Source organism: Bradyrhizobium sp. 139, assembly GCF_023074175.1.
In the GTDB taxonomy this organism is placed as follows: Bacteria; Pseudomonadota; Alphaproteobacteria; order Rhizobiales; family Xanthobacteraceae; genus Bradyrhizobium.
The window spans coordinates 57,672-98,214 of sequence record NZ_JADPKS010000103.1; the positions used below are offsets into that span (position 1 = coordinate 57,672).

Annotated in this window: 34 protein-coding genes; 17 read left to right on the forward strand and 17 right to left on the reverse strand. The window is 61.1% G+C overall.

Features of this window, described 5'->3' with window-relative positions; translation table 11 throughout:
• Positions 1 to 293: 293 nt before the first annotated feature.
• From IVA80_RS22755 to IVA80_RS22765, 3 genes are all read right to left on the reverse strand, one after another.
• A complete protein-coding gene (locus tag IVA80_RS22755) occupies positions 294 to 851 on the reverse strand; it encodes a hypothetical protein (RefSeq protein WP_247435515.1) in 558 nt (185 codons plus the stop codon).
• 52 nt (positions 852 to 903) lie between these two features.
• Positions 904 to 1,692 (reverse strand): hypothetical protein, encoded by a 789-nt coding sequence (locus IVA80_RS22760; protein ID WP_247435517.1) that lies wholly within the window; start codon positions 1,690 to 1,692, stop codon positions 904 to 906.
• An 843-nt stretch (positions 1,693 to 2,535) separates the two neighbouring features.
• Positions 2,536 to 2,793 carry a helix-turn-helix transcriptional regulator gene (locus IVA80_RS22765; RefSeq protein ID WP_346348014.1) on the reverse strand — a complete coding sequence of 86 codons (258 nt, stop codon included), beginning with the start codon at positions 2,791 to 2,793 and terminating at the stop codon, positions 2,536 to 2,538.
• Between the two features lie 68 nt (positions 2,794 to 2,861).
• Here IVA80_RS22765 and IVA80_RS22770 point away from each other — a divergent pair, with 68 nt between their 5' ends.
• Genes IVA80_RS22770 through IVA80_RS22780 form a run of 3 tightly spaced genes read left to right on the forward strand, consistent with a single transcriptional unit; the run spans position 2,862 to position 5,628 of the window.
• Positions 2,862 to 3,671 carry a YqaJ viral recombinase family protein gene (locus IVA80_RS22770; RefSeq protein ID WP_247435607.1) on the forward strand — a complete coding sequence of 270 codons (810 nt, stop codon included), beginning with the start codon at positions 2,862 to 2,864 and terminating at the stop codon, positions 3,669 to 3,671.
• 32 nt (positions 3,672 to 3,703) lie between these two features.
• The gene (locus IVA80_RS22775; protein ID WP_247435520.1) at positions 3,704 to 4,990 is read left to right on the forward strand and encodes an ERF family protein; all 1,287 of its coding nucleotides are present in this window, start codon (positions 3,704 to 3,706) and stop codon (positions 4,988 to 4,990) included.
• Positions 4,987 to 5,628, forward strand: a complete 642-nt coding sequence (locus tag IVA80_RS22780) for a hypothetical protein (RefSeq protein ID WP_247435521.1) — start codon at positions 4,987 to 4,989, stop codon at positions 5,626 to 5,628. The genes IVA80_RS22775 and IVA80_RS22780 overlap by 4 nt, the downstream gene beginning before the upstream one ends.
• Positions 5,629 to 6,503: 875 nt before the next feature.
• Here IVA80_RS22780 and IVA80_RS22785 read toward each other — a convergent pair.
• Both IVA80_RS22785 and IVA80_RS22790 read right to left on the reverse strand, forming a co-directional pair.
• Entirely contained in the window at positions 6,504 to 7,697 is a 1,194-nt protein-coding gene (locus IVA80_RS22785; protein WP_247435522.1) for a CoA transferase, read from the reverse strand.
• Positions 7,698 to 7,841: 144 nt separating this feature from the next.
• Positions 7,842 to 8,144, reverse strand: coding sequence for a hypothetical protein (locus IVA80_RS22790; RefSeq protein ID WP_247435524.1), 303 nt, complete (start codon positions 8,142 to 8,144; stop codon positions 7,842 to 7,844).
• Between the two features lie 197 nt (positions 8,145 to 8,341).
• Between IVA80_RS22790 and IVA80_RS22795 the strand changes: the two genes are divergently transcribed.
• The 9 genes from IVA80_RS22795 (at position 8,342) to IVA80_RS22835 (ending at position 22,607) form a co-directional block, all read left to right on the forward strand.
• Positions 8,342 to 11,065 (forward strand): M10 family metallopeptidase C-terminal domain-containing protein, encoded by a 2,724-nt coding sequence (locus IVA80_RS22795; RefSeq protein ID WP_247435526.1) that lies wholly within the window; start codon positions 8,342 to 8,344, stop codon positions 11,063 to 11,065.
• A 274-nt stretch (positions 11,066 to 11,339) separates the two neighbouring features.
• The gene (locus IVA80_RS22800) at positions 11,340 to 13,052 is read left to right on the forward strand and encodes a hypothetical protein (protein WP_247435529.1); all 1,713 of its coding nucleotides are present in this window, start codon (positions 11,340 to 11,342) and stop codon (positions 13,050 to 13,052) included.
• A gap of 160 nt (positions 13,053 to 13,212) precedes the next feature.
• On the forward strand, positions 13,213 to 14,853 hold the full coding sequence (locus IVA80_RS22805; RefSeq protein WP_247435532.1) for a hypothetical protein: 1,641 nt from the start codon (positions 13,213 to 13,215) through the stop codon (positions 14,851 to 14,853).
• A gap of 88 nt (positions 14,854 to 14,941) precedes the next feature.
• Positions 14,942 to 16,405: a DUF6056 family protein gene (locus tag IVA80_RS22810; protein WP_247435535.1), complete on the forward strand. Its 1,464-nt coding sequence runs from the start codon at positions 14,942 to 14,944 to the stop codon at positions 16,403 to 16,405.
• A 217-nt stretch (positions 16,406 to 16,622) separates the two neighbouring features.
• Positions 16,623 to 17,393, forward strand: coding sequence for a glucose-1-phosphate cytidylyltransferase (gene rfbF, locus IVA80_RS22815; protein ID WP_247435539.1), 771 nt, complete (start codon positions 16,623 to 16,625; stop codon positions 17,391 to 17,393).
• Entirely contained in the window at positions 17,390 to 18,526 is a 1,137-nt protein-coding gene (gene rfbG / locus IVA80_RS22820; protein WP_247435542.1) for a CDP-glucose 4,6-dehydratase, read from the forward strand. Before rfbF ends, rfbG begins: the two co-directional genes overlap by 4 nt.
• On the forward strand, positions 18,523 to 19,899 hold the full coding sequence (rfbH, locus tag IVA80_RS22825) for a lipopolysaccharide biosynthesis protein RfbH (protein ID WP_256467504.1): 1,377 nt from the start codon (positions 18,523 to 18,525) through the stop codon (positions 19,897 to 19,899). Before rfbG ends, rfbH begins: the two co-directional genes overlap by 4 nt.
• Positions 19,896 to 21,653 carry a thiamine pyrophosphate-binding protein gene (locus tag IVA80_RS22830; RefSeq protein ID WP_247435547.1) on the forward strand — a complete coding sequence of 586 codons (1,758 nt, stop codon included), beginning with the start codon at positions 19,896 to 19,898 and terminating at the stop codon, positions 21,651 to 21,653. The genes rfbH and IVA80_RS22830 overlap by 4 nt, the downstream gene beginning before the upstream one ends.
• Before the next feature lie 45 nt (positions 21,654 to 21,698).
• Positions 21,699 to 22,607, forward strand: a complete 909-nt coding sequence (locus IVA80_RS22835) for an NAD(P)-dependent oxidoreductase (protein WP_247435550.1) — start codon at positions 21,699 to 21,701, stop codon at positions 22,605 to 22,607.
• Positions 22,608 to 22,622: 15 nt separating this feature from the next.
• Here IVA80_RS22835 and IVA80_RS22840 read toward each other — a convergent pair whose 3' ends face one another.
• From IVA80_RS22840 to IVA80_RS22850, 3 genes are all read right to left on the reverse strand, one after another.
• On the reverse strand, positions 22,623 to 23,579 hold the full coding sequence (locus tag IVA80_RS22840; RefSeq protein WP_247435553.1) for a glycosyltransferase family 2 protein: 957 nt from the start codon (positions 23,577 to 23,579) through the stop codon (positions 22,623 to 22,625).
• A gap of 116 nt (positions 23,580 to 23,695) precedes the next feature.
• Positions 23,696 to 25,294, reverse strand: a complete 1,599-nt coding sequence (locus IVA80_RS22845; RefSeq protein WP_247435555.1) for a glycosyltransferase family 39 protein — start codon at positions 25,292 to 25,294, stop codon at positions 23,696 to 23,698.
• 47 nt (positions 25,295 to 25,341) lie between these two features.
• Positions 25,342 to 25,680: a hypothetical protein gene (locus tag IVA80_RS22850; protein WP_247435558.1), complete on the reverse strand. Its 339-nt coding sequence runs from the start codon at positions 25,678 to 25,680 to the stop codon at positions 25,342 to 25,344.
• Between the two features lie 354 nt (positions 25,681 to 26,034).
• Between IVA80_RS22850 and IVA80_RS22855 the strand changes: the two genes are divergently transcribed.
• The gene (locus IVA80_RS22855; protein ID WP_247435561.1) at positions 26,035 to 27,603 is read left to right on the forward strand and encodes a hypothetical protein; all 1,569 of its coding nucleotides are present in this window, start codon (positions 26,035 to 26,037) and stop codon (positions 27,601 to 27,603) included.
• A gap of 30 nt (positions 27,604 to 27,633) precedes the next feature.
• Here the strand turns inward: IVA80_RS22855 and IVA80_RS22860 are convergent, their stop codons facing one another.
• The 7 genes from IVA80_RS22860 to IVA80_RS22890 all read right to left on the reverse strand — a co-directional run bounded on the left by IVA80_RS22860 (position 27,634) and on the right by IVA80_RS22890 (position 35,071).
• Positions 27,634 to 28,842, reverse strand: a complete 1,209-nt coding sequence (locus tag IVA80_RS22860; RefSeq protein ID WP_247435564.1) for a glycosyltransferase — start codon at positions 28,840 to 28,842, stop codon at positions 27,634 to 27,636.
• Entirely contained in the window at positions 28,839 to 29,606 is a 768-nt protein-coding gene (locus IVA80_RS22865; RefSeq protein ID WP_247435566.1) for a class I SAM-dependent methyltransferase, read from the reverse strand. Before IVA80_RS22865 ends, IVA80_RS22860 begins: the two co-directional genes overlap by 4 nt.
• A complete protein-coding gene (locus IVA80_RS22870; protein ID WP_247435569.1) occupies positions 29,603 to 30,724 on the reverse strand; it encodes a DegT/DnrJ/EryC1/StrS family aminotransferase in 1,122 nt (373 codons plus the stop codon). Before IVA80_RS22870 ends, IVA80_RS22865 begins: the two co-directional genes overlap by 4 nt.
• Positions 30,721 to 31,167 carry a hypothetical protein gene (locus IVA80_RS22875; RefSeq protein WP_247435572.1) on the reverse strand — a complete coding sequence of 149 codons (447 nt, stop codon included), beginning with the start codon at positions 31,165 to 31,167 and terminating at the stop codon, positions 30,721 to 30,723. The genes IVA80_RS22870 and IVA80_RS22875 overlap by 4 nt, the downstream gene beginning before the upstream one ends.
• Positions 31,168 to 31,273: 106 nt before the next feature.
• Positions 31,274 to 32,461 (reverse strand): glycosyltransferase, encoded by a 1,188-nt coding sequence (locus IVA80_RS22880; protein WP_247435574.1) that lies wholly within the window; start codon positions 32,459 to 32,461, stop codon positions 31,274 to 31,276.
• Between the two features lie 19 nt (positions 32,462 to 32,480).
• Entirely contained in the window at positions 32,481 to 33,788 is a 1,308-nt protein-coding gene (locus IVA80_RS22885) for a hypothetical protein (RefSeq protein ID WP_247435577.1), read from the reverse strand.
• Positions 33,785 to 35,071, reverse strand: coding sequence for a hypothetical protein (locus tag IVA80_RS22890; protein WP_247435580.1), 1,287 nt, complete (start codon positions 35,069 to 35,071; stop codon positions 33,785 to 33,787). Before IVA80_RS22890 ends, IVA80_RS22885 begins: the two co-directional genes overlap by 4 nt.
• On the opposite strand from IVA80_RS22890, the gene IVA80_RS22895 reads away from it, so the two are divergent.
• From IVA80_RS22895 to IVA80_RS22905, 3 genes are read left to right on the forward strand one after another with little or no spacing between them, the layout of a single operon-like run.
• Positions 35,048 to 36,400, forward strand: a complete 1,353-nt coding sequence (locus tag IVA80_RS22895; protein WP_247435583.1) for a Gfo/Idh/MocA family oxidoreductase — start codon at positions 35,048 to 35,050, stop codon at positions 36,398 to 36,400. The two genes, IVA80_RS22890 and IVA80_RS22895, sit on opposite strands and share 24 nt — an antisense overlap.
• Positions 36,397 to 36,867, forward strand: a complete 471-nt coding sequence (locus IVA80_RS22900) for an acyltransferase (RefSeq protein WP_247435585.1) — start codon at positions 36,397 to 36,399, stop codon at positions 36,865 to 36,867. Before IVA80_RS22895 ends, IVA80_RS22900 begins: the two co-directional genes overlap by 4 nt.
• A gap of 11 nt (positions 36,868 to 36,878) precedes the next feature.
• Positions 36,879 to 37,976 carry a DegT/DnrJ/EryC1/StrS family aminotransferase gene (locus IVA80_RS22905; RefSeq protein ID WP_247435588.1) on the forward strand — a complete coding sequence of 366 codons (1,098 nt, stop codon included), beginning with the start codon at positions 36,879 to 36,881 and terminating at the stop codon, positions 37,974 to 37,976.
• Here the strand turns inward: IVA80_RS22905 and IVA80_RS22910 are convergent.
• Together IVA80_RS22910 and IVA80_RS22915 are read right to left on the reverse strand one after the other, a co-directional pair.
• Positions 37,973 to 39,190, reverse strand: a complete 1,218-nt coding sequence (locus tag IVA80_RS22910) for a glycosyltransferase family 4 protein (protein ID WP_247435592.1) — start codon at positions 39,188 to 39,190, stop codon at positions 37,973 to 37,975. The two genes, IVA80_RS22905 and IVA80_RS22910, sit on opposite strands and share 4 nt — an antisense overlap.
• Before the next feature lie 4 nt (positions 39,191 to 39,194).
• Positions 39,195 to 39,737: an HAD family hydrolase gene (locus tag IVA80_RS22915; protein ID WP_247435596.1), complete on the reverse strand. Its 543-nt coding sequence runs from the start codon at positions 39,735 to 39,737 to the stop codon at positions 39,195 to 39,197.
• Positions 39,738 to 40,024: 287 nt separating this feature from the next.
• Here IVA80_RS22915 and IVA80_RS22920 point away from each other — a divergent pair.
• Positions 40,025 to 40,543: GDP-mannose 4,6-dehydratase (locus tag IVA80_RS22920; protein WP_247435599.1), on the forward strand; the 519-nt coding region annotated here is incomplete at its 3' end.

The window sequence follows — 40,543 nt, forward strand, 5'->3', positions numbered from 1 at the left end:
GGGTTACACCACCTTGGCCTGTCGCAGGCTCGCGATCTCAGCCGCGCTGAAACCGAACTCGGCGGGCACCACCTCTTCAGTCTGTTCGCGAAACTCCGGCCTGCCGCGGCGTACGTGACCGCGTCACGGGCTTCGATTGTTATCGGCATAAGACATAAGACAAGGCTTGAGATCAGCTACCGAGCCGAACGCCTGCACTTTGCGGACCGTTGATCCCATTGATGAATTTGGCTTCGTTTGGCCAAGATAGGTGACCATTCGCAGCTTTAACCCGATAATTATCATCATGCAACTTAAGATTGACGAAGCTCCTCATCATAGGCTTGAATTGCAAATTTGCGTCGCGAGAGCGCGCGACGTTCGTATCGGTCCAAGGTCCGTAATTGCTGAGCTTTGTCCGATATGATGATCGCGAGCTTGGAGGGTCCTAGGGGGTATGAATATAGAAAATCCACCACTTCGTCAGGCATTGGCGTGAATGGACCATCAACCCGTGCGCAGCGGCGAACCAGTGCAAACTTTTCCCTGCTCCTTGTCTCAGATTCGTACGTAGCATCGCACAATGCAGTGTTCACGATTTGATGGCGGAGGGCGCGAATGCGGGACAGATCAATCTCAGCCTCAGCGACGTGGCGCGCAAGCTTGACAACTTGCGGGTTGACGTTGTCCCCGACGATTTTGCCCGCGAGCGCATCCACTTCCTCCGATAACAGCGGATCACAATCAATAGCCAGACTTAAGCCATGGCGGAACGCGTTGCGCGAGGCGCGAGCGCGCCCATGGGGAGTTTTCGGACCCGTGCTGAACCGGGCATTGGCCCGGTTTGCGTCGTTTTTGCGCGCACTAGTCACCTCGGATGTCCCCGCGACCTGATTACACACGTGCAAGTCAAGGTTCTCGCCGTCAGGTCGATTCTTTGTCGCTCGAAGGCGTCGTTTCGATGATCCTTAGCTCAACTTCTGGTAGGATTCGTTGTAGTGCTTCACCGAGCATCGCGCGTCGCCGTTCAATCTCGCGCAGGCTAATGTTTCTGCGAGCTTCGGCGGTGGCAATCTGACGATCTAGCCGTTCAATCTCATCGATCTTCTCGGAAAATGTATCGAGCATGATATCGTCCCTGGTGCGGCCCTCCGATCTGAGAAGTTGATCGATCAGCTGTACGGCGGCACTTTCGCGTCGAACACTCTTTTGAATAAGCTCCTTGGCCGTATAATACGCTGCGTCGCGTTCGATGCGCTTGAGGTCGGCGGCATTCAGAAGCCTTGTCACCTCCATCGCCTCCGCTTGCGAGTTCGCATATTGATACGCCAACTCGCGCGCTTGTTCTTCAGACAGGTTCTTGGATTCGTGAAGAATTTGAGTAAGAAATTCAGCGAAGATGTCCTTGTATGTGTCGTACCCGAGGTGTTGCGTCAAGCAACGGAGCAACGCATCATGCATGTGCGCCTGCATCAGCCTGAACTTCAGCCTTCTCCATCGGATCACCTCCCATTCCAAAAATGTCACATCGGCGACATAGATCTCGTCGATGAAATCGACCGGATGTACTGCTTGGCGGGTGCCGCGAATGAGCTCGTCATAAGCGGCGGCGTCCTCTCCCTCAAGTACGGGCCGGAAGTCAAACAGTGACCGCGGGACCCGCGTCGGCGCCGGCGATTTGGATTTGCGCTTCGAACTGCGTCGGCTTGTCATGACGGAACCCGTTGCGGCTGGAGGATCTCCACCGGAAAAAGTCCGGAGCCTATGTGTCAGGATTGCCGATCTTTGCGAGCGGTAATAGGCGGCACGATATATTTAGGACGAAAGGCGGGATCGGCTGCGCCTTCCGCATGGAGCTCCAGCCTCAGACCAGGCACTGGCACCGAGCTGAACGACCACGTGTTCGCGAACTGCGTTGGCTCGCCGTTTGGATAGCCCGTACTCTGCTGTAGCAATCAACGCGAGCGCATTCCGTGAGCTCGTGCGTTGGTTTAGCGAACTGGAAATCGTTCGCGTCAGAAACTCCTCAAAAGCCACTTCCTGGAGCGTACGCCCAAACGGCTTTGGCCCGCTCGTGAGTCCCACGGGAAGCAGGGTATGCGACTGCTGCAGCGGTGGGTGACCAAAGTCAGGCGGCGCGGCAGCAAGAGTTCCCGCAGTCAAGCCCCGTACCCGACTAGGGCTTGTTTTCGGATCTTGCGGCAAAACATTACCCCTCAAGCAGATGACCTTCTATGTGATTGCTCAGGCCATGCCTGCAAGGTCGTCCCTGGCTTGCTACGTGGCTAAATTGAAGATCTCTCGCCCGAGCAACCCTTCAAGGCTGTCGCTGCAGACTAGTTCCAGATGGAGGGGGCTTGGGGTCGGTATTGTCATTCCCCAGGTATTCCCTGATGGCGCTCCTCAGCTCGGCCAGATCCTTGAAGGAGCCGGGCCCCGGTTCGGAAGCCTCTTAAGAAGCGCTCGACCAGGGGTTCGCTGGCAGGCCGAGGCATTCGCCCCGATTAGCCGCAGAGTGGCGGTCTCAGTGCTCCGGCGCGCATCGGAGCGGGGCGGTCACTTATTTTGAGGCTTCTGCATGATGGGTTTGCGAAGCCGTACCCCCGGCCCGCCGCCATTCTCGTCGATGAACTCGACGCCGGCGGTTATGAATGTTCGCTCAATTACCTGGAGCGTCTTCGGATCACCTGCGTAGCGTCCCACCTCAATGTTGTTGATCGTGTTTCGATGAAGGCCAGTTGCCTCGGCAAGGTCTCGCACTGTCCAATCTAAAGCCGCACGAGCCATCCTTACTTGTGCACTTGTCACAGGCATATTATTGTGCTTTTGTCACATGTGGTAGAATCACAAGACAGGCTAGCACACTGACGAGGATGAGATTGATGAGCAGCTCAAATAGCGATCAATGGACCCTTTCCCGCCGCTCATTCATCGGGGGCTCCGACGCTCGGATCATCATGGGCGATGATCCCGCCGCCCTGCTGCGGCTCTGGCAGGAGAAGCGGGGCGAAATCGAGCCCGAGGACTTGTCAAGGGACCTTCTTGTCCAACTGGGAAATGCGACCGAGCCGTTGAACCGTTACTGGTACGAGAAGAACACGGGACACGCCGTCAGCCACGTGCAACGACGCGTGGTGCATCCGGTCCACCGCTGGATGGCGGCGACCCTGGACGGCAAGATTGAGGCGACGGGCGCGATTTTCGAGGCCAAGTTCATGCTGCCTTGGTCGTTCTCGGAAGAGGGGGCAACCGCAAAGCACACGCCGCAGTTGCAGCACAACATGTGGGCAACCGCCTCCCGGATGGCCGTGCTGTCGATCATCACCGGCGGCGGCAAATGGGTGGAACTGACCATTCCCGCCGATCCGCTGTATCAGCACCTGCTGCTGACGGCCGAAAAGAAATTCTGGCGCTGTATCGAGACCGGCGAGGCGCCGCAGCTGTTCGGCGTCGACCCGCCGCGGTCGCGCGTGGCGGCGGTCCGCATGGTCGACATGGGCACCTCGAACTCCTGGGCCGACTTCGCAGCTATTTATCGGCGGACCCGGGACGCCGCCGTCGAGCACGAACGCGCGAAAACCGAACTGAAGGCGCTCATGCCGGAAGACGCCAAGGAAGCCTCTGGACACGGCTTGCGGGCAAAGCGATCCAAGTCTGGCGCCGTTAGTTTTGAACTGCGGGTGGCCGAGTAGGCGACCCATTCCTGTCCGAAGGGAGATTGTCCATGCAGCGATCCAGCGAGACCCTCAGCCAGATCGCGGGTGCCCTTGCGAGGGCGCAGGCTGAGCTCGATAATCCCGAGAAGGCACTGACTGCGACTATCGTCTCCCCTTTCCCGCGCGAGGAGAACCGCACGTTCCGGTATGCCTCGCTCGCGAGCGGGCTCGAGATCGTCCGGAAATGCCTAACGAAGCATGAAATTGCCACCGTGCAAGCAACTGCAATTGAGCCCGAGACCGGGTTGATTAAGCTGACGACCACCCTCCTGCACAGCTCCGGCGAATGGATCGGCTCAGACTGGCCGGTGTGCCCGGTCACCGAAACGGCTGCCCCGCACCGGATGGGGGCAGCCCTGACCTACGCCCGGCGCTATGCCCTGTTCACGCTGGTCGGCATTGCCGGCGAGGACGATCTCGATGCGCCGGATCTTGCTGCCGCGGGTCCGCCTGCGGCCGCTAACGCTTTCAGCCCTTCGGTCGGACAATCTGCTTTGAGAGCGGGGAATCTTGCGCCCTCCCACGGAGGCGCCCGGGTCCGGCCCGCCACAGCGCCCGAGCCGGCCCTATCGCCTGATCGGTCAGCGGCGGTGCGGCAAGGCTTGACCGCCGAGCTTGAGCAACTGGCAGATGTGGACTCGCTGACCTCCTGGGCGCTACGGATATTGCCGCTCAAGGGTAGGCTTGCGACCTCGGACGCTGACATCATCGAAGCCGCATTTGCCGTTAAGCTCAGCGATATCATCCAACCTGCGGCAGCAGAAGAGGGTGCCCGCGTCAACTCTAAGGAGACGCTCTCGCCAGTCGCGTCGGATGATAGTCCTCAAGGCCGCCGGCGTGCTGCAGCGAAATCAATGACCAATTTGACAGCGCCGCCCTCGCTGGCCAAACGCTTGCGGCAGCGGGATAAAGAGCACTTGAAGTTTGTCACGGCGCAGCCCTGTTTGATCTGCGGCCGGACGCCTTGCGATGCCCACCACGTCAAGTTCGCCGAACCGCCGGCGATGGGCCGCAAGGTGAGCGACGAATTCACCGTGCCACTGTGCCGGCTGCATCACCGCGAGCTCCATTGGCGCGGCAATGAACGAATCTGGTGGGAGCAGCAAAGGCTTGATCCATTGCCGATCGCGGCAGGCCTATGGACAAAGACTCGCGCCACGCGGACCGATCTCGCCGCCTCTGACGAGGTAAGGGAAAGTCAAGTCGCGCTTAAGGCGCCCACTATCGAGCAATTACCGGAACGGCGAGATCAAAGCAACGAAACGAACCCATTGGCAGGTCGAACAGTCCTATGACCAGCATGAAGCAAATTGCAGCCAACCGTCGGAATGCCCGCTCCAGCACAGGTCCGGTGACGGAGGACGGCAAGAAACGCTCGCGCCGCAATGCCATTCGGCATGGCCTGACCGCAGAAACCGTCATCGGTGCACTGGAAGATGCCGAAGATTACGCGACTTTCGAGGTGGCGGTCATCGCCGACTATGACGCGCAGTCCGCGACCGAGCGCGAACTGGCGCTTAGGCTGGCCAGCGTGTTGTGGCGGCTGCGCCGTGCGACAGCGATCGAGAGCGGCCTGTTCGGATCCCAGGCGCGTCAACTGCTGCGGTTCGGCGGGCTGCGCCGGGCATCGGCACCCATCGATGAACTCGAAAATGCCTCGCCCGCCGGCACCACTGGTCCCTTGTCTTTCGATGAAGGGGTCGACGTTTGGGCGGAAACGAGCCGCGAAACCGAGCCTCGGCACAGTGACGACTACCTGACTGCGAGCTTTGTCGGCCTTGCCAGCCTGCCGACCTGCCCCTTGGACCGGCTCAGCCGCTACGAAGCCAGGCTTTGGCGGCAGGCCTGCCAGATCCTGTTCACACTTCAGTATCTCGGCCGGCGACGGCCCTGGGAAAGAGGAAGGCGCGCCAGCTTCCCGTCAAATCTATGATAGCTCATCCGATGAGGTGCAGGAAGTGCAATGGCCTCGTCACAGCCGTGCGCGCCTGGCGGCAAACCTACGAGCTTCCGACGATGTGACGAACTGCTGCGGTTCGTGTCACTTCGCGGCAAACCTGATCCCGCAAATGACCGTCCTGGGCTGACCATGAGCGCTGCCCGGCCACGGCGTCCCCCTGCGCGCGCTCATCTTACCGGCCAAGCTTCGGGTATTCAAATCGTGGACCGGATCGGGAATTGCCTGTCTTAAGGCAACGGCGCCGGGCTTCGCTTTGCAGGTCGGCTCTGAAGGGCTGGGCTTCGCACCATCTTGGCGCGTCTTGGCCTTGGGACGTGCATCCTTCCTCTGGGCGCAGTCGTTCGCGACGAAGAAAAAGGACCTCGATAGAACGTGTCTGCTCTCGCCCGGGGAGTCGAGGCGCATTAAGCGTCATTGATCCAGATCTGCGCTGCCGTCTTTTCGCAGGTTCGATTCGGCAAGCACTTAGGTTGATGATCCCCGGAGCGAGCTCGGGAGGCTTTGAAGGCTGCCCTCATCCCATCTGCCCGATGGCTTAATACTTGCCATCCGACTCGATGCGAACGAGCTCCCCCAAGACTACTTCCTTTTCCCAACCACCGAATGCGGGAGCTGCGGATAAGGTTTTCCGAACGAAACCGTGCGCGGTTGCACAAGTACCGCATAGGATCAGCTAAAGACATACCGAAGACAGGAAGAGCAGGCGGACTCAAACCAAAGCGACCACTCGCGGCGCTGATCAACCGAAGATGAAGGAAAGCGCCGATCAGGGTGCTGTAGTTCTGTTTGACCTCGTCGCTCAGGCTGGATAGCGCCCATAGCGTTGGACGGGAGCGGTGGCGGCAATATCACACCACCTTGGCGTCCCTGAGCTTGGCGATCTCGTCGGCGCCAAAGCCGAACTCCTTCAAGACCTCGTCGGTCTGTTCGCCGAACTCCGGCGGCCGCGCCACCATCCTGCTCGGCGTGCGCGACAGCGTGACCGGCTGGCCGAGCAGGCGGATGTCGCGGTTCTCCTCGTTCGGCACGTCCTGCGCAATGCCGAGATGCTTGACCTGCGCGTCCTCGAACATCTGGTCGATGGCGTAGATCGGCCCGCAGGGCACGCCGGCCTCGTTGAACTCGCGGACCCAGGTCTCGGTCGACTTCGTGACCGTGCGCTTCTCGATCTCGGCGTTGAGGGCGTCGCGATTCTTGGAGCGGGCCGGAGCCGTCGCATAGTCGGGATGGCTGTAAAGCTCGGGCGCGCCGATCGCCTGCGCGCAACGTTCCCAGATCCGCCCGCCGGTCGTGGCGATGTTGATGTAGCCGTTCGAGGTCTTGAACACGCCGGTTGGGATGCTGGTTGGGTGGTTGTTGCCGGCCTGCTTGGCGACCTCCTTCTCCATCAGCCAGCGTGCGGCCTGGAAGTCGAGCATGAAGATCTGGGCCTGGAGCAGCGAGGTCTGCACCCACTGGCCCTTGCCCGAGACCTCGCGCTCGAGCAGCGCGGTGAGGATGCCCATGGCACAGAACAGGCCGGCCGTGAGGTCGGCGACGGGAATGCCGACCCGCATCGGCCCTTCGCCCGGCGCGCCGGTGATCGACATCAGCCCGCCCATGCCCTGCGCGATCTGATCGAAGCCGGGGCGCTTGTGATAGGGTCCGTCCTGGCCGAAGCCGGAGATGCTGCCATAGACGATGCGCGGGTTGATCTCGCGCAGGCTCTCATAGTCGATGCCGAGCTTGTTCTTCACGTCGGGACGGAAATTCTCGACCACGACGTCGGCCTTGGCGGCGAGCCGCTTGAACACGGCGAGCCCGCGCTCGTCCTTCAAATTCAGCGTCATCGCCCGCTTGTTGCGGTGCAAATTCTGGAAGTCGGAACCCCGCCGCGGCCCGCCCGGCTGCTCGCCGCCGGCATCCTCGGTCAGCGCATCGATCTTGACGACGTTGGCGCCCCAGTCCGCGAGCTGCCGCACGCAGGTAGGCCCGGACCGGACACGGGTCAGATCGAGCACGGTGAAGCGCGACAGGGCTTCCGAGGCATGCGGAAAGGGCATCGTGAAAGGCTCCGGGACAGATTGCGGAGCCACCATAATGCCGAAACACCATGCGGCAAGTCTGGTCCGACGCGGATGCCGCCTGCCGAAATGGGATGCCTGACGCGGACTTGCCTGAAGCGGTTTGCTGCAATGCGCGAAGGCTCAGCGTGACAGGCGCTTCAGCTCGGCACGCGCCTGCTCGGCCAAGGGATCATCGCCATGGCGCGCGATGAAGAGCTCGAACGCCTCCCGCGTGCCCTGCCGACGGGCGACTTCGTATTCCTCTGCCACCGCCGCAGAAGGATCGCGGGCGGGCGGAACCGAGGGCGCGCGCACCGCCTTGCCGTTGTCGTCCGCGCTGGCTTTCCACACCATGACAGGCAGTCCTCCGAGGGCTAGATGATCCGGCTCGGCGAGCGCCACCAGGGCGCCAAGCAGACCGACCGAGAGCGGACTTAGTTTCATTGTTCTGCCAATCACGTGGGTAGCCGGAACCGGCATCCTTGTCCTTGCCCGTATGATTACGGGAATTGATGGCTAACACAGCATTATGGAAGAGGTCCGGGTGCGGACGCCAAAATTAAACCAAACGTCCATCTCAAGCTGGGATATTCCGCCTGCGCCCCAATCGAGCGCCATGCGCTGTTTTCGCGGAGAGTCCATTGGCCACCACTGTCACCGTCAGCAGGACCAACAACGCAGACATCGACGGCCTGCTGTCGGGCTACAAATGGTCTGGCGCGATCACCTACAGCTTTCCCGACTCACCGAGCGACTACGCCAATCCGTACAGCGGCGGCGACGGCGAGCCGACCACGTCCGGCTTCGCTTCGGCGCCCAGCCAGATGCAGGCCGCGATCAACTACGCGATCGGGCTGATCCTCGGCTACACCAACGCCAATATCCAGTACGCGGGCACGAACGGCGCGGATATCATGGTCGCGCAATCGCCGTCGGCTAATCCGACCTCCTACGCCTACTACCCAGGTAACTATGCGGCAGGCGGCGACGTGTGGTTCGGGACCCAATACAACTACTCGCTGGCCAAGCTCGGCAATTACTATTTCACGACCGCGCTGCACGAGCTCGGCCACGCTTTCGGCCTCAAGCACAGCCAGGAGACGGGCGGCCCGGCCAACGTCGCGGTGCCGAGTGCGCATGACGACAGCGAATACACCGTCATGAGCTATCGCAGCTATGTCGGTGCTTCGACGTCGACGGGCTACACCAACGAGGCGTACGGATATCCGCAGACCTACATGGCCAACGATATCCTCGCGCTGCAAACGATGTACGGCGCGAACTACACGACCCAGAGCGGCAGCACCCTCTATACCTGGAACCCGACCACGGGGCAGGAGTTCATCAACGGCGTCGGGCAGCTCGCGCCGGGCGGCGGCGTCGGCGGCTCGTCCAACCGTATCTACGAGACGGTCTGGGACGGCGGCGGCGTCGATACCTACGACCTGTCGAACTACACGACGAACCTGAATATCAATCTCAATCCCGGCGCCTCGTCACTGTTCTCGACCGTGCAACTGGCCAATCTCGGGAACGGCCATTACGCCTCAGGCAACGTCTACAACGCCTATCTCTCCAACAACGACGCGCGCTCCTACATCGACAACGCCACCGGCGGGTCCGGCAACGACACGATCATCGGGAACGTCATCGCCAACGTGCTGAACGGCGCCTCCGGCAACGATACGATCACCGGCGGCGGCGGCAACGACACCATCATCGGCGGCTCGGGCACGGATACGGCTGTGTATTCGGGGAGCCGGGCGAATTACGGGGTCACCTACAACTCGAGCACGCAGACGTTCACGCTCGTGGATCTGCGCTCTGGTTCGCCTGACGGCACCGATACGGTCACGGGAGTGGAAAACTTCCAGTTTGCTGATGGTACGATAACAGGCGCATCGCTTGTGGCCCTTCTCAATCCTACAGTGATCGAAGCGTCGGGCTCGACGAGCTTGGTCTTGGCTGGTTCGAATTACTACCTTGATAGCATCAGCACCGGGACTGGCCCGATGCTGAAATACATGGGCTCGGCCGTGACGGTCGGGATGTGGCCGTCCTGGTCGCCGATCGGCGCCGAGCAGGTGTCCGGCGGTGGCTACGACGTCGTCTGGAAGAACTCCTCGACCGGGATGTTCTCGTTCTGGAGTACGGACAGCAACGGCAACTTTGTTACACACTTGGCCGCAGACGCAGACGGCAGCAGCACGACGGTGACGTCGCTGGAGAGCACGCTCCACCAGGACCTCAACGGTGATGGCGTGATCGGCGCTGCCGCCTCCACCACCATCGAGGCGGCGGGCTCAACCAGCCTGGTTCAGACCGGTTCGTACTTTTACCTCGACAGCATCAGCACCGGCACCGGACCGACGCTGAAATATTCGGGCTCGGCGGTGACAGTCGGGATGTGGCCATCATGGTCGCCGATCGGCGCCGAGCAGGTGTCCGGCGGTGGCTACGACGTCGTCTGGAAGAACTCCTCGACCGGGATGTTCTCGTTCTGGAGCACGGACAGCAACGGCAACTTCGTTACGCACTTGGCCGCAGACGCAGACGGCAGCAGCACGACGGTGACGTCGCTGGAGACCACGTTCCACCAGGACCTCAACGGTGACGGCGTGATCGGCGCTGGCGCCTCCACCACCATCGAGGCGGCGGGCTCAACCAGCCTGATTCAGACCGGTTCGAACTTTTACCTCGACAGCATCAGCACCGGCACCGGCCCGACGTTGAAATATTCGGGCTCGGCGGTGACGGTCGGGATGTGGCCGTCCTGGTCCCCGATCGGCGCCGAGCAGGTGTCCGGCGGTGGCTACGACGTCGTCTGGAAGAACTCCTCGACCGGGATGTTCTCGTTCTGGAGCACGGACAGCAACGGCAACTTCGTTACGCACTTGGCCGCAGACGCAGATGGCAGCAGTACGACGGTGACGTCGCTGGAGACCACGTTCCATCAGGACCTCAACGGTGACGGCGTGATCGGCGCTGCCTCCTCCACCACTATCGAGGCGGCGGGCTCGACCGTTCAGGTCGGTTCGAACAACGACTACGAATTCGTTTGGAAGAATTCCTCGACCGGAATGTTCTCGTTGTGGAGCGCGAAAAGCGACGGCAATTTTGCTTTGCAATTGGCTCCAGATGCGGCCGGCAGCAGCACGACAGTGACGTCGCTGGAGACAATTTTCCAGCACTTCAACAGCGATGGCGTGATCGGCAACCAGGCCTTAGCCGATACAGGACTGAATGCGCTGGACCCGCGGATAGGGGCCCTCCTGGACCAATCGGTGCTTCACGAGATTCATGCGAGCAATAGTCCGGATCTTGTGTTCTCTGGCCAGCACGATGCGGGGTTCCTTCTCCGTTGACGGTGCAAGCGATCCATGTTCGAGTAGTATGTGTCGAAATGGCAGCGCGGCACTCTGTTGCGAGCACCTAGCTGGACGTTTGCTTAGCAGCCTTCGGTGCCTTCACATTCGTTGCTGCCTTCGTCGGTCCTTTGCCCAGCGCACGCGACGCGAGCCGAAGATCCAAAACATCGCATACTGGAATACGATAGAGATTGCGGCGAGGCCTCTCAATTTGTTGGCAAATTCAATCCGTGCGCCTGAGCGCGCTTGTACGAAGGCGGCCCGTTGCTTCATGTTTTTGAGTGCCGATCGAAAAATGCATTCACCGGGCAATAAGGCAGTGTTGGTTGCCGCATCGGTGCTAGCAGCTTTGGCATTGCTTTTCATGGGAAGATGCATCTGGCTCATGGAGCGCGGTTTCGATCTCACCGATGAATCGTTTTACCTCATGATGTCCAAAGAGCCGGAGCGCTATGACCTATTTTTTGGCCTTTTTGGCTATGGGCTTCACCCACTGTTCGAACTTTCCGGCGGGGCGATCGTTTGGATGCGACGGATCGGCGCGATCATACTGATCGGGGCTGGTGCATTCGTGGGCTCAGTAGCTGCCGGAGGCACCAAGAAGACAATCTCGGGTGTGCTACTGATAACCGCGGCCGCTTTCACGTCGGTGATCTACTATCATCCGTGGATTCCCATGCCGTCGTACAATTGGCTGCTTGCCATTGCGTCTTACCCGCTCTTTGCTTCTGTCCTGCTACTTCGACACGAGCGCAATTTCGTGTGGTCGGCTCTCGCCGCCGGGGTGGCGGCTGTTCTCGTCGCCTTTACCCGGCCCCAAAATGCGCTGGCATTCGGCGCAATCTATGCCGTTGCGGGTTGCCTGGCGATCTCTGGATGGAAGAGCAGGGTGAATCAGGCGCTTCGCGTGTCTGGTTTCATCGCTGTTCTGCTGGTGCCTTGTCTCTTGCTCCTGCCAGTCTCTACCATCCTGGAGCAGATCCGCATATACACGTCCATCTTCGGAATGTCGCATCCGATCCAGTTTTCGATCCTTCAGCAGCAAATCGAGTTCGTCTCCTCAAGCTGGTTTTGGTTCATGTCGATTGTCTTGTTCGTCGCGGCCTTTATTCTGCGTGATACAGGGCACATGCGATTGAAGGTGCCGTTCGCGATCTTGGCTTCGGTCTTGATAGGCATTGCGCTGATTGACGGGCCTCATTCGCTCTGGTCGCTGGCCATCGGTACACGGCCCGGAGCGATAGCATGGTGCCTTCTGGCGATTTGTTGCTGGGAAAAGAACGTGGATTCCAGGCTCGTTTTGCTGCTTGCGGTATCCGGCTTAATTCCGTGGGCCGCAACGGTCGGAGGCGCTGCCTCGGTCGGCAACCAGTTGATGTTCTTCTCGGGAATATCGCTGTTCATCGCTATCGTCGCGACGTCATTGGCCGCACAACGAAGCACTTTCGTGACTCTGTCCGCAGTCTCCGCTGCACTGTTCCTCTCCTACTCATCCGTCCGAGCAGGACTAGCCAGGCCCTATCGGCTCGCTGCTCCCATCGACATGCAGACCCAGCCCGTCACGATCGGCGGACATGAGGTGCTGGTCGACGAGAGGACCAGAGATTTCGTTGAGACGTTGCAGGCCGATGCGCGCGCTGCAGGCTTTTGCCCGGGTGAAGATGCAATCGACCTCAGTGGAAGCATTCCTGGCGCAGTCATTGCGATCGGGGGACGACAACCGGTCTTTCCTTGGCTGTTCACGGGGTATCCGTTCTCACAGCATCTGGCTCGGTCTTATCTCGCTCTGCTGGGATCCGGACGATTAGCTCGTTCATGGTTGCTGATGAGTCGAACTCAAAACTCGTTCACGATGGAGCAGTGGCAATCGCTTGGTGTGAATTTCGACGATTATCGCCTAGTCGGCGTCGCGAGACATCCGGTCGATTCGACCGAGGTGACACTATTTGCGCCCCGAAATCCCGAGCGATCATGTGCCGGTTGATGCTCGTTAGTGCCCAAATCGGAGCGGTCGGTATTTTTTTAATGCCACTATCCAAACTTCTTCCGCGGGCGTTTCGGACCGAACAACGTGGTCCGCCCGCGTCGCGCTATGGGTGGCAGCCAGTCCTCCACACCATGCGTGCCGATTAGCCAGAGAACTCATGCAACTTGACGTGGCACACGTGCCTGTGCAAAAGGCCGCTGCACGCATAGGGGATGACGTGAAGCGCATCGATAGCTCCGCCATAGTCTCTCTGTTCGCGTTGGTAACGTCAGCGCTCCTAGTCCTTCATTTCGGCTCGTTTATCGATCGAGCGACCCCGGCGCTGGTCGATGACCATGACATCATCAATCCCCTCAAGGCGTCTGCCTCGGCGCCGCTCGCGGACGTCTGGGCCGATTTGAAGCAGACGGACGAGTATCAGGAACTCGCAATCACTGGCCGGGCGTCGCGGTTCAGGCCCGCGCACTATCCGCTCAAGTCACTCCAGATCTATCTTTTCGGCGATAACATCCGCCTCTGGTACATCGCGATTTTCGCCATGTACGTGGCGACCGCGACGGCTCTTTTTGCGCTTCTCTTTCACAGCCTTGGGCTGACAAGTGCGGTGGTTTTCGGAGTCTTGTATTTCGCGCACCCTGCCTGGTCCGACATCTTCCCCCGGCTCGGACCGGTCGAAATCGACTGCATTTTCGTCGGAACGATCCTGATCTGGTTGCTGTGGCGCGCGATCGTGGATGCGAAGCGCCTTGACATGGTGCTCGCCTTTCCCGCGGCTTTGGTATTTGGTGCAACCAAGGAGCCGAATTCCGTGCTCCTGATCGCGCTGGGCGCACTAGTTATGGTCTGCGGTCTGATCCTGTCGAATCGGCGAATGGCCTTGGGAGGGGGTGTCGCAACTGTCGCGGGCGCCCTGGTTCTCGCGGTCTTCCTGAAGCTGACGTCTACCGTGGGCAGCGGGATCGTTTCGTTGTCAGGCCCGACCGACAGCTACTTCTTTCATTCGGTGCGCAACGAGGCCCGCGAGTGGATGCTGCTCACGCGTGACGACAACACCGGATGGGTCGTGTTTGCCCTTCTGGCTGCGCTCGCTTGCGCGGCCATTGCCAAGGCGAGCGGACTCATCAGGATCGCCTGGCTCGAGCTCATGGCGTTGCTACTTGCCGTCGTCTCAATCGAGGCGATGAGATTTACGCTGTTCTACCTGACCTACGCCGTCAGCAATGGAGGAGGCCTGGATCCGATCTCGATGCGGTATGGGTCTCCGATGTTCGTGGTGACATCGATCGTTGCGGCGATTGTATTTGGTCGTCTGATCGTCAACGCGACGCCCAAAGTTTCGATCGCCGTCAACGCCCTTGCGATGGCATGCGTGCTCGCAATGCTGGTCGTGAACGAAGGCGTATTGACGCCGAGGACGCTTACAAGCCGGGAGCAATGGCGCACATTCAACGCCGAAGCCGAGACCGCCATCCTGGATACCGCAAACTGGTTGACCAAGGCGCGAGAGCAGGGCATATCCCCGATCCTGCTAGTCACAGGCCCGTCGCTGGAATGGGAACCGAAACTCTCCCTTATGATGTTCTTGCGCCATCGGATGCCGGACACGCCCGTCTATTTCGATCCAAAAGAGCAATCAATCAATCACAAGTTCTATGTTCCCTTTTCTGCCCGCTATGGCGGCCAGCCCCTTCCCGAGACCGTCGTCCTAACGCCGGAGAATTGCATTGAGGTTCACGTCGACGTCGAGAGGTTCAAAGACAGCAGGTGCACGACGTTGAGCATCGTCAAGCCGAACTAGGTTGCATTGATCGCGCGGACCAGGGTCGCGATCATTTCGTTATGCTTTACGTCGCAGTTTCGATTGATTTGCAAATTTGAAGGCATTTATGTCCACTAGCGCGTTTGCATCTACCGCCGAGCGCTCAAGCGGCTTCCGTCGGGCCCGGGTGGTCTGGGTTGTCGCGGGGCTGATCCCGGCGATCTTCCTGTTCGTCTTCCTCGCCCTGACATTTTTCGCAGCCCCTGAGCATGACGACTATTGCATCGCAAATCAGTACGTGAGCAACGGCTTGGTGCAGAGCGTCATCAACCTCTACAATGAGCTGTCGGGCCGGGTTGTGCCGTTCGTGCTTCTCCAGGTGCCCGCCGCGATCGCCTCGGCCACTGGCACCAATATCGTGTTTGCCTATTCCTTGACGATGGCAACCGGTGCCTTCGTGTTCCTTATTGGAACCGCAGTCGCGATCGCCCGGGCCTGGCCGTGCGCTGGCGGCGTGACCTTGGTTTTCGTTGTGGTCGCATTCGCCGCTACGATAGTCGGCGCTTCGCCCAGTGTGCGCGATCTGCTCTATTGGCTGCCGGCGGCCGCCTGCTACGTTCCACCGGCGCTTGCTTCCATTTTGATCCTCGGAGAGTGCGTTCGGGCGCTGGATCAGGGGAGCGAGTTCTCGAAGCTCGCGACCGTCGGTATGGCTGCGGTCGGCCTCATCGGCTCGCTGTGCAACGAATTCACGGGTGTGTGGCTGGTCCTCATTATCGCAAATTCGGCAATTGCGCGCCGTCTCCTCGAGCAGAAGCCGCAAGTTGCTCGTCACGTACTGATTGCAACCGCGATCTTGTTCGGTTGGGTAGTAGTCGTGTTGGCCAAAGGCAACAGCATTCGCATGGGCCAGCTCACCGGCGCCGGCGACGTCGCTCGATCGCTGCATGAGGCGCTGCGCTTTTCTCTGGTCGGCCTCGGCCGGTTCTTTCGCGAACCCGCGATTATCGGGTGGCTCGTGGCCGTCGCCGCCGTGACTCTGGCGCAGTCCCAAGCGCGGCCGCCAGAACCCCGCACAAAGCTATTGGCACTCGGGGTTGCCGTGGTGTGTCTCGCATGCTGCTACTTCGAATATTTCACGCACGAGTTCTCCACGGGCGGCCCGCTTGTTGAAAGGGCGCAGAACCAAGCCTTGATGCTCCTTCTTTTCGGCATCACCTTGAGTGTCTCGTTGCTGGTCCGGGCATATCGTCCGAGGTTCGGCCCGCTGCCCGTGTCGGCGCAAGGAGTACTTACGCTCGATTCCCTGGCACTGCCGGCGGCGCTGACCGTGGTGATGGCGGTGTCGATCTTACTGAGTTCGACGGCATCGCTCGTTCGTGCTGAGGGAAGCAGCCTTTATCCATACTGGCGGGAAAGCGTCGAGCGAGACAGGCTACTTTCGACGAGTTCCGATGAGATCGTGACTGTCGCCAAGCACAGACAGACGCCCTCCATGCTCATGACCGCTGACGTGACAGTCGCGACCGGTTGCGTCGCTGCCTTCTATAAAAAGGCGCGGATCATCGGCATTGATCCTCCAAACCTGTGATGCCGCTGTGATGGGGGTTTCACCGTTCGGTCATGCGACCAAGTTGAATCTTCTTCGACCCGGAGGTGTCTCGGCCGGCTCCTGTCGTGCGCATTTCGGAATTGTCGTGGAGATGATAGTATTATAATACCTCTATTCTGCAGAACGGGTTGCCAGCCGGACAGCATCGTATAGAAGCGGCTGCGCGGCCACTTGCGGTTGCCGTCGGAGATAGTGGATGAAAGTGGTTATCCTTGCGGGTGGTCTGGGCACGCGCATAGCCGAAGAGACGACGACCCGTCCAAAGCCCATGGTCGAAATCGGCGGAAAGCCGATCCTGTGGCACATCATGAAGATCTACAGCCGCCACGGCTTCAATGACTTCGTGATCTGCGTTGGCTACAAGGGCTATTTGATCAAGGAATACTTCGCCAACTACTTCCTTCACATGTCCGACGTCACGTTTCACCTCGCCGAAAACCGGATGGAGGTGCACCGTGAGACGGCCGAGCCATGGCGGGTGACCCTCGTCGATACCGGCGAAGAGACGCAGACCGGCGGCCGGCTCAAACGCGTGCTTCCTTACGTCGCCGATGAACCGTTCTTTGCCCTGACCTACGGCGATGGCGTCGCCGATATCGATCTTCAGGCCGAGATCGCCTTCCACAGGGACCATGGCTGCAAGGCGACCGTTTCGGTGGTGCGGCCGGCGCGAAGGTTCGGCGCTGTGACGATCGAGAACGGCCGGGTGGTCAATTTCGAGGAGAAGCCCCATGACGATGGCGGCTGGATCAATGGTGGTTTCTTCCTGCTGTCGCCCTCCGTCGGCGATCTGATTGCAGGCGACCAGACCGTGTGGGAGCGCGAGCCGATGGAGCAGCTTGCCCGCAGCGACCAGCTCCGTGCCTTCATGCATCCCGGCTTCTGGCACCCGATGGATACCTTGCGCGATCGCAACTATCTCGAAGACGAGTGGGCCAACAACCGCGCCAAGTGGAGGATCTGGTGACGGATCCGGCGTTCTGGCGGGGCAAGAAGGTCTTTCTGACCGGGCATACCGGCTTCAAGGGGGCATGGGCGTCTCTGCTGCTGCGGCGCTTCGGCGCCAGCGTTTATGGCTACGCCTTGCCGCCCACCCATCCATCGTCGCTGTTCGTGGCGGCGCGGGTCGCCGCCGACATCAAGCAATGCCTTGCCGACATCCGTGATCTCGACAGGCTGCGCGCGGCGCTGTTGGAAGCGCAGCCGGACGTGATCATTCACATGGCGGCACAGGCGCTAGTACGGCCGTCCTACGCCGAGCCGGTCGAGACCTTCGCGACCAATGTCATGGGAACGGTGCATGTGCTGGAGACGGCGCGGCATTTGCCGTCCGTGAAGGCCGTGCTGATCGTCACCAGCGACAAGTGTTACGAGAACGATGGCGGCCAGGCTGCCTTCCGCGAGGGCGATCGCCTAGGTGGCAACGACCCCTACAGCAACAGCAAAGCCTGCGCGGAACTGGTGACCTATTCCTATCGGCGAAGCTTCTTTGCCGAGAACGGCGCGGCGCGCATCGCGAGCGCGCGGGCCGGAAATGTGTTTGGCGGCGGCGACTGGGCGCGTGACCGCCTGGTACCGGATGCGATGCAGGCGTTCCTGGACCGTCAGCCGCTGCGCATTCGCAATCCCAATTCGGTGCGGCCCTGGCAGCATGCGCTCGATCCCATCCTGGGCTATTTCACCCTTGTCGAGAAGTTGGTCGCCGACGCGAGCTTTGCCGATGGCTGGAACTTCGGTCCGAATGCCGAAAGCGAGCAGCCGGTGCGGAACGTCGTCGAGCAGTTGCAAGCAATGTGGGGCGATGGCGCCGGTTGGACCAGCGATGATGGTCCGCATCCGCATGAAGCCGCCTTTCTGAGGCTTGACTGCGAACGCGCCTGCTCACAATTGAACTGGACGCCGCGTCTCGACCTCGTGCAGGGGCTGGGTCTCACTGTCGACTGGTACAAGGCGCATCAGCGCGGCCGGGATTTACGCCAAATCTCTCTCGAACAACTCGACCTCGTCCTCGATGGCGCCGTTGCGAACGGCACATCGCAGTCGGTATCCGAACCATCTCGCGGCGAGGTCGCCGCAGTCAACGCGAAGTCATTCACATGAAATCGGCGCCAGCATCCGCACGCGCGGCTCAACGAAGCCCGGAAGAGATCAGGGCATCGATCATGGAACTGGTGGAGGAATACTCCGCCCTGGCGCATGCGACGAAACCATTTGTCGCCGGCCAGTCGCCCGTGCCCGTGTCGGGACGCGTGTTCGATGCGAGCGACGTCAAGTCGCTGGTCGATTCCGCTCTGGATTTCTGGCTGACCACCGGGCGCTTCAATGAGGAGTTCCAGCAGAAGCTCGCTAAACGTGTTGGCGCGCGTTACGCGATGACTGTCAATTCCGGCTCCTCGGCCAACCTCGTCGCCTTCTCGGCGCTGACCTCGCCCTTGCTGCGGGACCGGCAGGTTCCAGCCGGAAGCGAGGTGATCACGGCGGCGACCGGATTCCCGACGACCGTCAACCCCGCGATCACGCAGGGCATGGTGCCGGTGTTCGTCGATGTCGACATTCCCACCTACAACATTATTCCCGAACGCGTGGAAGAGGCGATCACGCCGAACACGCGCGCGATCATGGTGGCGCATACGCTCGGCAATCCCTTCGATGTCGGCAAGATCGCCGATATCGCCAAGCGGCACAAACTCTGGCTGATCGAAGATTGTTGCGATGCGCTCGGTGCGACGTTTTCGGGACGTCATGTCGGCACGTTCGGCGACATCGGCACGCTCAGCTTCTATCCGGCCCACCACATCACGATGGGCGAGGGCGGCGCGGTCTTCACCAGCCATCCGGCACTGCGGCGGGCCATGGAAACGTTCCGCGACTGGGGCCGCGACTGCTATTGCGATCCCGGCAAGGACAACACCTGCCAGCGCCGCTTCGACTGGCAGCTCGGCGAGCTGCCCCATGGCTACGACCACAAGTACATCTACAGCCATCTCGGCTTCAACCTGAAGATCACCGACATGCAGGCAGCGGTCGGCGTGTCCCAGCTCGACCATCTCGAAGGCTTCATCGCCGCCCGGCGGCGGAATTTCGCTCTGTTGAAGAGCGGGCTGAAGCCGCTCGAGGAATTCTTCATCCTGCCTGAGCCGACGCCGAACAGCGAACCCTCCTGGTTCGGCTTCGTGTTGACGGTCCGCGAGGGTGCGCCGTTCAAGCGTGACGCGATCGTGCGCCATTTGAACGAACGCGGGATCGGCACAAGGCTGCTGTTCGGCGGCAATCTGGTGCGGCAACCCTACATGGCCGGACGGAATTTCCGCGTGCACGGCTCGCTCGCCAATAGCGATACGATCATGAACCAGACTTTCTGGATCGGCGTCTATCCGGCACTCGGCGATGAGCACATCAGTTACGTGCTTCAGGTGATCCAGGATTTCTGCGTCGCCCAGACCCGCGGCGCCCAGGGCGGAATGACGCGATGACCGGAGCACAGTACATTGCGGAATTCCTGGCGCGGGTCGGAAGCGATCGGGTCTTTCTCCTGACGGGCGGCGCCTGCGCGTTCATGATCGATGCGATCGCGCAGCATCCGAAGCTCCACTACACCTGCTTCCAGCACGAGCAGGGCGCGGCGATGGCCGCGGACGCGCTGTGGCGTGTCAGTCACAAGGTCGGCGTGACCCTGGCGACCTCGGGCCCGGGAGCGACCAACCTCATCACCGGCATCGCCACTTCCCATTTTGATTCCATTCCCTCCCTGCACATCACCGGTCAGGTGAACCAGCGTGAGAGCAGCGCATTCCACGGCGCGAATGTGCGTCAGGCCGGGTTCCAGGAAACCAGGATCGTGGAGATGGTCCGGCCGGTCACGAAACATGCCGTGATGGTCACGAGCGTAGCCGATCTGCGCGAAGAGCTGGCCAAAGCCTACTCGATCGCCACGTCAGGCCGCATGGGTCCGGTGCTGATCGACGTCCCCATGGACATCCAGCAGGCCGAGGCGGGGGACGATGTGTTGCTTCCATCCAGATCGCCCCTGGCGGCCGAAGAGCCGGCGAAAGTGCTGTCGGATCTGAAGCGGACGCTGGCGGAGGCGAAGCGCCCAGTGGTGCTCTGGGGGGCAGGTGTGGGCCTTGCCGGTGTCGAGCGGGACGTTGCGGACTGGTTGCGGCAAAGCGGAGTGCCGTTTGTCTCCAGCTGGGCCGGTCTGAGCTACTTCGATCACGATCACCCGGGGTTCCTCGGGCAGATCGGCGTCTATGGCAACCGCGGCGCGAATTTCGTGTTGCAGAACGCGGACGCCGTGATCGTGCTCGGCAGCCGGCTGGACAACCGGCAGCGCTCCGGGAACACCAAGCAGTTTGCTGCGGGTGCGACCGTTCATGTCGTCGACGTCGACAACGAGGAGCTGGCCAAATATCGCAACGACGGCTATCGCGTCAGTCATCTGGATTTTTCTGAACTGCCAGAGGTCCTACGCAAGCTCGATGTCCGGCCGCCGAGCCCGGAGTGGGGTGGCTATGTCGCCGAGATGAAGCAGCGCTATTACCACAAGGAGGTCAGCACCTCTGCGGCGCGATTGAACTCATTGTCGCCCTACGACGTGATCCGCCGGGTCAACGAGATCGTCGCGGAGGACGCAATCGTCATCGGCGACACGGGCGCCGCGGTTTGCTGGCTCTATCAGGCGTTCAAGGTGAAGCGTCACACCCTGTTCAATCCGGGAGGCAACTCGCCGATGGGCTATGCTCTGCCGGCCGCGATCGGAGCCAAGATCGACCGCCCGGACCGACAGGTCATCTCCTATAACGGTGACGGCGGTTTTCATCTCAACATCCAGGAGCTCCAGACCGTCCGGCACAACAAGCTCGATATCGCGATCATCGTCATGAACAACGGATCGTACGGCATCATCAAGCAGTTCCAGGACAGCTACATGCAGAGCCGTTACAGCGCCTCGCGCGACGGCCTGAGCTTTCCGGATTTCGGGGCGCTCGCGGCCGCCTACGGCCTGCGCTACGCGCGCATCGAGCGTCTCGAGCAGATCGAGCCGGGACTGTTCTCGGGCGGGCCGATTGTGATCGACGTGATGCTGAGCGAACACACGCTGATCGAGCCCAAGCTCGAGATGGGACGCCCCATCAACGATCAGTTTCCCTATCTCGGCGAGAGCGACTATGCGGCAGGCAACCGCTTCGTGGACTATCCGAGGCCGGCTTCGCTGCGAACCACGTAGGATGGATCCGGCGACAGGTCTCATCAGAGCATTGGCGGGATCGCAATGCGTATATTCGTGACCGGCGCCACGGGCTTTCTGGGGTCTTACGTCGCAGAAGACCTGGTCGCGCAGGGACATGACGTCGCGGTGCTGCTGCGACCCGGCACCAGGCCCTGGCGTCTCGGCGCGATCCTGAATCGTCTCAACGTCATCGACGGCACGCTGGATGCTCCAACCGCGCTCGGCAAGGGACTTCGCTCCTTTGCACCGGATGCCGTCGTGCACATGGCGTGGCGCGGGGTGGGCAACAGCGAACGAATCAGCAAGGATCAGGCGCGCAACATCGTCGATGCCGTGGAGCTGGCCGACCTCGCGGCAGACGCGGGCGCAACCATCTTCGTCGGCGCGGGGTCGCAGGCCGAGTACGGCCCTTACGATCGTGCAATCACCGAGAACGATGCGCCGCGCCCGACGACGCTCTACGGCATCGCCAAGCTCGCGAGCGGGCTGATGGTCGAGCGCCGCTGCGCCGAGCGTGAGCTGCGCTTCGCCTGGCTGCGCATATTCTCGACCTACGGTCCGAAGGAGGGCGAGTCCTGGCTGATTCCGAGCCTGATCCGGACCCTGCGCGCCAATGGTCACATGGCGCTGACCGCCTGCGAGCAGCGCTGGGGCTTCCTCCACGCCCGCGATGCAGCTGCCGCCGTCCGCCTCGTGCTCGCGAGCCCGGCGGCGCAAGGCACCTACAATCTGGGCAGTCCCGATGCGCCGCCGCTCCGCGACACCGTGAGGCGGCTGCGCGACCTGATCGGTGCCGGCGAGCTCGGCCTTGGCGAAGTGCCGTATCGGCCGGATCAGGTCATGGTGCTTGCGGCGGACGTGACGAGGCTCGAAGCTTTGGGCTGGCGTCCCGCGCTCGGGCTCGATCAGGGGTTACGCGAAACGCTCGCCTGGTACGAGGCGGCGGAGTAGGGCGCGAAGTGAACCCTACGGGTGCGACGGCCCATCGAAATTGACGCGCTCGCGCTCGAACACGACGGGTTTTTCGCGAACCTGGCCGTAGATCGCCAGAACGTATTCGCCGATCATTCCCATGAAGAAGAGCTGCACGCCGCCGAAGAAGAACATCGCGACGATGAGGGTCAGTATGCCGGGCTCGGCAAGGCGCTGGTAGAGAAGCAGGCCGAGCAGCAGATTGATGACGGCATAGGCGATGCTCGTGAAGGACAGCACGAAGCCAGCATACAGGCCGAACCGCAGCGGCGCCGACGTAAAGGAGACGAGCCCGTTGATTCCCTGGTCGATGAGCGCCGCCGCGCGATTCTTCGACAGCCCTTTCTTGCGCGCGCGCCAGGTGTAGGGCACGCCGACGGCGCGGCCGCCGCATTCGAAGGTCATCATGCGCATGAACGGATATCCGTCGCGCACCTGCCGCATCCGTTCGACCACGTTGCGGTCGACGAGCTGGAAGTCGCCGACGCCCGGCGGCACCTTGATCTCGGAGAAGCGCGTCAGCATGCGGTAATAGGCGCCGCGGATGCCGCGCATCAGCCGCCCTTCCTCGCGCACCGCGCGAATGCCATAGACGATCTCGTTGCCCGCTTCCCACAACTTGACGAAGTCGGGGATCAGCTCCGGCGGATCCTGGAGGTCGGCCGGCATGAACAGAAGCACGGCATCGCCGTGCGAGGCCATCACGCCGTTGAAGGTGTTGCGGAGCGGTCCGAAGTTGCGCGCATTGACGATGATCCGCACCGACTTGTCGGTGGCAGCGATCTCCCGCAGGATTTCCACTGTGCGGTCGTCGGATGCATTGTCGCAGAAGATATGCTCTCGCTGGTAGCCCGGCAGCTTCTCTTCGAAAACCCTCCGAACCGCCTCGTAGCAGTCCCTGATGTTGAGCTCTTCGTTGAAACATGGGGTGACGATGCTGATTGTCTTCACGGCTGACTTCTCACCAAAATGATCTCGGGGTTCGCGCCGTACGATCGGGCTGTTCGCCTGTCGCACGTCCGATGGCAGAGGCAGTATTCACGAATGCGGCTGCCTGCTCCGGGGCTTCATCGGCTTCGCGCAAACAGCACCTCAGAACTGTTCTCGGCAACCAGTGACCAGCCTGATCCGGGTGAGAGCAGGTCGTTCACATAGGCTTCGACCTGAGGGGTCGCGGCGTAACGCAGGTCCCTCACGAATTTCATCTCCTTAAACGAAGTCCCCGGCTCCTTCCAGATGTAGTTTCCGGTCGCTCCGCGGGTGAGGACAATGAGCTCGGGAGCTTCATGCCTGAGCTGCTCCTCCGTCTGGAGGTTCGTATAGGTCACGTTCGTCATAACCGGTGGCAAGTAGGTGTAGGCATCGGCAAGCACCTTGGTGTCGCCGCGGTACTGGAGCGCGATGGAATTCCCGAGCTTGATCGATTCCGCTTCGGGTCTCTCCGACCAGCTCGCCATCGCGCGCAGATCAAGTCCGGCCTGAGCAGAGACGTAAGCCAGCAGGAGCGCTGCGAATGCTGCGGTGGTCCAGGCGGGCCGAACGACGCTCTTTGTCAAGGCCAGCAGCGCTTCGAGCCATGCCGCCGTGCTCAGCAACAGCAGGAAGGGCACGACATGATAGGTAAACCGCGGCTCGCGATCATGAATGGAGATTGCCAGGTGCGCGGAGCTGACGAGGATGTAGAGAACCAGCACCAAACCGGTCCGCGTCTCCGCCGATTGACAGGCTGCACGCCAACCTAAGCGGTACAGCCGAATCGAGAGAAGCAGGCCGGCCAGCAACCATCCGCCGAACAAATAAAGCAGCCCAATGCCAAACTGCTCCTTCAGCGGAACCAGCCAGAGCGTCGGGTCGACGGGTTCGACGAGACCATGTCCTGTGCTGGTGTATTTCATCTGCCAGACAAAGGTGGCGACGAAGGTGCTGAAATCCCTGACCGCGTAGGGGTTGGTGATGGCGAAGACGACCAGGAAGACGGCGATCATTGCCAGGCCCTGATGGAAGAGTCTCGCCAGGACCTGAACCGAGAAAGGATGGCTTGCGAGGGTGGTCAGAGCGAGAGGAAGAAAGCTGAACGGCAGGACTGCAGCGCCGACATACTTTGTGCTGAAGGCAAGTCCGGCCCATAACGCCGACATCAGCGCGAAGCCAAAGGTGGGCCGAAGCAGAGCCGTGCCCAGGCCGAGGATGGCGAAGAGTGTCTGCAACGTGTCGGGATGCATCGTTCGGGAAAAGATCACGAAATCCGGCATGGTCGCCAGACCAAGGCCCACGCCCGCCGCGACGATCCTCGGTAATCCGAGATGCTCGCTCAACCCCCACAGCGCGAGGCCGGAGAGAACGCCTGCGACGATGGAAATGAAGCGAAGAACGAAGCCGATGAGCTGGGTGTTGATGGTCCAGCCAAACCGCTCGAAGAGCGAAATCAAATAATAACCGATGGTGTCGTAGAGATTGCCGTAGCTGAAGAACATGTCCGGATCGAGTGTGCTTTGCTCGAGACTTACCCTCAGCTTCATCACGTATCTCGCTTCATCCAGCCCGAAGGCCTGCACCATGCCGATGTTGTCGAGGCCGTAGATCGAAGCGAAGGTATTCGCCGCGAAGACGACCGCGAGCAGGGCCAAGGCGTAGCCTGTGACGATCCTGTTGATCGCGCTGAGCATGGACTTCTTTCAGTATTTGGAGAGCGAATTTCGTATCGGCTATCGAATCATCGTATCGCCAGTTTTCGCGATTGACGCGACGCGTAGCCCTCGGGCGTCATGAGCCAGCCGACGTAACCGACGCCGCGGAGCAGGGGGCGTCCTCTCCAGGAATAGTCGAGCTGAACGTCGCCGATGGTGAAATGGCGCCAGGCGCGCGAGAAGTCGATGCTGTCGGGATCGATGCCGCAGGTCTCGGCCGGCTCGCGATCGTCGTTGTGCTGGACGTGCTGGCACCAGCCTTCGTCGCCGGTCTTTCGAAATTCGATCGTGTATCTGTCACCACATTTGAAGTCGCGCGACGTGCTCGGACAGTCGGGCACGAACAGGAGGGGCTGGCCGCTCAAGGCCCGTTCCCGCCATTCGTTGACGACGAACTTCCGATAGGGGCCGATGAGGAGTGCTGCACCTACGCCTACCACCAGAGTGCCCGCGATCAGTTTGCGGAGACGATCGGTGGGTCGCGTGGTCCCTGTCGGATTTCCAGCGTCAACATCCCCCTGACTTTGTAGCATTGCCCCGGCTTTCGAAGCGCTCTAAAAGGCCGTCCGAGCGCAGAATTGCGATTTTGCCAAATTGGCGTTTTCCATCGCGGGAATCAACTGCTGATTGGGCGAATGGGGTGACACCATGTTCCGGCGTTTCACTGATGTCGGCCCGGATGTCTCACATCCTGTGCGCTGGCGAGGAAGGACGCGGGTTTGACGAGTGCACAACAGGATGTGCAAGCCAAGGCGGTCCATTCGGCAGAGCTTGGGGGCGGCGGTCGCTTTCGACGCTTGATGAAGGGCTGGTCGGCGAACCTGGTTCAGACCTTTCTTGGTCTGGTCCAGCAGCTTCTTCTGATTCCTGTCTTCCTGCATGTCTGGACCGGCGAGATGCTGGCAGCTTGGCTGGCGATCTATGCGGCAGGAAGCCTCGCCGTCATCGCAGATGCGGGACTGCAACTGCGCGCCATCAACAGGTTTCTCGCCTTCAAGACTTGCCGCGATTGCGACGGGCGGACTGCGAATTTTTATGCCGCGATGCTGCGGATCTATGTCGGGGGCGACGTCGGGCTCTGCGTGCTGCTGGTCGTCGGCGCTCTCTTCATGCCGCCATCCGGGCTCCTGGGATTTCACACGACGCCTTCGTTCGATGCGGCCCTGCTCGTGATGATCGTCGGCGTGCTGCTCGCGCTGCCGGCCAATCTGGTCTCGGGACTCTATCGAGCACGAGGCAAGTACGGCCGGACCGTCTGGCTGCAGAACGGTGCGCTTCTGATCGGCCAGATCGCGCAGTTGATCGCTCTTACCACGACCGGCAGCCTCGTCGCCGTGGCGGCGGCTTTCGTATCGATGCAGGTTCTGTTGATGATCTATCTCGTCGCATATGATGCGCCACGCCTGTTTCCGTTTCTGCGCGCGGGCCGCGGCGACAGGACCTGGCGCTGGGCGGCCGGCCAGTTTGGTCGCGCATTCCCCTTCGCCGTGGCGAACTTGTCGGAACTGGCACTCGTGAACGCACCGGTGCTGATGGTTTCCGCCCTCGTCGTGGATCGTGTCGCCGTAGCCCAGTGGGGCCTGACGCGTGTGATCGCGAGTTTTCTCAGGGGACTCTGCGCACAGGTGACGCTGCCGATCGCGGCCGAGCTCGGCCATGACTACGCCATCGGCGATAGGGAGCGGCTGCGCCAGCTCTATGCGCGTGGTTCGACGTTCGTCACGGTGATTGCCAGCACGATCGTGGCCGGCCTGCTGCCGTTCTGGCCTGACTTCTTCACGCTCTGGACGCACGGCAGCATTCCTTATGATGCGCCGCTCGCGCACACACTCTTGCTCGGATCGGCTGCCGTGGCGCCATCGCTGCTTGCACTTTCCTTCGCCAACCATAGCAATCGAGGCGATCTCCTGGTCCGGACCAAGGGTCTCCAGCTTATCGTGTTCCTGGTGCTTTCGGTCGTCTCGATCCGCTGGCTTGGACCGCTTGGGGCGGCGCTCGCGGTCGTCGCGAGCGATCTTTTGGTCCAGTTCGGACTGCTCGGGTTCGTCATCATGGGGGCGACGCTACGGCACCCGGTACGTCATGCGCTCTTCCTGGCGGCCGTCGCGTCGGCTATTGTGCTGTCGGGCTGGGCCATTGGCATCGGGATCGCTTCGCTTGCGCCGTCGACCGGGTTCGTCCACTTCGTTGCCGAGAGCGCAACCTGGTTGATTGTGGTCGGCATCGTCGCAAGTCCGCTTCTAAACAAGCGACTTCGCGATGGCCTGATCGCCCGCATTCCGGCGTAGCCATACAGCGAGGGTGGGCGGAACGATGGCTCAGTGCCGCGTCAGCGCCAGGCGATGTTTGAGGCGCTCCATCTGCCGTGCAAACTGCTGGCGCCCGACCTCGGTCTCCTCGGCGAATTGCTGAAGTCTTCGCTGACCCGCAACGCGCAGCGTTTCACGGGTCCCATCGGCGCGAAGATTGATGATCGCATCGGCCAGCGATCGCGGATTGTCATAGTCGAACAGGATGGCGGCATCACCCGCCTGCACCTTGAACGCCTCGGGATAGACAACGGGTGTTCCGACCGCCCAGGCTTCCAGGGGCGGCAAATTGGTTGGCCCAAAATAGGTCGGCATCACCAGCGCCGATGCGCCCCGGTAGAGTGCGCCGAGCTCGGCAGAATCGACGAAGCCGATGATGGAGACCTGCTCGGCAAGGCCATAATGCGTGATGGCTCTGTCGATGTTCTCGCGTCCGCCCCGATCGGACCCGCACAGCACGAGCCGCTCGACGATGCCCTGCTCGCGCAGCAGAGCAAGCGCTGCCAGAAGGGTGATGTGGTTCTTGTGCGGCCAGAACTGGGCCGGATAGAACAGATAGCCCGGCTCGAGCCGGTACTTGCCGAGGATCGTCGCATCGGCCGCCTCATCCGTGGCGGATTGATCGATGTAGGTCGAGGGCGAGAAGGGGATGCAGACCGCGCGCTCCCTTTCCATGCCGTAGCGCCGGCACAGATTTTCGACCAGTTCCGGCGCGTTGACGATCACCAGAGCCGCCTTCATGCTCGCGAGACCGAACAGGATTTCGCGCCGTTCGAACTCGCCGAATGCACGAACCTCGGGAAATTCCGGCGCATCGCGATGACAACCGTCGAAGATCGTGATGATGAACGGAAGCTGGTAGAGCAACAGGTGTCGCTTCGATGTCGAGGTGAAATGCACGATGTCGACGCCGTCTCTGACGAGGGCTCGTTCGAACGGTGATTTCAGCCGCCAGGCGATCTGGGCAAGATCGAACGGCCGGCAGTATTTGAGGAACAAAAATAGATAGTCCACCACGCTGAATTTCAGCAGCCGAGCCTCGATCCCGAACTGCTTCAGGATCTCCAGCGACTTGGGATAGGGCGAGTACACCAGCACTTCGTTGTTGGACTTGGCGGCCCAGTCGCGCAACCAAAGCACGTCATTCAAGGGCTGCTGGAAGCCGCCGCCGACCTCGACAGCCTGTTCGAGCATCACGGCCAGGCGCAACGGTCTCACGGCGCGACGCTCTTTCTGGCGACGGAATAGGCGGCCCATGTCCTCGAGACGGGCGAGTCACCGGACAGCCAAGCATAGTCGCCAAGCGGTTCAAAGCCGCAGGCCTTGAGCGAAGCATTGATTTCGAACGGAAACCAGTATCGCATCCGATGCGTCTCATCGACGCGCCGGATGGTCCCGTGATCGGTGTCCTCGCAGAACAGGGTGTAGTTCACGAGAACGGTCGCTTTCAGCTCGTCATGATCGGATTGAGCGATCCGGGTGAGGCGCAGTGGCTTGCGTTCGATGACTTTGACGCGCGTCTCGACCCCCTGTGCGAGCACGGCTCCGCCGTACCAGTAGTCAAAGAAGAACACGCCGCCGGGCTTCAGCGCCGCGTAAGCGGTCCTGAACAGTTGCTCCAGCCTCTCGCGATCGTTCTGGTAGCTAGCCACATGGAACAGCGACACCACGGTGTCGAAGCCATGTTCCGGTCCGGCTTCGCAGGCGTCGCCCTGGCGGAAGGGAATGGCCAGTCCTGCCTGCTCGGCCCGGGACTTTGCCCGTGCGATCATTTCGTGGCTCAGATCGATGCCGGCAACGCTCCAGCCGCGACGGGCGAATTCGATGGCATGGAGCCCTGTGCCGCAGCCGAGGTCGAGCACCTTGCCCGATGTGACACCGTGGTCGCGCAGGCGCGTCTCCACGAAATCCACCTCCGAAGCGTAGCTTTTGTCTTCGTACAGCAGATCGTACCAAGGGGCGTATTCCGCGAAGACCGTCACGCCAGGATCTCCTTGAGAGCCTGGGCCGAGCGCGCGATCTCGTCTTCAGTCAATGCAAGGCCGCTCGGCAGATAGAAGCCGCGGCGAGCGATGCGCTCGGCGTGCGGGTGGGAATCGTTCAGCATGAATCCCATGCGGCGCAGCACGGGCTGCTCGTGCATGCACCAGAAGAACGGCCGTGTGCCGATGCCCTTCTGCGCGAGACGCCGCATCGCCTCCTTGGCATCGAACGGAACGTCGTCATCGAGGACAATCCCGTAGACCCAGTAGATGTTGTCGGCGTAGTTTGTGCGAGGAACGGGACGACGGATGCCGGCCACGTTCTCGAGATGCTCGTCGTAGAGCCGGCCTGTCCGGCGCTTGATCTCGACAGTGCGGGGCAGGCCTTCGATCTGTGCGACGCCGAGCGCGGCCTGCAAATTGGTCAAGCGCGCGTTCCAGCCGAGTTCCTCGTGAATGAAACGCTGCTGCGGCTGGAAGCAGAGGTTACGCAGGCTCGCCAGGCGCTCCGCGAGCGCGTCATCGTCCGTGAGGATCATGCCTCCTTCGCCGGTCGTGACGTGCTTGTTGGGATAGAAGCTGAACGTCGAGACGTCGCCGAAGCTGCCGCACGGTGCGCCCCGATAGGTCTGGCCATGCATCTCGGCTGCATCCTCGATCACCTTCAGACCCCGCTTGCGGGCGAGATCGAGGATCGGTGCGAGATCAACCGGGAGACCGTAGATGTGCACCAGCATGATCGCACGTGTGCGTGGGGTCAGAGCTGCTTCCACCCCTTCGATCGTCATGTTCCAGGTTGCGGGATCGCAATCCACCGCCAACGGAACGAGTCCCGCCCGGACCACAGCTGCGGCGCAGCTAATGATCGTGAAGGTGGGGATGATGACCTCGTCGCCCGGTTCGAGGCCCAGCGCATGCACGGCGATGTCGAGCGCGACGGAGCCGTTGGTCACGGCGACGCCGTGCCGCCGCCCCGCGACCTCGGCCATCCCTTGCTCGAAGCGCTTGATGAAGGGGCCCTCGGAGGAAATCCATCCGGTCCGGACGCATTCCGCCAGATATGCAGCTTCGTTCCCGTCCAGCAGCGGGGTGTTGACCGGAATGAAGTCCCGGCTCACGAGACCGGACCCTTGATCCGGATTTCCGATGCCGGCACTTCATCAAAGCGGGTCTTGTCGTTTTCCCCGGCATACGGACCCTGCTTGATCTCGAACATCTCGAGCGGCTCCAGCACATGGAAACCGTGGGCGCCGCTGCACAGCAGGATGATGTCGCCGGCGCAAAGCACGCGGCTCTCCAGATAGGATTCCGCTTCGGTGTAGAAGTCGACTTGGAGCTTGCCTTTCTGGATCAGCAGAACTTCCTGCGTGAAGTGCACCTCCCGCGTCACCTTGTTGTGGCGATGGGGGGCGATGCTCTTGCCCTCGGGATGGCTCATGAAGGCAAGCTGCTGCGACAGCTCTGGCGAAGAAAAGAACGTGATGCCAGGCTGGCGGAAGGATGCCCGCACGATGATCGCATACAGCTGACCATCGAATCGGCAGTGTTCGATGCTGTCCACCCAAGTTACCCTAAAATGTAAGAAATTGCAGCATGTTAGCTACAGGTCGGTGTGACTTTGGCCATTTTCAGTGGTGCCGTCAAGACCGCCGGGCGACTGCGAATGCCTATCGTTTGATGTGCTCGACGAAGTCGAGAATCTCTCGGACGCGCAGATTGAAGTTGTGTCGTGAAAGTGTCGTCTGCTGCCCGGTTGCCGCAATTGCCAGGCGAGCGCGATCGTCGCCCAGATACCGGTCGATCGATGCGGCACAGTCCTCGGGCGTTCGCCAGACGGTGACGTCCCGGGACGCCTCGAACAGGGTATCCAGATTCCGCTTGTAGTCGGTGAGCAGAAAGGTCCCGACGCCGGTCGCCTCGAAGAGGCGCATGTTGCCTGCCTCCTCGCCCGCAATGTCGATATGCGAGTTCAGCGTCACGCGGGAGCGTCTCAGCACCTGATACATCTCCGTTCCCCAGACCTCTCCCTGGAAGCACCGCCAGAGCGGCGAGGATAAGGGAAGGGAATTCGGAATGTTCCCCCAGAGCTTCAGGTCGAAGCGGTTGGCGATGAACTCCAACAGCGCAATGCGTTCGCGATGATCTTCCGATACCGAGCCGACGAAGGAGACGTCGACGTCCTGCTCCGCTGTGGGGGGGAGCCTGTCAAGGATGACCGGTTCGAAAGCCAGATGACTGACCTCTGCCGCCACACCCGCCGCGCGGAAGGCCCGGACGACCCGCGGCAGCTGGGACAGCATGAGGTCATACACACCCCAGCTCTCTCCGCGAGACGGCTCGATGCCGACCTGGCCAATGATCGTCGACACGCCCATGCCCCTGATTCGCTCGATCAGTTTGGTCGTGACGTAAAATACGTCCTGGTTGAGAATGAGGTCCGGCTTGAACGCCTCGATCTGGGCAAGAAGAACACGTTGGAGCTGTTCGCTGAGACGCGGGCTAAGTCCAACGCTTCGCGCAAGTGGCCTCAGCATCGGCTTGAGGGGCGCGACGGCACGTTGCAGCCATCCCGGCAAGCGATCCTTCCTGCTGTCAGCAAACTCCGGCGAGACGTCGAAGGCCATGCCGTGTTCGCGGGCCCAGGCGGATTGGAGCCATACGTTATTGACGTGAATCTCCGCAGCTTCGTGTCCATGCGCCCTGAAGTTGCTCGAATAGAAGTCGGCGACGCCAAACAGGCTCGCGTTTCGGACCGCCATTTGCTCGGCACAGGAGGCTGCGGCCAGATCAGCCTCGCGGCCATAGAGCCATCTCAGAAAACGAGGATAGTCTCCGTTCAGGACGAGCACGCGCATGAAGCTCAATCTTTCCCGGTCAAGCTTCGCCACGGCGCTGCGATAGCGGCAAGCAAGGTGTAATGTACCACAACAGGAATGTCACCGCGGCGCCGTTTGTGACCATCAGAACCGAAAGCGGTACGTTGAGGAGTGTCTGGATCAATAGTCCGCTCGACAGGATGATGAATCTGGCTGGCAGGCTCTTCGATGTGTAGTTCCCGATCGACAGGATAAATCCCGACAAAAGAGCGCTTACTGGCGCAAAGGCCGAGCCCACCGACGCAATTCCCTCGGTTGCGAGCAGGGATGCATTCATGTTTCCGACCGGATAGTTGCGGGCAAGGATCACCCCCAGCTGCTCGGAGTAGGGGCAGCCGATGTAAGACGCCACCAGCGAGATCTGACAGAAGTGCGTGGCTGCGTGCTGCGAAAAGAAGTCGTTGTAGACGTCGAGGGAAATCGACGGAAACGCAATCATCCGGAAATTGACGGATCCGAAATAGTCGATGAGCTGAGCCTGCGATATCGTGCCGGTGCTGACCAGCAGCGCCAGGATGACCCCGAGCAGGACGGGCGCCAGCAATGACAAGATCACCGTGAGCCTTGGCTGCACATAGCTCGACAGCAGCCACAGGAAAGTGAGCCAGGCCGGGGCAAAGAGCGTCGTCTTGGTCAGGGTGATCGGATAGAAGCAAAGGATCAGAAGCAGAATCGCGAAGGCTGGAATGCGCGCCCTCGTCTCGACGAAGCACGCGAAGGCGAAGGGCAGGAGCGCGCCCAGCGTGATTCCGATCGCGTATCTGAGCGGAGCCGGGAAATCCAGCTGATCGCGGAATCGATAGATTTCAGCAACGCCGACCAATTTGAAATTGTAATATGTGCCCGCGACGAGGGTGGCCACGGCTGTGGCCAGGATCGCAATCAGGAGCCGGTTCAGGGTCCCCGGTGAGACGCTGATTTGAGGTTTTGTGGACCAATTGGTCAGCAGGGACGGGGCAAGGAACCCCACCAGGGAGGCCAGCGCAGACAGCCCGGTCAGCGTGTGATCGTAATCAAGTCGGGAAAATGGGATCAGCCAGAGGTAGCCGAGAACGATTGTGTACACATAGAAGCTCGCCAGATACCCGAAGCTGAAATGACGATAGGCGAAGACGACAGACAGCGCGACGGGCAAAACCACGAGGAGAGCGGCCCGGATGATCGCGGACCGATCTAATTCGAAAATTCCCAGGTAACCGTACAGCTGCACAACGAAAGTCAACGACATGCAGCAAACGACTGCGTGCGCGACGAGGAACGCGAGAAGTCCGCGGTTCAGCTTGCCTGAGTAGCTCGAAATCTTCATCGTTTCGGCTCTAAAGTGCTTGGGGCGGGTGGATCTCCTAGCATATCGCGCGGCGCGATGTGCCAAAGCAGGAACAGGACGAGGATGCCGTGGGTCACGAGCGCGATCGTGAGCGGAACGTTGATCAAAATCTGCAGCAGCAGTCCGCCGGACAGGAGAATGAAGCGGCCGGGTAGCCCGGCGGAGGCACGATTGCCTAGGCTGATGATCAGTCCACAGACGAGGGCCGAAATGGGAGCGAGTTTCGTGCCGACCGAAGCGATGCCTTCGGTGGCAAAGAGCGAAGCGTTGAAGTAGCCCAGGTGATAACTGTCCGCCATGTAGACCGAGAGCTGCTCCTTGTAGGGACACGGCATGACCAGCTTGAGCAGCGTTATCTGACAGAAATACGTCAGTTGATGGGTCGAGAAGAAGTCATTGTAGAAATCGAGCGCGCTTGAAGGCATCGCGATCATCCGAAAGTTGACCGTTCCGAAGTAGACGAAGGCTTGCTCCGACGCCAAGCCGTATCGGTACAGCGCGGCGATCACGACGCCTGACAGGATCGGCAGCAGAAGGGAGAGAATGACTGCCATCCGGCATTCGAAGTAGAGGGATAACAGGGTGAGGAACACTAGCCAGCTCGGCGCCAGCAGGGAAACTTTGGTCAAAGTGATCGGATAAAACAGTACGAGCGCCAGCAAGCAGAGTGCCGCGAGCGCATATCGCCTGAATTGGAAGAAGCAGGCATAGGCGAAAGGCAACAGGGCACCCGAGACGCTGCCGATGGCGTATTGCAGCCACTTCGGAAGGTCGATCTCGGCGCGAAACTTGTACATGTCCGCAGGAGGGGCGAGTCGAAACTGAAACGTGGCCCCGATCGCCAGAATGGCGATCGAAACCACGACGATGGCAGCCAGAATGATATGAAGTTGCCCGGCCGTTAGGGCAAAGCGCTGGCGGATGGGAGCGGTGACAAACAATGCGGGAATGATGAAGGCGATTCCCGAGAGGAAGGCGGAAATCGCTGCCGCGCGGTGACCATAGGGAAAAGTCGAGAACTCGACGAGCCAGATATAACCCAGAATGAGCGTGTAGAAATAGAAGCCGAGGGCATAGCCGAAGCTGAAGCGCCTCATCGCGAAGACGATCGAGCACAAGGCAAAGGGGATCACGCCTATCGCGGCCGCCACGACGAGCTGGGGGCTATTCGCTGCCAAGGGCAGCAGGCGGCGGTAGTATTCGATAACGAAGATCAGGGAGACGCAGCTCGTCACGATGTGACAGAGGATCGCCAGACTCAATCTATATCGATCGCGCACCGGCAATCTGGCCGCGGCGACATCGGGAACGGCATTCATCGGTGGGTAAGGACGGCTGGGTTGCGTTCTGTCCCCAGTATCACGAAAACGGATGCGGGACCAAAAACTTGGTCGGGAACCGGGTGTCGCCGGGGCTGCGCGGGCAATATTGTCTTGATCGGCAACGAATTTCTCGAATATACGCTTTGCTGTCAGCGTCTTGGAAAGCACAATCAACCGGTGGCAAGGGACTGCCGAGAGGAAGGACGAATGATCAGATTCGGCTTGCTGGGGTGCGGGCGCATCGCAAAACGCCATTCCGAGCTCCTCGGCGGCAATAACATCGAGAGAGCGAGTCTGGTCGCCGTTTGTGACAACGTCAAATCCCGTGCAGACGCACTGGGTGCCAAATTCAACGTTCAAGCCTACGATGATTTGGACGCGTTTCTCGCACGCAAGGACATCGACGCCGTCGCCGTCTTGACGCCGAGCGGCATGCACCCGCAGCACGCGATCGCGTGTGCGCGCGCGGGAAAGCACGTCGTTGTCGAGAAGCCGATGGCGCTTCGGCTGCAGGACGCCGACGACATGATCCGCGCCTGCGACGAAGCCGGCGTCAAATTGTTCGTCGTCAAGCAGAACCGCTTCAACGTTCCCGTCGTCAAGGCGCGCGAGGCGCTAGATGCCGGCAGGTTCGGGCGGCTCATCCTCGGTACCGTCCGGGTGCGCTGGTGCCGGGACCAGGCCTATTACGATCAGGACGCATGGCGCGGTACCTGGGCTTATGACGGCGGCGTGCTCACGAACCAGGCCAGCCATCACATCGACATGCTGGAATGGTTCTTCGGGGATGTGGTGAGCGTTCACGCCCGGGCGACGACCGCTATGGTGAAGGTGGAGACTGAAGACACAGCCGTGGCGACGCTGAAATTCCGCAACGGGGCGTTGGGAATCATCGAGGCCACCACGGCAGTTCGGCCAAAGGATCTCGAAGGCTCGCTTTCGATTCTGGGCGAGAAGGGCACCGTGGAAATCGCGGGCTTCGCGGTCAACCAGATCAGGCATTGGAATTTCATCGAGGAACTGCCGTCCGACAAGGTCGTCGTCGAGAACTTCTCGGTCAATCCGCCCAACGTCTACGGCTTCGGGCACCAGGCCTATTATCAGCACGTCGTCGATTGCCTGTTGCATCAGCGCGCCGCGCTGGTCGATGGCTTGCAGGGCCGCAAGAGCCTTGAGCTGATCTCGGCCCTCTACGAGTCGATCGAGACGGGGCAGGAAGTTGCGCTTCGCTTCGAGCCCAGGCGGAGCAGGCTCGGTGTGATCTCGTGAGCGGCAAGCCGCAAGTGCACCAGGTCGGCGTGCGTGACGTCAAATTCGGTCAGCGCGTCAAATTGGTCGAGCCTTGCAATCTCTACGGCTGCGAGATCGCGGACGATTGTTTCGTCGGGCCCTTCACCGAGATCCAAACCGGGGCGGTGATCGGCGCGCGGACGCGCGTGCAGTCGCATGCCTTTGTCTGCGAGCTGGTGTCGATCGGAGAGGACTGCTTCATCGGCCACGGCGTGATGTTCATCAACGATACGTTCTCGACCGGCGGGCCGGCACGCGGGCGCCGGGAATTGTGGCGCGCGACGAAGATCGGCAATCGGGTTTCGATCGGTTCAAACGCGACCATCATGCCGGTATCCATCGCTGATGACGTCGTGATCGGAGCCGGCGCGGTGGTCACGAAGGACATTACCGAGCCCGGCAGCTACGCCGGAAATCCCGTCCGCCGCCTCAAGGGCAAGACCTAGGGAATAGCTTCATGCCGGTACCTTATGCGGATCTCGGGCTCCAGTATCAGTCGATCAAGGATGAGATCGACGGTGCGATCGCTGCGGTCATTCGCGACAGCGCGTTCATCCGTGGGCCGTATGTCGATGCCTTCGAGCGGGAGTTCGCGGCCGCGGCAGGCTCCAAACACTGCGTGTCCTGTGCGAACGGCACGGACGCGCTCTACCTCGCGATGGCGGCGCTGAAGGTCAAGCCGGGAGACGAGGTCATCACGACCGCACATTCCTGGATATCGACATCCGCGATGATCACGCATGCGGGCGCGCAGGTTGTGTTCTGCGACACCGACGGTGAGACCTTCACAATCGACCCGGCGGCGGTCGAAGTGGCGATCACGTCGCGGACCGTCGGGATCATCCCGGTGCATCTCTACGGTCAGCCCGCGGACATGGACGCGATCATGGCGATCGCGCGCAAGCACGGCCTCTGGGTCATCGAAGACTGCGCCCAGGCTCATCTGGCGCGCTACAAGGATCAGCCGGTCGGAACCTTTGGGGCGGCCGCGACCTATTCATTTTATCCGGGCAAAAATCTGGGGGCGTTCGGCGATGCCGGCGCGGTTGTGACTGAGGACGCGGCGCTTGCCGAGCACATGACCATGCTGGCCCGTCACGGCGGCGTGGTGAAGCACAAGCACCTGATCGAGGGTATCAACAGCCGCCTCGATGGAATGCAGGCCGCGATCCTGTCGGCCAAGCTGAGGCATCTGCAGGCTTGGACCAAGGCGCGTCGGGACGCCGCGGCAGTCTACGATGCCGGTCTCAATCAGCTCGATGGCGTGGAGGTGCCCTACGTCGCGCCTGACCGCACTCACGTCTACCATCTCTACACGATCAAGCATAAGAAGCGCGACGCGCTCGCATCGTATCTGGGTGCGAACGGAGTGCAGACGGCGATAAATTACCCGACGGCGCTGCCGCTGTTGCCCGCCTATGCACGATTCGCGCATCGCCCCGAACAATTTCCGAGGGCCTGTGACGATCAGAACAAGATCCTCTCGCTCCCGATGTTTGCGGAGATCACCCGCGAGCAGCAGGATGAGGTCATTCGTCTGATCAAGAACTTCTAATTCGCGCCCTCGTCCTCGCGCAGGCGTCGCACGATGTCCCGATAGCGAAGCGTCGAGGCTTGTTCGCTGTATTTCAGCGCGGCGACCGCCGCCAGGCGGCCTCGTTCGCGCGTCGCCTTGCGATCGGCCGCGGCCTCGCAAATTGCCTGCCCAAGCCGGGCCGGGTCCTCTGGAGGCACGACCCAGCCGATATCCTCCTCCATGACCGCAAGGCCGGCCTCGGAGTTCGCTTCCGTTCCGACGATGACGGCGCGCCCGACGGCGAGAAAATTGTAGAGGCGGCTTGGAATCGAGACGCCGGCGACGTTGCGCCGGTAGGGGATGACCCAGGCATCCGCCATCGACAGGAACTCGGCGAGCTCGTTCTCCGGCACCGGATCCAACAGGGTCACGTTTTCGAGCTTCTCGGACGCTTGAAGAGCTTTCAGCTCGGTCCATCCGATTCCCCAACCGGAGAGAACGAAATGGATGTGCCTCTCGTTTCGCAACAGCCGTGCGGCCTCGAATACGGCGCCAGGCGCGTGCGTGAAGCCGAGATTGCCGCACAGGCCGACAACGAATTGCGCGGAGCAGGATTTCCTGAAGCGGTTGTCGTCATCGAGCTCGCGGAAGCCGATCGGCAGCAATGTCCAGTTGGGCACGAAATGGATCTTCTCGGCACTGACCCGCGGATAGCGCAGCAGAAGAGGGGTCACGTCGCGGCCGATAACGAAAATCGCGCTCAGCGACTTGAAGAGCCAGGCATTGGCAAGGCGAAGGGTGCGTGCGATGAGCGAGGTGCGCTTGGCAATACCGGCGACCTCGAGCGCTTCCGGATAGAGATCATAGATCAGGAGTGCCGTCTTGGCACCTCGCAGCCTTGCCGCAAGCGTAATTGCATACGGCAGGGTGAAGGGGCTCGTCACCGACATGACGACATCGCCCCGGCGTGCTCGCCGGTAGACGGCCCAGAACATCCGCATAGCCAGCGCCGAACTCGCGATGACGCGCTTGGCAAGCGCGTGCTTGGCCGGCTTCCAGTTCGCGATCTCGATGACGGCAGGCGTTCCTTTGCCGCCCGCTGGCGGCGTGGCGGAGGAGGGGGTCCCGGATAGAACCACTGCCTTCATGTCCAGGGCGATTGCACGGGCGATTGCGCCGACATAAGTTGCCGTTGTGCTCCCATCCGGCGGATAGTATTCCGTCGCCAGAATGAACGTGGAAGATTTTGCCACGGCGTTACTCGTTCGCCAGCAGCGGCGTGATGAAATCCCGCAGATTTCCGCCCTGAAAAAGGTGGCCCGACAATCCTGCGGCGTGCGCTGCATCCATGTCGGACGGCTTGTCACCCACGACGAAGCTCCTGGCGGCGTCGACCGGGAACCGGTTCAGGAGGTCAAGGATCATGCCGGGCTGCGGCTTTCGCCGTGCACTTGCGCATCGGTAACGTTCAATCACTCCGTGCGGATGAAAGGGGCAATATTCGAAAGCGTCAATGCGAGCGCCCCGCAAAGCCAATTGGCTGGCCATCCAGTCGTGCAGGACATGTACGTCGGTTTCCTCATAAAAACCCCTGGCCACGCCCGACTGGTTCGTTACCACAAACGCGAAATAGCCGGCGTCGTTGACCGCCTTGACCGCCTCGATCGCGCCGTCGGTCCAGACGAATTTGTCAATCTCGAACAGATATTCGCTGTCGACGTTCAGGACGCCGTCACGGTCGAAAAAAATTCCAGGCCGGAGCACCTGGTTGTTCGCCGAGCTATCTTGGTTTCGGAACATTCCGGCTTGACTGTTGCGTCTCTCGGGGGCGAGCGAGCGGCCGATGCAGCCCGATCACTCCGGGCCTCTCACTATCATGTTTGGGGAGCGCCATCCATTGGATTGGCGGGTGGATGGTTGTCTTCCGGCTCCAATCGGCCGTGACGGGTCCGGGGCCGAACCACCACCGGCGCACCGGGGTTGACCCGCGAATGGCGATATGTCCAAGAAGAAGCGCTTGAACATGCTTCGCTTGGCGCCTTGTCGGCGTCCATCCTATTTTACGTGCTGCGGGAACAAGGCAGACCATGACCAAACGGGTCGCTCTGATCACCGGCGTGACGGGCCAGGACGGCGCCTACCTCGCCGAGCACCTGCTGGCGCTCGGCTATGTCGTGCACGGCATCAAACGGCGCTCGTCCTCATTCAACACCGCACGCGTGGACCATCTCTACGAGGACCCGCATGTCGGCGACGTGCCGTTCCTGATGCACTACGGCGACATGACGGATTCGACCAATCTGATCCGCCTGGTGCAGCAGATTCGGCCGACCGAGATCTACAATCTCGCCGCCCAAAGCCACGTCGCGGTCAGCTTCGAGAGCCCGGAATACACCGCCAATGCCGACGCGATCGGCGTGCTGCGACTGCTGGAAGCGATCCGCATCCTCGGCATGGAGAAGGAGACGCGGTTCTACCAGGCCTCGACCTCCGAGCTCTACGGCCTCGTGCAGGAGATTCCGCAGAAGGAGACGACGCCGTTCTATCCGCGCTCGCCTTACGGCGTCGCCAAGCTCTACGGCTACTGGATCACCGTGAACTACCGC

Excerpts from the sequence above, each read along its gene's own strand:
- IVA80_RS22760 (WP_247435517.1), bottom strand. The coding sequence starts at position 1,692 with ATGACAAGCCGACGCAGTTCGAAGCGCAAATCCAAATCGCCGGCGCCG.
- IVA80_RS22765 (WP_346348014.1), bottom strand. The coding sequence starts at position 2,793 with ATGCCTGTGACAAGTGCACAAGTAAGGATGGCTCGTGCGGCTTTAGAT.
- IVA80_RS22770 (WP_247435607.1), top strand. The coding sequence starts at position 2,862 with ATGAGCAGCTCAAATAGCGATCAATGGACCCTTTCCCGCCGCTCATTC.
- IVA80_RS22775 (WP_247435520.1), top strand. The coding sequence starts at position 3,704 with ATGCAGCGATCCAGCGAGACCCTCAGCCAGATCGCGGGTGCCCTTGCG.
- IVA80_RS22780 (WP_247435521.1), top strand. The coding sequence starts at position 4,987 with ATGACCAGCATGAAGCAAATTGCAGCCAACCGTCGGAATGCCCGCTCC.
- IVA80_RS22785 (WP_247435522.1), bottom strand. The coding sequence starts at position 7,697 with ATGCCCTTTCCGCATGCCTCGGAAGCCCTGTCGCGCTTCACCGTGCTC.
- IVA80_RS22790 (WP_247435524.1), bottom strand. The coding sequence starts at position 8,144 with ATGAAACTAAGTCCGCTCTCGGTCGGTCTGCTTGGCGCCCTGGTGGCG.
- IVA80_RS22800 (WP_247435529.1), top strand. The coding sequence starts at position 11,340 with ATGTTTTTGAGTGCCGATCGAAAAATGCATTCACCGGGCAATAAGGCA.
- IVA80_RS22805 (WP_247435532.1), top strand. The coding sequence starts at position 13,213 with ATGCAACTTGACGTGGCACACGTGCCTGTGCAAAAGGCCGCTGCACGC.
- IVA80_RS22810 (WP_247435535.1), top strand. The coding sequence starts at position 14,942 with ATGTCCACTAGCGCGTTTGCATCTACCGCCGAGCGCTCAAGCGGCTTC.
- rfbF (WP_247435539.1), top strand. The coding sequence starts at position 16,623 with ATGAAAGTGGTTATCCTTGCGGGTGGTCTGGGCACGCGCATAGCCGAA.
- rfbH (WP_256467504.1), top strand. The coding sequence starts at position 18,523 with ATGAAATCGGCGCCAGCATCCGCACGCGCGGCTCAACGAAGCCCGGAA.
- IVA80_RS22830 (WP_247435547.1), top strand. The coding sequence starts at position 19,896 with ATGACCGGAGCACAGTACATTGCGGAATTCCTGGCGCGGGTCGGAAGC.
- IVA80_RS22835 (WP_247435550.1), top strand. The coding sequence starts at position 21,699 with ATGCGTATATTCGTGACCGGCGCCACGGGCTTTCTGGGGTCTTACGTC.
- IVA80_RS22845 (WP_247435555.1), bottom strand. The coding sequence starts at position 25,294 with ATGCTCAGCGCGATCAACAGGATCGTCACAGGCTACGCCTTGGCCCTG.
- IVA80_RS22880 (WP_247435574.1), bottom strand. The coding sequence starts at position 32,461 with ATGCGCGTGCTCGTCCTGAACGGAGACTATCCTCGTTTTCTGAGATGG.
- IVA80_RS22885 (WP_247435577.1), bottom strand. The coding sequence starts at position 33,788 with ATGAAGATTTCGAGCTACTCAGGCAAGCTGAACCGCGGACTTCTCGCG.
- IVA80_RS22905 (WP_247435588.1), top strand. The coding sequence starts at position 36,879 with ATGCCGGTACCTTATGCGGATCTCGGGCTCCAGTATCAGTCGATCAAG.
- IVA80_RS22915 (WP_247435596.1), bottom strand. The coding sequence starts at position 39,737 with ATGTTCCGAAACCAAGATAGCTCGGCGAACAACCAGGTGCTCCGGCCT.